The sequence below is a fragment of the Turicibacter bilis genome, assembly GCF_024499055.1.
GTDB lineage: Bacteria > Bacillota_I > Bacilli_A > MOL361 > Turicibacteraceae > Turicibacter > Turicibacter bilis.
In genome coordinates this window covers 692,057-749,727 of the sequence record NZ_CP071249.1, presented here as the reverse complement: position 1 = coordinate 749,727, position 57,671 = coordinate 692,057, and the positions used below count along the sequence as shown (strand labels likewise).

Here is a 57,671-nt window from a genome sequence, read left to right as displayed (position 1 = left end):
TGAACTGATTGCAGGTATCGATGAGGTAGGACGTGGACCGTTAGCTGGGCCCGTCATTGCAGCAGCTGTCGTTTTACCAGCTGATTGCTGGTTATTTGGAATTGATGATTCGAAAAAGTTATCAGAAGCTAAGCGTTTATATTTTTATGAAGAAATAAAAAAACATGCGATCAGTATTGGCGTTGGAATTTGTACCAGTGAAGAGATTGATCGATTAAATATTTATGAGGCGACTAAAGTAGCAATGGAACGTGCGATTGCAAAAATGGATCCTAAACCGCAGCATTTATTACTAGATGCGATGACGTTACCGAATGTAAATATCCCTCAAACGCCAATTATTAAAGGAGATTCAAAAAGTGTCTCAATTGCTGCAGCAAGTATTATTGCTAAAGTGACACGTGATGCCTATATGAAGCGACTAGGACAAAAATATCCAGCTTATGGATTTGAACGTCATGTTGGTTATGGAACAAAGGAACATTTAAAAGCCATTGAAGAAAATGGAATTATTTCAGAGCATCGTCAATCTTTTGAACCGATTCGCTCAAAATTTTAGAAGAGATTACTTTTTGTAATCTTTTTTTATTTTAACAAAGAAATGAGTGACGATGAGCGTACATTAACTTAGGTGATTAAAATGGAATTACGAGAAAAATTAATTGCATTAAGTGTTTTAAAAAATGGTAATTGGTTTAAAATGTATGATGTTTTAAAAGATGATATTAAGTTGAAGCAAATCACACAAGAGCAAGTGACACAAGCTAAGTTAAAATTAGGAGAAAGCAAAGTATTAACGGTGTTAGATGAGGAGTATCCATCCCTTTTCAAAGAGATGATTCGTCCGCCGTTTGTGTTGTATTATCAAGGTGATTTGATGCTATTAAAGAAGAAAAAAATAGGAGTGATGGGGAATCGTAGGCCCTCCGCTTATGGAATGGAATCATGTAAAGCCATTGTTGGAAATTTGTTATCACAGGATGTCGCTATTGTAGGAAATTTACAACTTGGAATCGATGCTATTGCCCATTTGTTGTCGGTTAGAAGTGGAAAAACCATTGCCCTTTTATCGTCGGGCTTTTTACATGTCTATCCGCAAGAAAACTTTGAGCTTTATAAACGGATTGCTCGAGATCATCTGGTGATGACTGAATATCCACCACATGTTTATCCAAGTGCACCTCAGTTTTATCGAGCTCATCAATTGGTGCAAGAATTAAGTGAGGTGATGGTCGTTATTGAAGCGGTCAAAGAAGATAAGCGCTTAAAACTTGCGCAACAGCTAGTCGAGGAGGGAAAAGTGGTTTATGCTCTACCAGCTCCGTATAACTCTATTCATTCTGAAGGAAGTTTAAACTTAATTAAGAATGGCGCTTATTGTTTGACACATTATCAGGACGTTCTTAATATGTTAGATTGGGTGCATAGTGAAGAGTAAGGTAGCTAGATTAATAAGATGTGTCATTGATGAAATCTGATTTTAGAATCACCTCTAAAGTCAGATTTTTTTATATTCGCAGAAAATACGACAGTATCTATTTTTTTCTGCATTCTGAGATGATTTATTCGACTTAAATCAGGATGAGAGGAAAAAGAATGGAGCATGGAAATGGATGGATCACGGGGTGAAATTGCTAGAATGAGTTGAAAAAAAGCAATAGTAGGTATAAAAAGAGACATTGGTGAAACAGTAATTTTGAATGAATCTATAGATGAAAAAAGTAAAAGACCCTCATGTTTATCTGTAATTTATAATGAAATTGTTGACAAGAGGAAAAGAAACCAGTAATATTTTTTGTGTTTTATTTTGACTATTTGCTACAGATAAGCGTTGAATGAATCAGCAGACTCATTGAATGTTTTTAAAATAAAGTCGAATAATAGATGAAAGATTAACTTAGCTAAGTTTAGAAGCTAAGCCGGTTATTAGTTATTGAGATAGAAAAGGTGATAGGTATGGGGAAAAATTTAGTAATTGTAGAGTCGCCTGCTAAAGCTAAAACGATTGAAAACTACTTAGGATCAGATTATGTGGTTCTATCAAGCGTTGGTCATATTCGAGATTTAGCAACGACAGGTCCAGGAGGTTTAGGTGTGGATGTTGAAGACCACTTTAAACCCAACTATAAAAACGTAACAGGAAAATCAAAGGTCATTAAAGAATTAAAACAAGCAGCTAAAAATTCAGATGCTGTTTACCTCGCAACTGACCCCGACCGCGAGGGAGAGGCGATTAGTTGGCATTTAGCAGATGTTTTAGGACTTGATGTTGATTTAGAGCGTCGAGTAGTATTTAATGAGATTACAAAAGATGCGATTTTAGAAGCATTCAAACATCCACGTGCGATTGATATGGATTTGGTTCGCTCTCAAGAAAGTCGTCGTATTTTAGACCGCATTATTGGATTTAAATTAAGTAAGTTATTACAAAGTAAAATCAAAAGTAAAAGTGCGGGACGAGTTCAATCAGTAGCATTGAAGTTAATTGTTGAACGTGAGAAAGAAATTCAAAAATTCGTTAGTGAAGAATACTGGTCAGTTCATGCTATGTTTGAGCGGGAAAGTGCAAAAATTGAAGCAGAATTAGTAAAGAAAGCTAATAAGAAGATTTCAATTGCGAATGAAGATGAAGTCAAAGCCATCTTAGCTGAATTAAGTGATCCTTATGTAGTCGAAAAGGTTGAAAAGAAAAATAAATCAAAACAACCGAAGTTACCATTTATCACTTCAACTCTTCAACAAGAAGCCGCAAGTAAATTAGGTTATAATGCGAAGAAGACAATGACGATTGCTCAAAAATTATACGAAGGGGTTAATATCGGTTCCGAAACCGTCGGATTAATTACGTATATGCGTACCGACTCGACTCGTTTAGCTGATAACTTCGTCGATGCAACTAAGTCATTTATTAAACAAAATTATGGTGCGAACTATGTTAAAACAGGAAGTACAAATGCGAAGAAAGTTAAAAATGCACAAGAAGCGCATGAGGCTATTCGCCCATCATCAGTCGCGCGTACACCAGAAGAGATGAAACCTTATTTAAAACGTGATGAACTGCGTTTATATAAACTCATTTGGGAACGTGCTGTTGCGAGCTTAATGAAAAGTGCAACAGTTGAAGCGACAACGATTGAAGTTCGCTCAAATGATTACTTATTCCGCGTTAACGGTCAAGTGCTAGTGTTTGATGGATATTTACGTGTCTATAGCTATGAAGAAACAAAAAATGCATCTTTACCACGTTTAAGTGAAGGGGATACGTTAGCGTTAGTTGATGTTGAACCACAACAACATTTTACTCAACCACCTGCTCGTTATAGCGAAGCGAAATTAATTAAGGAAATGGAAGAGTTAGGGATTGGACGTCCATCGACTTATGCACAAACAATGGAGACGTTAAAAAATCGAGGTTACGTGACACTTGAGGATAAAAAGTTTAAGCCAACGGATCAAGGAATTTTAACAAGTGAGAAATTAGCTGAATTCTTCTCTGAGTTTATTAATGTGGAGTATACTGCAGAGATGGAAAATAATTTAGATGAAATTTCAAAGGGACAAAAAGTTTGGTACGATGAATTAAAAGTCTTTTACGATCATTTTATGCCAATGCTTGAAGATGCTCAAAAAAATATGGAGAAAATTGCTCCAGTTGAAATTGGGGAGGAATGTCCAGAATGTGGTAGTCCACTTGTCATTCGTCGTGGGCGTTACGGTGAGTTTGTCGCATGTAGTGGCTATCCGACATGTAAGTATATTAAAAAGGAAACAAAAGAAGAGGCTGCACCCGTTTCGACAGGAGTTAAATGTCCGAAATGTGAAAAAGGTGAAATCGTTGAAAAGAAAACACGCCGTGGAAAAGTCTTCTATGGATGTAATCAATATCCAAGCTGTGATTATGCACTTTGGCATAAACCAGTTGATAAGAAATGTCCAAAATGCGATAGCTTGTTAGTCGTTAAAGGGAAGAAAAATGAAATTCAATGTCCGAATAAGGAATGTGACTATAAAGAAGAATAATCAAAAGCCCACCTTTTAGAAGGTGGGTTTTTAAAGCAAACAGACAGAGGGTAAAAGTTTATGTTATAATAAAGTCATTCAGGATCTTAAGTTAATAGGCAAAAGAGATTGGCTTAAGCAGATGAAGAAAAGTTCAAGGAATTCTCCCGCTTCATCGCCTTGATTTGAGATTTGTCGTATTAGCGCCGGGCTTATTGCAAAATGTATTAGCAGAATCCGTAATTTATGATATAATTCTCATTTGTAACCATGTGTTAATTCGCAACTTAGGAGGCAAGTTAAAATGAAATTTGTAAATGTTATTGGAGCAGGTTTAGCTGGTTCGGAAGCCGCTTATCAATTAGCTAAACGTGGAATTCAAGTTAAGTTATATGAAATGCGCCCAGTGAAAAATACACCTGCGCATCACACACAAAACTTCGCAGAGTTAGTTTGTTCAAATTCACTTCGTGCAGATGGGTTAGCAAACGCTGTTGGAGTATTAAAAGAAGAGATGCGTATTTTAGATTCATTAATCATGAAGGCAGCCGATGCGAATGCGGTTCCTGCAGGTGGAGCATTAGCAGTTGACCGTGAAGGATTTTCAGGACAAATTACAGAATTCTTAAGTAATCATCCAAATATTGAAGTCATTCGTGAAGAGTTAACTGAAATTCCTGAGGGACCAACGATTGTTGCAACAGGACCATTAACGAGTGATGCTTTAAGTGCATATATTCGTGAAATGACAGGACATAACTCATTCTACTTCTATGATGCAGCAGCTCCAATTATTGAAAAAGATTCAATTAATTTTGATAAAGTTTATTTAAAATCTCGTTATGACAAAGGAGAAGCCGCTTATTTAAACTGTCCAATGTCAGAAGAAGAGTTTAATGCTTGGCATGAAGCTTTAATCAATGCAGAAGTCGTTCCAGTTAAAGAATTTGAAAAAGAAGTCTTCTTTGAAGGATGTATGCCAATCGAAGTAATGGCGAAACGTGGTCGCCAAACGGTTTTATTTGGACCAATGAAACCGGTAGGGCTTGAAGATCCAAAAACAGGAGAGACACCTTATGCTGTTGTTCAGTTACGTCAAGATAATGCAGCGGGAACTTTATACAACTTAGTAGGATTCCAAACGCATTTAAAATGGGGAGAACAAAAACGTATTGTTCAAATGATTCCGGGATTAGAAAATGCTGAAATCGTACGCTATGGAGTTATGCATCGTAATTCATTCATTAACTCACCAGTATTACTTCGCCCAACATACCAATTTAAAACACGTGAAGATTTATTCTTTGCGGGGCAATTAACAGGGGTTGAAGGATACGTTGAATCGGCAGCATCAGGAATGGTAGCTGGAATTAACATGGCGAAATACATGTTAGGTGAAGAATTAATTGAATTCCCACGTGAAACAGCTATGGGATCAATGGCTTACTATATTACTCATACGTCTCAAGATGGTTTCCAACCAATGAATGCGAACTTCGGATTATTCTTAGACTTACCAGGACGTGTTAAGAAAAAAGAGAAAAAAGCTCTTTATGCTGCACGCGCCATTGAAAAAATCAATGAATGTAAAGAATTAATCTAATCATTGATCAGTGTGAGGGAGAATTTGTTCTTTGGTGAATCTGAAGACTTTCAGCCTCTTTATCTGCTAAATGAAGAAGAAAAATAGCTTCAGGCAATTAAATAAACGATGAAGGAAAACAGTACAATAAGTACTGTTTTCTTTATACGTAGAGGGAGTGAGGAATAATGAGAGAACTGGTTAATCGTTATCTAGAGTATTTAACGTACGAGAAGCGTTATTCAACTCATACGATTTTAAATTACAAAAAAGACTTAGAGGAATGGCAATCTTTTTGTAAGCAGGAGCTGATTGAGCCGTTAGATGTGGAGTATAGCGAAGTCCGTGCGTATTTAAATTATTGCTACACGCATCAATTGAATCGAAGTACAGTGAGTCGTAAACTTTCATCTTTACGTTCGTATTATCAGTTCTTATTAAAGGAGGGTGTCATTTCTCATAATCCTTTTTCGATGATTAAGGCACCTAAAGGAGGACAAGTTTTACCAAAGTTTTTATATGAGGAAGAAATGGTTGCCTTATTTGAAAGTATTGATCAATCAACGGTACTAGGATGTCGAAATTATGCATTATTGGAAATCCTATATGCCACAGGTATCCGTGTTTCAGAGTGCTGTGGCTTAACCTTAAAACAATTAGATTTTGAAACAGGGATGATGTTAGTACACGGTAAGGGTGGGAAAGATCGATATATTCCATTAGGGGAATTTGCAGTGGAATCAATCCAAGCATATTTACAACAGAGTCGACCTAGGTTACTAAAAAAATCAAAGATTGAAACCGATTATTTATTTTTGAATCATTATGGACTGCCATTAACAGAACGAGGGGTAAGAGATATTTTAAATCGATTAACGAAACAAACGGCAAATCATATTAAGTTGGCTCCACATATGATTCGCCATACGTTTGCGACACATTTATTAAATCATGGAGCAGATTTGCGGGCTGTGCAAGAACTGTTAGGTCATGAGCATTTATCGAGCACTCAAATTTATACGCATGTTTCGAAAGAACATTTAAAGCAAGCCTATGCGTTAGCACACCCGCGCGCTAAAAAGATGGAAAATAAATGAAAACAAATTTGCTAGATGTATCAAATGAGGAATAAATTTGCTATAATGTAAAAGTAACAGTGTAAGAGTAACAATTAGAATGGAGTGAGAGAAGATGGTCAGTTTAACGAGTTTGGTTTTGGGGATTCCTTTCACATGGCTATGGTTTTGGATTGCTATTGCCTTTGCTGTTATTGAAGCATTGACTTTAGGGATTGTTTCAATTTGGTTTGCAATCGGAGCTTTAGTTGCCATGTTATTTGCCTTTGTTATTGATTCATTTATAGTTCAACTCCTTATCTTTTTGGGAGTCTCATTAGTCTTAGTGGCGACCACTCGAAAAGTAGCTGTTGAAAAGTTAAAAATCGGTCAAGTCAAAACAAATGTTGATGAGTTGATTGGAAAAGAAGCTGTGGTAGTAAAAGAGATTAGGCCTTATACGACCGGTGAAGTAAAGCTTGATGGTAAAGTATGGCGTGCGATGTCAGAAAGTAAACAAGTATATAAAGTAGATGAAATTGTGACTGTGTTACGTATTGAAGGAGTCACAATTATCATTAAATAAAGGGAGATGGAAAAATGGCTTATTTTATCATTGCTATTGTGGTTGTTATTATTATTTTAGTAGCAGCTAACATTAAAGTGGTACCTCAGGCAAATGCCTATGTTATTGAGCGCTTCGGTGCTTATGCTGCAACTTGGACCGTTGGGCTTCATGTTAAAATTCCAATTATGGATCGCGTTGCAAATAAAGTGTTATTAAAAGAACAAGTTATTGATTTTAGACCACAACCCGTTATTACAAAAGATAACGTGACAATGCAAATCGATACAGTTGTCTTCTTCCAAATTACAGATCCTAAATTATTTACGTATGGGGTAAGTAATCCATTTGCTGCTATTGAGAATTTAACAGCAACAACATTACGTAATATCATCGGGGAATTAGAGTTAGATGAAACGTTAACTTCACGTGATATTATTAACTCTCGTATGCGTTCAGTGTTAGATGAAGCCACTGATCCATGGGGAATTAAAATTAACCGTGTAGAAGTTAAAAATATTATTCCGCCACAAGATATTCAAGCGGCCATGGAAAAACAAATGCGTGCAGAACGTGAACGTCGTGAAAAAATCTTACAAGCAGAAGGAGAAAAAACATCTGCAATTTTAAAAGCGGAAGGATTAAAAGAATCACAAATTCTTGAGGCAGAAGCTCGTAAACAAGCCATGATTTTATCGGCAGAAGCAGATAAAGAAGCTGCGATTCGCCGTGCAGAAGGGGAAGCAGAAGCCATTTTAAAAGTTCAAGAAGCAACAGCTGAAGGGCTTCGTATGCTAAATGAATCTCACCCAACAACAGAAGTTTTAACACTTAAATCATTTGAAGCTTTAGCACAAGTAGCAGATGGAAAAGCAACAAAATTAATTATCCCATCTGAAATTCAAAATGTTAGTGGGTTAATTGCTTCACTTGCTGAAACGTCACAAGTGGTTAAAGAAGACTAATTGATACAGAAAAAGACCTTTTAATAAGGTCTTTTTTTTAGTATAACAGGAAACTTCCTACTATCACTTATTAATAATAGATGTCTTTAATAGACAGGGTCTAAAGATAAGCAGGAAGACTAGAGGGGACTTGGGAAGTGATAAGAGGTAAAGATCTGTAGTAAGAATTTAAACTTTTATTTGTATCATTCATGGTAAAGCTGATAATTTAAGTATGTATCATTGGAGCTAAAGTAACCTAACCATATGGGTTACTTCTTTTTGTTTGGTGAGGTATGAGGGTGTTTTTAATGTGAATAATACAAAGGTCGGCACTCCATGAAAAAAGAATAAAAATAAAGGGTATTTTTTGCATTTTTATATACAAAAAAAACAGTTCGTTTTAGTAGAAAAAGTCGAAAAAAATATGTTATTATAAATTACCGTATTGAAAGAGAGTCTCTAAAAGGAGTGAGCATATGGAACAGAAATATATTCAGTTAAATAATGAATTAATGCAAAAGAAAGATGGATTTTATCAGTTACAAAAAGATCGTGAAGCAGTTCAAGCCTTTTTAGAAGAAGTAGAATCGAAAATGAAGCGATTTGAGACAGAAGCGGCACGTTTACGCTGGCTAATTGATGAGAATTATTATGAAGATTTCTTTAGATTATATGAATTAGACGATATTTTAAGTATTCGTGAGACTGTCTTTTCTTATGAGTTTAAATTTCAATCGTTCATGGCGGTTTCAAAGTTTTATAAAGATTATGCTTTAAAAACAAATGATCATCAGCAATATTTAGAGTATTATGAAGATCGAATTGTAGCCGTTGCATTATACTTAGCGCAAGGGGATGCAAAGAAAGCAATGGATTATGCCGTTGCAATGATTGAGCAGCGCTATCAACCAGCAACACCTACATTTTTAAATGCGGGAAAGGCTCGCCGTGGTGAAATGGTGTCGTGCTTCTTACTAGAGATGGATGATTCACTCAATTCAATTACATATAATATTAATACGTCGATGCAACTATCAAAAATTGGTGGTGGAGTGGCATTGAATTTATCAAAACTTCGTGCGCGTAATGAGTCGATTAAAGGAATTGAGAATGCAGCGAGCGGTGTGTTACCGGTTATGAAATTGTTAGAAGACTCATTCAGCTATGTCAATCAACTTGGTCAACGTCCAGGAGCAGGAGCAGCTTATTTAAATATTTTTCACTGGGATATTGAAGAGTTTTTAGATACAAAGAAGATTAATGCAGATGAGAAAAGTCGAATTCAGACCTTATCGATTGGAGTAGTAGTCCCAAGTAAATTCTTTGAATTGGCCAAAAAGAATGAACCGATGTATGTCTTTGCTCCACATACTGTTTATCAAGCGCTTGGAAAACATTTAGATGATTTAGATTTAGATGTGATGTATGAAGAACTTGTACAAAATGAATCAATTAAAAAACGAGCGTTAGATGCAAGACGTCTATTAACACATATTGCAAAGATGCAATTTGAATCGGGCTATCCGTATATGGTTTTTAAATCAAATTCAAATGATGCTCACGCACTGAAAGAGATTGGGCAAATTAAAATGTCTAATCTTTGTACAGAAATCTTCCAATTACAAGAAACTTCAACGATTAATGATTATGGACAAGAGGATATCATTCGCCGAGACATTAGTTGTAATTTAGGATCATTAAATATTGTCAATGTGATGGAGAAGCAATCGATTCGAGAAAGTGTCTATAGTGGAATGGACGCTTTAACGAGTGTTAGTGAGCTTTCAGCTATTTCCAATGCACCAGGCATTAATAAAGCGAATCATGAATTACATGCTGTTGGATTAGGGTGTATGAATTTACATGGCTTTTTCGCCAAAAATAAAATTGCTTATGAAAGTGATCTTGCGAAAGAATTTGCACGAACATTCTTTATGATGGTGAATTATTATTCAATTGAGCGTAGTATGCAAATCGCGATTGAAAAAGGCCAAAGTTTTACCGGCTTTGAGCAATCTGAATATGCGAATGGTAACTATTTCAAGAATTATCAAGAAATAGATTATACGCCAACTACTGATCGTATTAAAGCATTGTTTGGAGATATGATGATTCCTACAACAGAAGATTGGGCTAAACTTGCGACGGCTGTAAAAGAAAGTGGAATGTATCATGCCTATCGCTTAGCGATTGCTCCAACACAAAGTATTGGTTATGTCCAAAATGCAACGGCAAGTATTTTACCGATCGTTGATTTAGTGGAGCGCCGTACATACGGTAATGCAACGACTTACTATCCAATGCCGTATTTAGGAGAAGATAATATTTTCTTTTATAAATCAGCGTACCATATGAATATGATGAAGGTATTAGAGTTAGTGGCTGAAATTCAACCTCATATTGATCAAGGAATTAGTACGACACTTTATGTCGATAGTAATACGAGTACACGTGAGTTAGTTCGTTACTATTTATATGCCCATCATTTAGGATTAAAAAGTTTATATTATACGCGTACAAAAAATCTAGCATTTGAAGAATGTACAACATGTTCAGTTTAAGGGGAAGGGTGAGAAAGGTGAAACAACGATATCAAGCAGTGAATTGGAACGCACCAGATCATCAATTTTATGATGATTTATATTTAAAGCAAACCGAACAGTTTTGGCTACCTGAGGAAATCCCAGTCTCAGAAGATAAATCAACATGGGAAACATTAGCTCCTGAAGTTAAAGTTACGTATGAGCGAATCCTTGCAGGATTAACGTTATTAGATACAGAACAATCGACAGGAATTCAAAAAATTGCTGAAAAATCACCAAGTCTTTTTGTGAAAAGTATTTTAGCGTTATTTGCAGGATTTGAGAGTATTCATGCGAGGTCGTATTCAACTATTTTTCAAACCTTGTGTACGACAGAACGAATTGACGAATTATTTGACTGGATCGAAGAAACAAAATCCCTTCAACAAAAGGTTGATCGGATTATGAAGACTTATTACAGCATTGAAAATGAAGAGTCTCTTTTTATGTCGATGGTAGGTTGTTTATGTTTAGAAGGAGTTTGCTTTTATAGTGGATTCTTTTTACCGTTATGGTTAGCGGGACAAGGGAAAATGGTGAATAGTGGAGAAATTATTAATCTAATTTTACGTGATGAAAAACTTCATACCGTTGGTGTTGGCTTTTTTGCGCAGGAATTATTTGCAACATTTGATGCCGATAAGCAGCAAGAACTTAAAGCAAAAACTTATTCAATGATTCAGGATATTTATGAAATTGAGTGTGATTACTCAAAATTGTTATATAAAGAAATTGGAATGCTAGATGATGTGCAGACGTACATTCAGTATAATGTGAACTATGCATTACAATGCCTGAACTTTGATCCGCTATTTGAAACAACTGAACAAGATATTAATCCAATCGTAATGAATGGAGTTTCAGTTGAAACAAAGAATCATGATTTCTTCTCAACAAAAGGGAATGGTTATATTAAAACGACGAAGGTAGAACCATTACAAGATTCAGATTTTGAGTTTTAATGTGAAGCACGCGTAATAATGATTACAACATAAAACCTGTTTTTTCTACAAAATAAGCTATTTTATAAAAAAGTAGCTTATTTTCTTTGTATAACCAGTCGATTTCGACGTGAAAGCGCGTCATTTACCAGAAGAATTTTGTCGAATTTTGAGGGATTCGAAAAAACATTACGAATGGCGTCAAAATCATGGAAAAAAATACATAATACTGTTGATTTTGACTGTTACATTGGATAAAATTTGTTTATAGTCATAGGGAGAAAACAGGTAACGAGGTGATATTGTGCAAACAATTTTGTTGGTTAGTGTCATCATAATCATATTATTAATTGGATTAGGAATGTTAATCTATTTCTTGATTCCAAAACAAGGTGAACAACAGCAAGTTAAGGATGAAATTGAGGAACACTTCGTAACTGATGAGCAGTATTCAAATGAGCGAGTGACTGTTGTCGATGTGCAATTTAAAGGATATAATGGAAAATTTACATATGCAGTGATGCAACAAGAAATTAGAAAGGGACAATATGTATTAGTTTTAACACAGGATGGAATTCGTTGTGCAAAAGTAATTACGGATCCAAAAAGTATTGAGACTAATCAACTTTCATTTCCACCATTTTTATTACAAACCATTATTTGTGTAGCAGATGAGGCAGACTTAGAATACTATAATTAGGTAAATAGAAGATGATAACCTCACTAAAACTTTCTCGTTGAGAAAGTTTTTTTTATATAAAGCTAAAAAAATTGAAGATTCGATTGAAAAAAAAGGCGAAGTATGATACATTTATTCATGGCATAAAAATACACACACATATGGAGCGAATTGTCGAGTGCTATGAATTATAGTGGCAATTAGTGATGAAGTATGTGGCGGCCGAACAAATTTAAATTTAGGAGGAACTTACAATGGCTATTATCTCAATGAAGCAATTGTTAGAAGCAGGGGTACACTTCGGACACCAAACTCGTCGTTGGAACCCAAAAATGAAAAAATACATCTACACAGATCGTAACGGAATCTACATCATCGACTTACAAAAAACAGCTAAGAAATTAGATGAAGCATACTACGCTTTACAAGAAGTTGCTAAAGATGGTGGACGTGTTTTATTCGTAGGAACTAAAAAACAAGCTCAAGAAGCTGTTAAAGAAGAAGCTATCCGTGGTGGACAATTCTGGGTTAACCAACGTTGGTTAGGTGGAACTTTAACTAACTTCAAAACTATCCAAGCTCGTATCGCTCGTTTAGAAGAGTTAGAAACTATGGAGCAAGATGGTACTTTCGAAGTATTACCTAAAAAAGAAGTTATCACATTACGTAAAGAAATGGATCGTTTAAATAAATTCTTAGGCGGAATCCGCGATATGAAAGAATTACCAAGCGCAATCTTCGTAATCGATCCTCGTAAAGAGCGTATTGCAATCGCTGAAGCTCGTAAATTAAACATCCCAGTATTCGGTATCGTAGATACTAACTGTGATCCTGAAGATGTTGATTACGTAATCCCAGCTAACGATGACGCTATCCGTGCGGTACGTTTAATCGTTGGTAAAATGGTTGATGCAATCATCGAAGTTAACCAAGGTTCTGCTGAAGAAGTAGCTACTGAAGAAGTAGTTGCTGAAGAAGTAGTAGCAGCTGAGTAATTTGATAATGAATACCTTTTTCTCAATATGAGTTAAAGGTATTTTTTTTGAAAACTACTTAATCATTAATAACGTTCAGAATGATAATTTAAAATTAAGTGAATAAAGCTTTTAGAAACCTGTTACAATAGATAGGGAGTATTTAAGACTGAATTCGTTTAAATAAGTGATTGAGGTATTCAATGACTTGCAATATTTGTGTTTTTTTGTTATTATCAAGAAGATGCAACTATAAGCAAACTCTAAATTTTTATAAAAACATTAGGAGGAATCATAATGGCAATTACAGCGGCTATGGTTAAAGAATTACGTGAAAAAACTAGTGCAGGTATGATGGACTGTAAAAAAGCATTAGTAGAAACAAATGGAGATATGTCTGCTGCAATCGATTGGTTACGTGAGCGTGGAATCGCTAAAGCGGCTAAAAAATCTGATCGTGTAGCAGCTGAAGGATTATGTTCAGTAGCAATCGAAGGAAACACTGCAGTTATCTTCGAATTAAACTCAGAAACTGATTTCGTTGCTAAAAACGAACAATTCTTAACTTTATTAGATAAATTAGGAAAAATCTTAGTAGCTAACAAACCTGCAACAGTAGAAGAAGCTTTAGCAATCGAAGTTGAAGGAACTACTGTAGATGGAATGTTAATCGAAGCAACTTCAACAATCGGAGAAAAAATTACTTTACGTCGTTTAACTGTTGTTGAGAAAGCTGACAACGAATTCTTCGGATCTTACTTACACATGGGTGGACGTATTGCTGCGTTAACTGTTGTTGAAGGTAAAGAAGAAGTAGCTAAAGATGCTGCAATGCACGCTGCTGCAATCAACCCTCAATACTTAACTGTAGAACAAGTTCCTGCAGAAGTTGTAGCTAAAGAACGTGAAATCTTAACTCAAGAAGCATTAAACGAAGGAAAACCAGCTAACATCGTTGAAAAAATGGTTGAAGGACGTATCCGCAAATTCTTAGCAGATGTATGTATGTTAGAACAACCATTCGTTAAAGATGGTGATGTAACAGTTGCTAAATTTGCTGCAAACAACGGATCAACTATCAAATCATTCATCCGCTTAGAAGTTGGAGAAGGAATTGAGAAAGTTGTTGCAAACTTCGCTGAAGAAGTAATGAGCCAAGTTCGCGCATAATTACGATTCATATTTAAGGGACACAGCACTGTGTCCCTTGCTTTGGATATAAAAGGATGAGAAAGTGGGTGCCGTAATGTCTGCATATAAACGTGTTGTTTTAAAGCTTAGTGGTGAAGCTTTAGCTGGAGGAAAAGGGTTTGGTATCGATGCCGAAACTGTACAACGAATTGCTTTACAAATTAAAAGTGCTTACGAAACTGGTGTAGAAATTGCCATTATTGTAGGTGGAGGAAATATCTGGCGTGGTAAAACGGCTAGTGAAATGGGGATGGAACGCTCAAGTGCTGACTATATGGGGATGTTAGCGACAGTTATGAATGCCTTAGCTTTACAAAATGCTTTAGAAGCTTGTGGAATTCAAACGCGTACACAAACATCAATTCATATGAATCAAATTGCTGAGCCATATATCCGACGTCGTGCTATTCGCCATTTAGAAAAGGGACGTATCGTGATTTTTGGTGGAGGAACAGGGAACCCTTATTTCTCAACAGATACAACGGCTGCTCTTCGTGCGGCTGAAATTAATGCCGATGCTATTTTAATGGCTAAAAACGGTGTTGATGGAGTTTATAACGATGATCCTCGTTATAATCCAAAAGCAACTAAATACGATGAATTAACGTATTTAGAAGTATTAAATCAAGGATTACAAGTTATGGATTCAACAGCGGCTTCTTTATGTATGGATAATGATATTGAATTATTAGTGTTTAATATGAATGAATCTGGGAATATTAAGAAAGCCGTTGCTGGTGAACAAATTGGAACAATTGTAAAGGGGAGATAATCATGCCTAAAAATGTATTAACAAATGCTGAAACTCGTATGAGCAAAGCAATCGACTCATTAAAACGTGAATTCGCAGTTTTACGTACAGGTCGTGCTAGCGCTGCTTTATTAGAAAACATCCAAGTGGATTACTACGGAATGCCAACTCCAATTAATCAAATGGCACAAGTGACAGTTCCTGAAGCTCGTCAATTAGTGATTAAGCCATATGATAAATCAACATTATCTTCTATCGAACGTGCCATCAACGAGGCTAACATCGGATTAACTCCAAACAACGATGGAGAAGTTATTCGTTTAAACGTACCTGCTTTAACAGAAGAGCGTCGTCGTGAATTAGCTAAAAAAGTTAAAGGATTTGCTGAAGATGCAAAAGTAGCAATCCGTAACGTACGTCGTGATGCAAACGATGATCTTAAAAAATTACAAAAAAATGGTGAGATCACAGAAGATGCATTAAAAGGTTACACAGAAGATGTACAAAAATTAACTGACAAGAAAATCAAAGAAGTAGACGCTGCAGCGGACGAAAAAGAAAAAGATATCATGTCAATCTAGTTTTAGAAGACTACCTATTTGGTAGTCTTTTTTATTTTTAAAAAGTTAAATTAGGTATAGATGGTTAAAAACTAGAATAAATTGAATTGTAATTAAAGCGGGATAGGGAGGAATTGAGGTGGGAATTCAAGAGTATCATACCTTTTATGATTACATGAAACAGGCTAACTTAACTGCCAGCGAAGAGGATTATATTGAAATGATTTATCGATTAGCACAGCCTAATAAAATAGAAATCAGAGTAAATGAATTAGCAACTTCATTAAATATAAAATCATCTTCTGTGACCAAGATGATAAAAAAATTGAATGAAAAGAATTTAATTATATATGAACGTTATGGGAAAATTCGTTTAACAAATGAGGGATGGAAAGTCGCTCAGTATTTATATCAACGGCATCATCTAATCTATCAATTTTTACAAGAGATTGGTGTTCAACAAGATTTATTAGATGAGACAGAAAAAATGGAACATACAGTGGGGCAAGAAACCCTTCAGTGTTTGAATAAATTAATAGATTTCTTTATTCGTTTTCCTCAGATTCGAGAACAGTTTCATCAGTTTAAAAAAAGACAATGAATATTGTCTTTTTTTTCATTTTTTTAGAATTGTCACGTATGATGATAAGGAATAATGTAAAGGACACGAAGGAGTGTTAATATCATGTTTAGATTTAAAGATGTGGGTTATTTAACAGATGGAGAAATTGATTTAATCATTGAAAAAAAAGTTCCAGCTCATCTTGAAAAATTCGCCGCACCATCCTACCATTTTCAAATTAAACAGCATTTAATGCCTTATGAGATTGGAAAAATTGATATTCGAGTTGGATATAATGAAAATACATTTTATGGAGGAAATATAGGGTATGAAATATATCCCCCTTATCGTGGTCATCATTATGCAGCTAAAGCTTGTCAAATTATTAAACGAGTGGCCCAATTACATGGGATGAATTATCTGTATATTAGCTGTCTTCCAGATAATCTTCCATCAAATAAGACGTGTCAACGTTTAGGAGCTCGATGGTTAGGGAACTACGTCGTTCCTTTTCATCTTGAAATGTATATGATGGGCGTTCGAGAGATTAATGTTTATGAATGGAATCTCACTTTAGATTAAATAATTATTAGACTTAATGAGGATTCATGCATATATTTCGACAAAAAATGCAAAATAAAAATGTCATCGTTTTACATCATAAGGAGGCAGTTACATGGCAACAAAACAAACAAAACGATTAGCTCGTAACGCATTAATTCCAGATGCATCGAAAATGGAAACGGAGTTTGGTACGGAATTTGTTGGTGATGCCAAACGTGTGACGCATAAAGTAGAAACGCGCGTCAAAACGAATGCACAGCGCTACGGATATTTTAAACGAGAAGATTAATTTAATCTGGCAGGTAAAATGTGATGAGTGAGAAAGATGATAAGTTTGTAAAATTATCTTTTCATAAACACATGAAGAAACAAGAAGTCGAGTTGAGTCGCGAGATTCCTCCATTAACAAAAGAAGAGGTTCATCGAATTAAGATAAAAGCTCAAAAAAGATTAAATAGACACTAACCTGTATTTAGTATGAATGAATGTCATGATTTTATACGATGTAAAACGATGACTTGATATAGATAAAGCTACTAGGAAATTTTCTTAGTAGCTTTTTTCTATTGTAGAGGAGAGGAAGTATATTTTATTTGTATAAATCTTGAATGTCAGTGGAAAAAAGATGTTAAGTGTATTAAAATATACAAGATAGGTTAAATTTATGAAAGGCGGTTTCTTGAATGTTCTTTAGAAAGAGGAGAAAGATACAGGTAAATAAAGAGCAAGTTTTAAACGCTCCATTGCCTCAACATATTGCGATTATTTTAGATGGAAATGGAAGATGGGCTAAAAAACGTGGGCTTCCAAGAACAGCTGGACATCAAGAAGGAGCAATGAATGTTCGAGAAATAACAAAGCTATGTGCGAATATTGGAATTAAAGCTTTAACGGTGTATGCTTTTTCAACAGAAAACTGGAAACGCCCAGATGAAGAAGTGAAGTTTTTAATGAAGTTACCGATTAAATTTTTTAATGAATTTGCTCCAGAGTTAGTTGAAAATAATATTAGGTTAAAAGTAATTGGAAATGTAGAAGAATTACCAATAGACTTGCAACAAAAAGTATTAGAAATTAGTGAATTAACCAAGAATAATACGAAGATGACGTTAACGATTGCATTAAATTACGGTTCACAAGATGAAATTAAACAAGCGGTCCAAGCCATTGCAACAGAGGTTAAAAATGGTCAGTTAAATGTGGAAGACATTAATGAAGACGTGATTAATCAACACTTAATGACTTCAGATTTACCCCCACTTGATTTAATGATTCGAACAAGTGGAGAATTGCGTATCAGTAACTATTTATTATGGCAATTAGCTTATGCAGAGTTGTACTTTACTTCGATTGCTTGGCCAGACTTTAAAGAAGAGCAGTTATATGAAGCATTATTAGATTATCAAAAGCGTAATCGACGATTTGGTGCTTTAAATGAAGCAAACTAAAGGAGTGTTTAAATCATGAAGCAGCGTGTTATCACAGCTATTATTATGATTGTGGTAGGGTTACCGATTTTAATTTATGGAAAGTTACCGTTTATCATTTTAGGCGTGTTATTAGCCCTTGTAGCCACACAGGAAATGATTGATATGAAAGAGACAGTTGCTAAAACACCAATTGAAGTGAAGCTATTTACAATGTTAGCTACTTTGATGATTATGTTTAGTTCGTTTAACTTTAAAACTTTATCATTTACTGGGACGTTAACCTTTGGGTTAGGTACAATGGCATTATTTTTATTTATTTTATTATTAGCGGTTGTGGTTCGTAAGGACTTTTCAATTAAGGATGCGGGTTACTATCTACTAACCATTTTTTATGTCGGATCAACCTTTCACTCAATGATATTTATTCGATTTTTAGGGTTAAAATTATTCTTATTTATGATTATTGTCGTAGCAGTGACAGATTCCGGTGCTTATTTTGTTGGACGTAAGTTAGGGAAACGTAAATTAGCTCCACGTATTAGTCCAAATAAGACGGTAGAAGGATCAATCGGTGGAACATTATTAGGAATTATTATTGGAACTGTTTTCGGCGTGTTCACGGGATTATCAACTCAGATTTTAATGCTGATTATCATGAGTTTAGTCGTAGCAGCTGTAGCACAATTTGGTGATTTAGTGGCTTCTTCAATGAAGCGAGAATATGGAATTAAAGATTTTGGAAAGTTATTCCCAGGTCACGGTGGCGTTCTCGATCGTTTTGACAGTCACTTATATGCTTCATTGGCACTTTATATTTTAATTAATGTATTGAATGTGGTGATTTAGATGAAAAATATTTATTTATTAGGGGCAACAGGTTCAATCGGAACGCAAACACTAGATGTGATTCGACAGCATCCAGATAAGTTTCGATTAGTCGCTTTTTCAGCGGGACGTAATATCCAACTAACACAAGTAATTATTGAAGAGTTTCAGCCGTCATATGTATCAGTTATCAGTGAAGAAGATGCGAAAAAGTTATCTCACTTATATCCAGCCATTCATTTTGGATTTGGAAGTGAAGGATTAATCACGGTTGCAACTTATGACGAAGTACCAGGAGATGAACACTTTGTATTATCAGCGGTGATGGGATCAGTTGGATTATTACCAACACTAAAGGCGATTGAAATGCGTCGTACCATTGGAATTGCAAATAAGGAAACACTCGTGACAGCTGGACATTTAGTCATGGAAAAAGCAAAGCAATATGGGGTTAAGTTATTACCTGTTGATAGTGAGCATTCGGCAATTTATCAATGCTTACAAGGTGAAGATTCAAAAGCGGTAAAGAAATTGATTATCACAGCAAGTGGTGGATCATTCCGTGATTATACACGAGAGATGCTACAAAATGTTACACGTGAGCAAGCGTTAAATCACCCCAATTGGTCGATGGGGGCTAAGATTACTATTGACTCAGCTTCAATGATGAATAAAGGACTAGAAGTCATTGAAGCACATTGGTTATTTGATATGCCCTACGATCGTATTGAAACGATTTTACATCGCCAAAGTATTATTCATTCGATGGTTGAGTTTGAAGATACGAGTATTATTGCTCATTTAGGAACACCGGATATGCGTATTCCGATTCAATTTGCAATGAGTTATCCAGAGCGTATTGATTTAAAGCAGGCGAAATCATTGAATTTAGCTGAAGTAGGAACATTAGAATTTAAACCAATGGATTTTGAGCGCTTCCCATGTTTAAAGATGGCTTATGATGCGGGACGTATGGGCGGAAGTTGCCCGACAGTATTAAATGCAGCTAATGAAGCAGCGGTAGATTTGTTTTTACGAAATAAGATCAGTTTCCTAGGAATCGAAGAGGTTGTTTATGAAGCATTATCGGCCCATCAAACGATTACTAACCCAACCTTAGATGAAATTTTAGAAATTGATTGTGACGTTCGAAAAAATATCATGACAAAGTATGAATAATGGAGGAAGGACAGATGATAGGAATTATAAGTTTTATTTTAGCACTAGGTATCATTATCTTAGTTCATGAATTAGGGCATTTTCTTGTAGCAAAACATTATGGAATTTTATGTCATGAGTTTTCAATTGGAATGGGGCCAACGGTCTGGAGTAAAAAGAAGGGGGAAACAACTTACTCTATTCGTGCTATTCCATTCGGTGGATTTGTTGCGATGGCAGGCGAAGAAGCTGAAAAAGAAATGGTTAAGGTTGATCAAGTAGTCGGTGTCAGTTTTTCACGACAAGGACTTGTTGATCGAATTTACTTAAAGCCAGAAGATCAAAAGCCAGAAGTCATTGGAACGATTAAATCGGTTGACTTATATAAACAATTAACGATATCCCTTGAAACAGAAGATGGAATACTTCGTGAGTTTAATGTTGAACATGAGGCGTATTATATCCTTGAAAAAGGAACTCAACAAATTGCTCCTTATGATCGTTGTTTAGAATCAAAATCAAAATGGGCACGTTTTGCGACTATGGTAGCTGGAGCAACGATGAACTTTGTTTTAGCCCTTGTCTTATTCTTTATTGTGGGTTTATCAGTAGGTATGCCAACCTATTCGAATACGCTTGGTCAAATTATTCAAGATTCTCCAGCTCAAGTTGCTGGATTAGAAGAAGGGGATACGATTGTTTCTTATAATAATCAAGTGGTGAGTAATTGGGAAGACTTAACAGCGGCTATTCAAAGTACGACAGAACCGACGACACTAACTTATATTCGTAATGGCCAAACAAACACGGTAGAAATTGCACCACAAGTCAATGATCGTGAGGGAACGTTAGTTTCTTCAATAGGTGTGGGTCCTGAATATGAAAAATCATTATTAACTGGTTTCAAGTACTCCATTTTTAAAACAAAAGAAGCTTTTGTTTCAATTTTTGAGACCTTTAGAATGTTATTTGTGACAAAAGAGGCGGGAATTAATGATTTATCAGGACCAGTTGGCATTTATAAAATGACGTCAACAATTGCGACTTATGGATTAACATCATTACTAATCTGGGTTGGGTTCTTAAGTGTGAATATTGGAATTATGAATTTACTTCCATTCCCAGCTTTAGATGGCGGACGTATTTTATTCGTATTAATTGAAGCGATTATTGGACGTCCAGTTGATCGTCGAATTGAAGGTTATATTCATATGACGGGATTACTTTTATTCTTTGGATTATTTATTTATGTCACATTTAACGATATCATTCGTTTAATTAGTGCATAAAAAGATTGAAAAGGGATTAAAAAGATGCGATAATGAACAATTAGAGACGGTAAAATGTCGAGACTAATTGAATAATAGTCGTAGTAAGCTTTAGGAGGACCAAACATGAAACAATCTATGATGTTTATTCCAACGCTACGTGAAGTACCAAGTGATGCAGAAATTCGTTCTCATCAGTTCTTATTACGTGCTGGATTTATTAAACAAGTTGCAGCAGGAGTTTATACATACTTACCTCTTGCAAAACGCGTTTTAAATAACGTTGAAGGAATCGTTCGCGAAGAGTTAGATGCGATCGGTGGAAATGAATTATTAATGCCTGCGTTACAACCAAAAGAATTATGGGATGAATCAGGACGTTGGGATGTTTATGGATCAGAGTTAATGCGTTTAACAGATCGTAATAACCGTGAATTTGCTTTAGGGCCAACACATGAAGAAGTCATTACACACGTTGTTCGTGACTTCTTAAATTCATATAAAAAATTACCATTAACAGTTTACCAAATTCAAACAAAATTCCGTGATGAAGCACGCCCTCGTTTCGGATTAATGCGTGGACGCGAGTTCATCATGAAAGATGCTTATTCATTCCATGCGACACAAGAGTCTTTAGATGAAGCGTATAATAACTTTGTTCAAGCTTATACAAACATCTTTACTCGTTGTGGATTAAACTTCCGTATGGTAGAAGCTGATAGTGGACAAATTGGTGGATCTCAATCTGCGGAATTTATGGCATTAGCTGAAATTGGAGAAGATACAATCGTCTACTCAACAACTGGATCATTTGCTGCTAATATTGAGGTAGCTGATTTACCAGTTGGAGCACCATCTCCAGACGGTGTTGGTGTCGTTGACCACGCGAAAGGAATCGAAGTTGGACACGTGTTCAAATTAGGAACAAAATATTCTGAACCAATGAATGCTGTTTTCTTAGATGAAAACCAAAAGAAACAACCAATCATTATGGGATGCTATGGAATTGGTGTTAGCCGTGTAATGATGGCAGTAATTGAACAAAATAACGATGAAAATGGAATGATTTGGCCAAAATCAATCGCTCCATTTGATGTTCATGTCGTTCCAGTTGATGTGAAAAAAGCAGATCAATTAGAAGCAGCAGAAAAAATCTATGCTGATTTAAAAACAGCAGGATTTGATGTTCTATTAGACGACCGTAAAGAGCGCGCAGGAGTTAAATTCTCTGATGCTGACTTAATCGGATTACCAATCCGAGTTACAGTTGGACGTGGTATTGCTGACGGTTTAGTTGAAGTAAAAGTTCGTCAAACAGGTGAAGTTGCTGAAGTGGCAGTTGCTGACTTAATGACATTTGTTCAAGAAAAATATGAAACATTAGCATAATTTGAAAAGTTCTCTCTTTTTGAGGGAACTTTTTTTATATCAATTAAAAAAATCCATAATAACTTAGAGTCATGGTTGGTTAAATTTTAATGATGAAATAATCGTCAAATAATGATAAAATGTATTAGTTATGACTAACTAGTCTTTTATATAGAAAAGGGGGAGCCCCGTATGCAAAAACAGATGCAAATTTTATTGGAACAAATTCAATATCCGGAGCATCAACTTTTTTTATTTGAAGAAAAAACGATTGAGAAAGTAGATGTTTTTCGTAAGCGTCAAGCATTACTTTTTCATTTAACGTTTGATACACCGCTTATTTCAGCAGCTTTTTATGAGTTTTATTCACGATTTGATCACACATTTGGTCGTATTCAAACAGTGAATCAAGCAACATTTACGATTCGTTATTTAAGTCGACCAAGTGACGAGCAAATTTTAGAATATTGGCCGCTGATGATTGAATATTTAAGCCGTCAAGATTTATTAATTCGCTGTCTTGAGAGCTTTAAAGCTTCTGTTGTAGGTGATGAGTTACAAATCGCTGTTAAGGATGAGCAATATTATAATGAAATTCAACAAAAGTATGCGACTAAGATTCAGCAAAGTTATGAACGCTTTGGGTTCCCAATTAAACAGGTTCGACCAATTTATTCAGAAGATGCTCTTTCAGATGCAGATATTTTAACAGAGCGAGAAACGTCATTACCACCAATTGTAGAAATTCCAAAGCCTATTGAACCAGAGGCGGAGCCACAAAAACCGGTTTATCGTGGTGAAGGTGGAGGTTATGGTGGAAGTCGCGGAGGATATTCGCGAAAAGAGCCAGAAGTGACAGAGACATCAATTGGAGGACCGATTAATGGAACTCCGATGAACTGTAAAGATATTGATGATGAAATGAGTCGCTGTATTTTAGAAGGATATATCTTTGATGCAGAAACACGCGATATCCGAAATGGTGAGATGATGTTAATTACAGCTAAATTTACAGATTATACGGATTCGATTTATATTAAAATGTTTGCTAAATCAGCAGAAATGAAAAAAATGGTTCCTAAAATTTTGAAAAAAGGTAATTGGGTTCGTGTGAGTGGACGTATTCAATTTGACTCATTCTCAAAAGAGTTAAGTATGATGGTAAATGCAGCAAACGTGATTGATGCTAAAACAGAACCTCGTAAAGATCTAGCACCAGAAGGTGAGAAGCGTGTGGAGCTTCATGTCCATACGAAAATGAGTGCAATGGATGGTGTAACCGATATTTCAGATTACATTAAGCAAGCGGCACAGTGGGGACATAAAGCGATTGCTTTAACGGATCATGGTGTCGTTCAGGCAATTCCTGATGCTTATCATGCTGCAAAGAAAAATGATATTAAAGTGATTTATGGCGTTGAAGGTTATCTAGTTGAAGATGAACCGAAAATTGCTTGGGATGAACAACCGTTAAATTTAAATGATGCTACCTATGTCGTTTATGACGTCGAAACCACTGGTTTTTCGACAAATTATGATGTGATTATTGAGATTGCAGCGGTAAAAATTAAAAATGGTGCGATTATTGATGAGTTTTCAGATTTTGCAAACCCTCATCGTAAACTTTCGTTAAAAACAATTGAGTTAACTCATATTTTACAAAGTGATGTTGATCATGCACCTGAACTTGAGGACGTGATGCGCCGCTTTAAAGCTTGGTCAGAAGACTGTATTTTAGTTGCTCATAATGCAGCCTTTGATATGGGGCATTTACATGCTACCTATAAACGCTTTAATTTAGGTCCATGTACAAATCCTGTCATTGATACACTGGCTGCAGCTCGTGTGATGTATCACCACCAATTTGGGGTGTATTGGAATTATGCGACAGATGCAACCATTGATGAAAAATTTAAGCGTAAGATGAAACGATTTAATTTAAAGGCGTTATCGAAATTCTTTAAGGTAGAATTAACTCAACATCACCGTGCCATTTACGATGCACGTGCCACAGGTCAAGCCTTTATCTTATTACTTAAAGATATGATGAAGCTAGGTATTAAGACGCATGATGAAATTAATAACCTAGTGGATAAAGATACATCGTTTAAGCTCGATTATTCTACGCATGTGACAGTTTTAGCAAAAAATGAAGTTGGATTTAAAAACTTATTTAAAGTCGTTTCTCAATCGATGACAAACGACTTATATGGTCAGCCACGTATTCGTCGTAGCTACTTAGAAGCTCATCGTGAAGGGTTATTAATTGGAAGTAGTTGTGTCAATGGTGAGGTCTTTGAAACAGCAATCAATAAATCATACGAGGAGTTAAAAGAAAAAGCTAAGTTTTACGACTACTTAGAAGTTCAACCCCCAGAAGTTTATTCACATTTAATTGATTTAAATTCAAAAGAGATGGCAGGGTATATTATTCAAACGATTGAACGTATTATCAAAGTCGGTGAAGAGTTAAATATTCCAGTCTGCGCCACAGGAGATGTTCATCACTTAAATCGTGAAGATAAAATATATCGTCAGATTTATACACGAACACCATCAATCGGAGGTGGACGTCATCCATTAAATCATCCAGATATTAAATCGATTCCAAGTATGCATTTTAGAACAACGGATGAGATGTTTAATGATTTCCACTTCTTGAGTGAAGAAAAACAAAAAGAAATCATTGTAACAAATCCAAATATGATTGCCGATCAATGTGAGATGATTAAAGCGATTAAAGATGAGTTATTTACGCCTGCAGATGATTTCTTAAAAGATAAAGGGATTCCAAGTATCAAAGATCGTTTAAGTGAGATGTGTTATGAGCGTGCGTATGAATGGTATGGATCAGAATTACCACAGTATGTATTAGACCGCCTCATTAAAGAATTAAATAGTATCATTGGTAATGGATTCGCTGTTATTTACTATATTTCACACATGTTAGTTAAGAAATCACTCGACGATGGGTACTTAGTAGGTTCTCGTGGTTCAGTTGGATCGTCTTTCGTAGCCACATTAATGGATATTACTGAAGTTAACCCTTTATCACCGCATTATCGATGTCCGAATTGTCTATTCTCTGCCTTTAAGATGAATGAAGATGAAAAAGGGCGTTATGGGATTCGTAAAGAAGAAGAACCATTCCAAGATATTTTAGCCAATGCGGAATCTGGATTTGACTTACCAGATGCGAATTGTCCACATTGCGGAACGAAAATGCGTAAAGATGGACATGATATTCCGTTCGAGACCTTCCTTGGATTTAAAGGAGATAAAGTTCCCGATATCGATTTAAACTTCTCAGGTGAATACCAACCCGTCGCTCATTTATATTGCCGTGAAGTCTTCGGTGATGATTTTGCTTTCCGTGCCGGAACGATTGGTACGGTTGCTGAAAAGACAGCTTTTGGGTATGTTAAAGGATTTATTGAGGATACACATAAAGAGATGCGTACCGCTGAAATTGAACGTTTAGCCAAAGGATGTGAAGGGGTTCGTCGTACATCAGGACAGCACCCGGGTGGAATTATCGTTGTACCAAACTACATGGATATTTATGATGTCACACCCATTCAATATCCAGCAGATGATCCAACAGCAGAATGGCGTACCACACATTTCGACTTCCACTCAATTCATGATAACTTATTAAAACTTGATATTCTTGGGCACGATGATCCGACGGTCATTCGTTATTTACAAGATATTTCTGGTATTGATCCAAAAGATATTCCAACAGATGATCCCGAGGTTTACAAACTGTTTTATTCAACGGAATCATTAGGTGTGACGCCAGAGCAAATTCGTTCAACGACGGGATCATATGGAGTACCTGAGTTTGGAACCCCATTCGTTCGTAACATGCTTGAAGATACAAAACCAAAAACATTTGCTGAGTTAGTTAAAATTTCGGGTCTATCACATGGAACAGATGTTTGGCTAAATAATGCGGCTGATTTAGTAGCAGGTAAGTACGATAAATTTGGTAAGATTGAATTTAAGAATGTTATCGGATGTCGTGATGATATCATGGTTTACTTAATGTATGGTGGGTTAGAACCAGCCTTAGCCTTCAAAATTATGGAGTTTGTTCGTAAAGGAATGGCAAGTAAAGTGCCAGATGGATGGAAAGAATTTGAAGAAGAAATGCGTAAGCATAATATTCCAGAATGGTATATTTGGTCATGTGGTCAGATTAAGTACATGTTCCCAAAAGCCCATGCGACAGCTTACGTTTTAATGGCAATACGTATTGCTTGGTTTAAAGTTCATCATCCAATTTATTATTACTGTGCATACTTCTCAAAACGTGCAGATGTGTTTGAAATGGAAACCATGATTAAGGGGCCAGATGCGATTCGTAAACGTCTAGATGAAATTGAAGAAAAAGGATTTGAAGCGACACCAAAAGAGAAAAACTTAGTCACGATTTTAGAAATTGCGCTTGAAATGACAGAGCGTGGCTTCTATTTCCAAAACTTTAATATTGAGGAATCACAAGCGGTTGATTTCAAAATTTCAGAAGATAAAAAATCATTAATTCCACCATTTACCGCTTTAGACGGATTAGGGGAGAACGTAGCGCGTCAAATCGTAGCTGCTCGTGAAGAAGAACCCTTTAAAACGATTAAAGACGTTCAAACACGTGGAAAAGTTTCAAAAACATTAATCGAAAAATTACAATTAATGAATGTCTTTGGAGACATGGAATTAGGGAATGATAAGCCAGCTAAAGCATCGGTTCAACCACCAAGTAACCAAATGACATTATTCTAATCTTAAGAGGTCCACTTTTGGGGGACCTCTTTTTTAATAATCATAAAATTAAATTGTTAATATATACAAAAAAATTCATAGATTCCCGTTAATCACTCATACTAAGGTTAGTTTAGATTGGAAAGGAGATTGTTGAGATGTTTTTAGAAGCTTATATTCCTCCTCAGATTGAATTAGCCGTCGAGGTTGATGCTCCTTATATTTTTGATCGTAAAATAGCGGATGTGACAGGAGATCAAGTGGATGACTTTATTTATCTTGCAGGAAATAAAAAAAGTTCAGATGCGATTTACCAAGAGGATATTACAATTTTTGTCGTTGATGGTGTGACGAGCGAAGTCACGGAAAAAACTCTTGATTTAAATGGTGGTTATGGTAGTACACTTTTTTTAGGTGATTTTAATCAAGACGATATTAATGATATTTATGTCTCAATTAGTTCTGGTGGAAGTGGAAATATTCATTATTATTACATTTATAGTTTTAAAGATAAAAAGCCAGTCCAGTTACTCGATTATAATGATTTGAATGATTTATATGATTGGAGTATTAGTTTTACGAATAACTATGGAGTCATCGTTAAAAATAACACCATTAATCAAACCTATAAACTGGATCTTTCAACAAAAGATAAAGAGCTATTAGATAAGTACTATACTCCTGAAGGAAAAGTTAAAGAAAATTTAAGAGGAGATGTGTTGCCGTTAGGTGGATTATATCCAATTATGACTCCAAGGGGACAAGATGCTTATAGCTTAGTAGCCTCACAACGAATTGTTGGAATTGCAACGGTAGATAATTTAGGTATTGTTGAAGTTTATTTAACGTATCAAGACGGGAAGTTTGTTCCTTATCAAATTGTTGTAGGAAATGAAACGGATTTCGAATAATTGATGAGAAAACAGTATAAAAGATTAAAAAACAATGGCCCAGTCTAGTGAAAGAGTTGGCTTCCCTTTGAAATTATGGTACAGTATACATATGTAATATGAAGGGGGCCACATTCTTGAAAGTTCAAATGGTAGATGGTTATGACATAGAACTTTATGTCTATGAGCCACAAGCAGAAATTCGAACACGTGGAGTGATTCAATTAGTTCATGGTTCTTGTGAACATACGATGCGTTACGAGCAGTTTATTGCTTATTTAATCAGCCAAGGCTATGTTGTTTATGCGAATGATCATCGTGGACATGGAGCATCTGTGAAGAGTGCAGATGATTATGGATATTTTGGTGAAACTAACGGATGGAGTAAAATGGTGGATGATTTAAAATCGATTAATGATTTAATTCATGCCAAACATCCAGATTTACCAATTGTTATGTTAGGTCATAGTATGGGATCATTTTTAGCAAGACATTATGCGATTGATTATGGAGAGACGATTAATGGCTTGATTTTAACTGGAACGGCACATGAACCAAAATATCAATTAGTCGCAGGAAAAATAGCTGCTAAAATAATCAAACGTATCAAAGGTTCAAGATATCGTAGTCCTTTGCTTCACCGATTATCATATGGAACCTTTAATCAACACATTGAAAATGCTAAAACGCCAAGTGATTGGATTTGTTATGATGAAAGTATAGTGAAACAATTTTGTGCTGATTCAAGTTGTGGGTTTGTTTTTACTACTGCAGGATTTGAAGATTTATTTACTGGCTTATTGTATATAACAAATGAGAAGAATATAAAAAAAATGCCATATGATTTGCCTGTTTTATTATTATCAGGTGAAGATGATCCCGTTGGTGGATATGGTCAAATGGTTATCAAAGCTTATGAAGTTATGAAAGACGCTGGATTAGTTGATATTAATTATAAATTATATCAGAAAATGCGTCATGAAATTTTAAATGAAAAAGAAAAAAACATCGTTTATGAAGAAATTCATCAATGGCTAGAAGAAGCGATATAAAATAAAAACCAGAGATTCGATCTCTGGTTTTTATTTTATTAATGAGTGGTTGTCAGCGTTGAGGAGGATTTTTCCTGTTCTTGTTTACAACTAATAAAACTAGTTAAAATCCCTAAAGCTGAAATAAATAGGAAAATAAAGAAACATAGTTTATATTGACTAGCACTGTAGTAACGGACAGCGTCTGTGCTGCTTCCGACATAAGTTAAATCAAGAAAAGTACCAATTAATAAGGTGATGAGTGAGCTTGCGATAAACTCCCCAGCATTAATAAAACTGCTAGCCAGCCCATTGTTATCAGGTGTACAGTAATTTGTAATATCAGTAAAGGATAGGATGTGTGCGGTGGCGAAAAATCCTATCATAAATAGTAAAATCGGTAGGATGGAAAGAGGTGGTTGTCCATTGGCTATGATTAAAAAGTAGATCCAACAAAGTGTCATTAGAGTCGAAGCAATGCGCTGGCAAAGTGAGATTTGATATTTAAACCAGCTTAGAATTTTATTAATACATAATGAACCAACAATTAACCCAATAAGAATAAAGGAAATATAAAATGAAGCTTTTGTTTCAGTTAGGTGATAGACAGTTGATAAATAGTTGACCCCCCAAACACCAGAAAAAGCAGTCGTACAACCGACTAATGTGAACAGGGCAAAGAAATTACGCCAAATGGAACGATTTAAGAGGACCGTTTTCAATGCTTGTTTCAAATTAATCTTTTGTGAAATACCTGTTTTTCCTTTTGCTTCGAATCCATAATCGTTAGGATGATTTTTAACATAGATAAAGATTAACAGTGAGATAATGACACAAAGGAATCCCATCCAAGTCATTGAACCACGCCACCCCATGTAAGCCACTAAAATGGCAAGTGGAAATGTAGCAAGCATCCCCCCCATATTCCCAATAAATGAAAGGAGTCCTGAAGCACGCGTAAATTCACGCTGGTTAAACCAAATACTTTGGGCTTTTAAGACAGAAATAAAAATAACGGACGTTCCAAGTCCAACAAGTAGTCGTCCCATATACGCGAGAGATATGGATGGAGTTATTCCGAGTAAAATTGATCCGATTCCTGTTAGTAAGACACCCAAACCACTTATTTTACGATATCCGTAAAGATCTAGTAACAATCCAGCAGGAATTTGCATTAAAGCATATGTATAAAAGGTTACCGAGGCAATATTACTAACTTGTGTAGCAGTTGCATTTAAGTCCGCACTCATAGGGGATGAAATGACACCCATGGATCCGCGATGGAAGAGAGAAAGGACAAATGAAAAGGTTAAAATAATCCAAATTCTCCATTTATAAAAGTTATAACTTTTCATAATGATTCTCCTTTGAAATTAAAATTCATTTACCACTTATTATGGATGATAAAGAGAAAAAAGGCAATAAAAACCATTTTTTCTATTAATTATTTTAAGGTTGCTGATAGGTTCATCTCAATTTAGTGGGAGGGAGTTTCACTGATTTAGCGAATAAAAAACAGCAACTCATCGTGGTTGCTGTTGAATAGACTTAATTAAAATCGTTTTTGAGCTAATTGTTTAAAATATTCAATATCTTCGATGATTAAATCGAGTGATTTTTTCCAAAAGGCTTGATCTTCAATATCAATATCCATTGTTTGAGCGACTTCTTTAGCCGATAGTTTACCCGTTACTGCCAAAAGGTTTTTATAAGCTTTAGGGAAGTCTTCGCCCTGTTCTTCATATTTGGCATATAGACCTTTTGCAAATAATAACCCAAAGGCATAAGGAAAGTTATAGAAGTTAGAAGAAGCATCGTAATAGTGAGGTTTACATGCCCACATATAAGGGTGTAAATAATTGGGATCAAGGCCATCACCATAGGATTCTTTTTGAGCTTTAATCATCATCTCATTTAATTCTTTAACCCCAACTGAACTTTCTTCTCGGCGTTTGAAGAGTTCAGTTTCAAATAAATAACGGCTATAAATGTCGACGATGATTTGAGTGGCGTCTGTTAATTCTTGTTCTAAAACAGCAAACGCTTGTTCCTCGTCACCACCTTTAATCGCAGCCTTTTTAACGATGGTTTCACAGAAGGTTGACGCTGTTTCAGCTAAAGGCATAGGATAACCAGAGTTTAAGATACTTTCTTCATTTAAGCAATAGCCATGAAATCCGTGTCCGAGCTCATGAGCCATCGTAATGACATCACTAAATTGATCGCCATAATTTAATAAGAAACGACTTTGTTTAATGATGTGTAAGTTTGAGCAGAAGGCACCACCTACTTTTCCTTGTTTGGGATAAACATCAATCCAAGCCCCTTCCATCGCCTCTTTGGCATACTCAGCCAGTTCGTCAGAAAAGGTTTTAAATAATTTTAGAACATATTGTGTTCCTTGTTCATAGTCAAAGGTTTGAGTGTGAGTTCCAAGTGGAGCAAATAAATCATAAAATGGAAGACCGTTTTTATGACCTAGACATTTTGCTTTTGTTTTTAGAAAGTCACGAAAATGAGGTAGGGCTTCTACGATGGCAGCGAGCATCGCATCTAATGTTTTTTTTGTGATGCGAGATTTTAAAAGTGTTTCTTCAAGGGCAGATTCATAGCCACGCCATTTACATAATGTAATGACTTCGCCTTTAATGTTGCTCAAACAAGCAGCTAAACTATCATCCACTTTTTCATAGGCTTTTAATTCAGCTTCATACGCCGCTTTACGGATATCAGGATTTTTATCGTGTGCGAGATTTCGTGCCATGGTGAGTGGCATGGATTTAACCTCATCCTGGAGCGGGACATCAACCATGAGCTTAGATGTCAACATATCTTTTAACTTTGACCACGCAATGGAACCTGTATTTTGTAATTTAGCCACAATAGCTTCTTCTTTATCACTTAATAAATGAGCGCTGAATTGTTGAATCTCATGGAATAAAAAGGAATGGTCTTTTAATGCCTCTGATTGAGATAAAAAGGAATCGATATTTTTTAAAGACCCAATCCAATGATTAACTTTTGCTTCACTTGAAGCTAAAGCACTACTTTTTTCATTTAAAATATCTGAGTATTTTAATGCTTTTTCATCACTTGTATTAGTGCTTAAAGTTAAGGAACAAAATGAGAAGAGTCGTTGAAATAAGCTGGCCATTTCAATTTGAAATTCTAGATACTCTTCTAGCTTTTTGACTTCATTTTTATCTATATTAGATAGAGATTGTGCATACGTTTCATAGCGCTTGATGAGGTCATCAACGGTATTTAAGTCATTTAAGAAGTCTTCACTTTCAAATGATTCATATAATTCTTTTAAGCTCCAAGTCGTTTCCATAAAACGCCTCCTTTATTCATTCTCTTAGTAGTCTAAACCGATTTGAGGTAAAATATGATTGAAAAATTGTAAATTTGGAGTAAAAGGCGATGAGTTTTTTAGCAATATAGTGTAAAATAAGAGAAGTGAAAATTCAGAAGGAGGAATGAATCAATGGCTACATTAGTATTCGGACATAAAAATCCAGATACGGATTCAATTACATCTACTTTAGTCATGACTGACTTACAAACAAAATTAGGTATGGACGTGAAAGCTTGCCGTTTAGGTGATGTTAATAAAGAAACTCAATACATTTTAAATCATTTCCAAGTGGAAGCTCCAACGTTAATTGAAGAAGTTACTGAAAATGATGAAGTTATTTTAGTGGACCACAACGAATTTAACCAAAGTGCAAACGGAATTGAAAAAGCAACAATCAAAATGGTTGTTGATCATCACCGTATTGCAAACTTCCAAACATCTGAACCATTATTCTATCGTGCAGAGCCAGTTGGATGTACAGGAACAATTTTATATAAAATGTATAAAGAAAATGGAATCGAAATCGAGCCTAAAATCGCAGGATTAATGGCAAGTGCGATCATTTCAGACTCATTATTATTCAAATCACCAACTTGTACACCACAAGATGAAAAAGCGTGCCGTGAGTTAGCGCAAATCGCAGGATTAGATGTTGAGACTTACGGATTAGAAATGTTAAAAGCAGGAACTGATCTTTCTGATTTAACAGCAGGTCAATTATTAGGGATTGATGCTAAAGTATTCCCAATGGGATCATCAACGGTTGAAATTGCACAAATCAACGTGGTTAGCATTGAAGATATGATGACTCGTAAAGCTGAGTTAGAAGAGCAAATGCAAGCCATTATTGCAGAAAAAGGATTAAACTTATTCGTCGCTGTCATCACAGATATCTTAAATAGTAATTCACAAGTAATCGCATTAGGTGAACGTACGGATATCGTTGAAAAAGCATTTAATGTTGAATTAACAGAAAACACAGCTTTACTTGAAGGTGTTGTTTCTCGTAAAAAACAAATCGTTCCAGTGATGGATCGTATTGCTTAATTAATAAGTATTAGGGAGGACTTTTAAAAGTCCTCTTTTTTTATTGAAAACTATTTTATCCACAAGGAATGGTTAAAATTTCTTTTAAAATATAAAATTTGAGATATAATATTGAATGAAATTATTTTTGGGAGGTTCATTTATGAACGATTATATCGATTTGTTTTGGACATTTTGTCGCATTGGTGGTTTAACATTTGGTGGTGGTTATGCCATGTTACCAATGTTACAAAAAGAAGTGGTAGAAACGAAAAAGTGGGCGACTGAAGAAGAAGTGATGGATTACTATGCTGTTGGACAATGTACGCCAGGTGTCATCGCTGTTAATACAGCCACTTTTATTGGTTATAAACATCATGGAATTTTGGGGGCGATTGTTGCAACAGCAGGTGTTGTGTTTCCATCTTTAGTGATTATTATGATTTTAGCTGCTTTTTTACAGACGTTTGCAGAATTTGAGATAGTTCAACATGCTTTTAATGGAATTCGTGTGGCTGTTTGTGTGCTTGTTTTAAATGCGGTGATTAAGTTATGGAAAGGATCTGTTATTGATAAAGTGTGTCTAGGAATCGTACTAGTTACGATTGCCATTGGAATCTTAACGAATATCTCACCGGTATTTATTGTGATTTCAGCCGCTATCGTGGGATTGTTAGTCAAAGGGAGAAAGGGAGAGAGAGCATAATGACGTATTTCATTTTATTTTTGGAATTTTTTAAGATTGGATTATTTGCCGTCGGTGGCGGACTTGCGACCTTACCTTTCTTATATGAACTAGCAGAAAAATATACTTGGTTTGATGAAGCGATGCTTGGAAACATGATTGCCGTTTCTCAATCAACACCTGGTCCAATTGGGATTAATATGGCAACTTATGCTGGCTTTAATGCGGGTGGAATTTTAGGTGGATTAATTGCAACCATTGGATTAGTTATGCCATCCGTTATTATCATTATTATTGTGGCCCATGTTTTAAATAAATTTAAAGAGAGTAAAGCTGTACAATCTGTGTTTTATGCCTTACGACCAGCTGTTACCGGACTAATTGCTGTTGCGGGATTTGGTGTGTTTAAGATTTCAGTTTTAACACTTGATAAATTTAATGTGACGCATCATTGGGCGGATTTTTTAGATTTCAAAGCAGCTCTTTTATTTATTGTTTTATACGTTATTACGAATAAAATTAATAAACATCCAATTCTCTTTATTGCAGCTGGAGCTCTGGTTGGAGTTATTATTGGATTATAACCATTTGGATAGAAGGAGAAAACCTTCTATCTTTTTTATTTCTAATAAAAAGGATTACAAACCAGTATTATCCTATATTATCTAGTTATTCATTTCTAATTGAGCTAAAAGTTATATTTTTTGTCGATTTATGAGAAAATTGTATATGAAAATATGTAAAAATACGATATATTTAGAAGAGAAAGGCATATGTGCCATTTGTAATTTGATAAGAGGTGAATTCATTGTTAAGTGAAGTTGATAAATGGAGCCAAAAATATACATGGTTCCGAAAAATGACGGTTTGTTTTTTAGTCATTTTAATTAGTAGTGTCATCGGCTTTTTCTTGACGTTATCGTCTGCATTTATTAGTACAGCTTGTTTAATTATTAGTTTCCTGTCTGTTTTAGGAATCCGAATTGGCTTAGGTAAAATGGATGAGTTTAAATCATTATACGTCAATACTGTTCCGATGATTAATCCTGAGAAAGACTTTAAAGAAGGAAGGTCTTTAGCAGAAAATGAAGAGTTGATGTTAAGTAAAGATGTCTCAGTTGCTGAGGTTGAAGCAGCACTTGAAGCTTTAGTAGAAGAAGGACAGCAATTAACACAAATCGAAGAAATAGTGGTCATCAATGAGTCTAGTCAAATTGAGGACGTAGAAGTGACTGAATTAGAAGAAATTCAAGAAGAAACAGAAGCGACTGAATTAGAAGAAACTCAAGAAGAAACAGAAGCGACTAAATTAGAAGAAACTCAAGAAGAAACAGAAGCGACTGAATTAGAAGAAACTCAAGAAGAAACAGAAGTGACTGAAGTAGAAGAAACTCAAGAAGAGACAGAAGCAGAAAAATTAGACGATGTTCAAGAAGAATCGGCCCAGCAGACACTTTCTTTAGAGGAACAGGTATTTGAGACTATTAAAATGATTTTAAGAATGAATCATTGTGAGGTCGAGAACCTATCTTTCAAGACGGTTGGAAAGTATTTAACGATTTATTTAAAGAGTCGTGTGATGATGCGTTTGAAATTAACCGGACGTAAACATTATGTTCTAACTTATTTATCTCAAGCTGAGGTTGAAGCTTTAGGATTAGTCTTTGATACGCCGGCTAAGAGCGAGGCTTATACGAGTCGTGTTCAGTTTACATCAATTGCTGTTTTAGCACAGTTAGAAGCACAGATTGTTGAATTATATAATCGCTTAGTTAAATAAACGAAAAGCATGATCATAACCAGATCATGCTTTTTTGATGGATATAAATGAAGGCGTATTCACGATTTTAATCGATGTTTCGACAAATCGTGAGCGAATTTACGTGAACGACATGTTATATTACTAGGGTTAATAACCATTCGGATATAAAGGGGGAAAGTTTGATTAGAAAAGACGAAGTCAATCAAAATTCAATAGGGAAAATGAGTAAAATCTAAGTAATGGAGATGAGTGGGTATGCTATCATATAAGTATTTATTTGATATGGCATTAATTCTGTTGAGTACAAAAGTTTTTGGTTTAGTAACGAAAAAGTTTTCGATGCCACAAGTGGTTGGAGCCTTATTAGCAGGGCTAGTATTAGGGCCTGCGATGTTAAATGTGTTACACGAAACAGATTTTATCAAGCAAGTTGCGGAACTAGGTGTCATTGTCTTGATGTTCACAGCGGGACTTGAAACAGATCTAACAGAGTTAAAAAAGACAGGAAAAGCATCATTTATTATTGCATTACTTGGAGTATTAGTTCCTTTAGTCGGGGGACTGGGCATTGCTTCTATTTTTAATCAAGAAAGTTCACCAGAAGAGGTTAGTCATTTATTACAAAATATTTTTATTGGGGTTATTTTAACGGCGACCTCTGTTAGTATTACGGTTGAAACGTTAAAAGAGTTAGGAAAATTAAATACACGTGCTGGTAATGCCATTTTAGGAGCAGCGATTATTGATGATATTTTAGGAATTGTAGCTTTGACGATTGTCACAAGCTGTGCGGATGATTCGGTTAATATTGCCCTTGTATTAGGCAAGGTTGCCTTATTTTTTGTTTTTGCGATTGGTGCGGGCGTTTTATTTTATCAGTTTTATAATCATTGGGTCAGAGCTTATCAAAAAGATATGAGACGCTTTGTGATTATTGCTTTTGTTTTTTGTTTGTTACTTTCATTTTGTGCAGAAGAATTTTTTGGTGTTGCAGACATAACGGGAGCCTTTATTGCAGGCTTGATTTTATCGAATACACCATGTGCTCAGTATATTAATTCTCGATTTGAAACGATTTCTTATATGTTACTTTCGCCCATTTTCTTTGCCAGTATTGGAATTCAAGTAGATTTAAGTGAGATGAGTAGTGAATTATTAATATTTACAGTTATATTAGTGATTATTGCTATTATATCTAAAATTATTGGTTGTGGGATAGGGGCTAAACTTTGTCAATATTCGAATCGAGAATGTGTACAAATCGGAGTTGGAATGATCTCGCGCGGTGAAGTCGCATTGATTGTTGCCAGTAAGGGAGCAGCGTTAGGATTGATGGGTGCAACCTTTTTTGGACCGGTGGTTATCATGGTCGTTGTGACCACTATTCTGACTCCGATTTTATTAAAATTAGTTTTTAGTTCTAATAAAGAATCTGATTCTGAGCTTCATAAAAAATCAAAGTTAATTCAATCATAAAAGTGGTGCTACTCAGTAGCACCACTTTTTTAATGTTGAAGATGAAGTTTATAAGAGGTTTCGTAAAGGGTTTGATTCGTGAAAAAGGAGACGGTATAGGTATCAGAGGGTAATAGACTTAAATCCGTTCGATCGATCACCCGATAAAGGTTCCCTTTTTTCAGTGCTCGTTTATAAGCGGAAGGAAGGCGAGGAACGGAATCATCCTTCGTTACCAAGAAGCAATCTGTTGGAGAAATACTATAAGTATAGCGCTCTTCATTCACATTCGTTAGGACCAGTGTTAATTCATCTGTGATTTGCTCTTTCATGAGATAGGCATCGAAAAATAGCACCGAATCAGTTAAGGTCATTGTTTGAATAAGTGATGAATCCAATCTTTTTTTAGTGAATGACTCAGGTAAAAGCGGCGTTTCTTTTTGAACGTTTAAATTAACTGAACTCAAACTTGAGATTGGAGTAAATTCGATTGTTAAATTTAAATCATTCATGTCTAAGGCTTCACTCGTATAGATATGATTAATACCTTCAGCTAAAAGTTCCATTTCAAATACAATCGATGACGCATCATGGGCATCGACCTCAAAGAGTTTCCCCCCTGTTTGATTTCCTTGTTGAATGAATCCAAATAAAACAAGCATCGACTCATTCATTGGCAAGTAATCGACTTCACTAATAATGCTTGAAAAGAGAGGCGGGTTCAACTCTTCTCCAAATGACCAAAGTTGTTCAATGGTCAAATCAGATTCATGAATTCGATAGTGGACGGCACGACTATATTGATTTAAATCTGGATACAATTTTCTAGGAAAAACACCGATATCGACATGATTGTCAAAAAGGATCAAATCCGTTGTTTCTGGATTTTGATCAAGGTCGGGTAAGACTTTGGCAGAATGTTGGGCAAATGGCCAAGAAAATGGTTCATTCACAGGTGTTAATAAATAAGGTTGTAAGCTTTCATTGACCTCATCAGGTGCTCCTAAAATCCATTTAATCTCTTTTTTCTCAGGATTGATTTTCACGACCATACTTTGTGAACGCCCTGAAGCAATGACCGACTGGTCACTTGAATCTATCATGGCATAATTGAGATGGAACCAATCATTGTAATCCCCTTTAATGGCTTGTGGTAGTGTTTGTTCAAAGCGGGAAACATCGAGATAATCTCGCAAATTAATAGTCTCTAACACATCTCCAGTATTGGAGTCGAGCAGATAGATGATATCTTCGATGTAGCGGTTATTTGATTTATCAGATGAATTGATTAAATAATCACCACCATCTGTTTCAACTAATGAATGATGACCAGCGCCAGGAATATACATTTGTTTTAAAATCTGACCTAAATAATTACGCTCAATTAATGCTTGATGATAGTAGTAAAAAGCAGGGACATCATAGGTTAATAACGTACCATCCTTTAGAGGTGTAACGGAACCGGATGAAGCTTTTTGAATCCAACGAATGTCTCCCGCTTCATCGATGAGATAGTGATAGTGATCATCCGATACTAAATAAAGTTTCGTTTGCTCTGAATTCGTTTTAAACTGGGTCACCTTTGGATGGATGGCCTGACTTGGTAAAGGATCGGTTTTAAGGTGAAGCGTATGTGTTAGTACTTCTCCCGTTTCTAAGGTAGCCTGTAAGTGAATCGTATTCATTTCATTTGCATAGAGTCCCGTTAAAATAAGAAAGTGCTCTTTTGTTGGATTGGGGGAGGTGTAAGTAAATGATAGTTGTGGGGTGTGACCGACCACTTCATAGCTGACGATGGCCTCTTCTTCTGTCTTAAACATTAGTAAATAAGAAAGGGGCGAATTTTGATAAGGATCCTTTAACAGATAAGGATTTTCTATGGTATAATTGCCCGCATCAAATTCATTTAACCAATCTTGTTCAAGTTGATGTTGAACTTCTAGAGGGGGTGACGTTGACTCAATAGTGATAGATGTAGCTTCACAACCAGCCAGTAAGGTGAATAAGAATAAAAAACTTATTTGAACTAATCGTGGGATCATAAAAAAAGTCCTCCTTAAAAAATACTTCGTTTTATTTTACTATAAAAGGATATGATATAAAAGGGATAATCCTTTTGAGATTAGGAACGGAAAAAGGGAATGTCGTTTCGTGTTTTTTTTTGTTGCAATTTACAAAGGGAGTATTTTATAATGAAACATAGCATTTATGCAACGAGATTAAAAAGAAGAGGACGACTAAATGGTGATAAACGAAGTACCGATTCAAGGTTATTTATATGTAATTAATTATGCAGAAGGTGAAGAATCGTTATGTAAGCTTGAAATGAAAGTTTTATTTGGACAAGAGTTAACGGATAAGTATCTCTTTTCTCCAATTGATATTGATCCTTCTCGTAGTGTCTTTATTAAAGAACGTTTAACGATTTTATATCGTCATGAAACGTATGAAGGTCTTTATGAGCAAGTAAAGGCGAATCCATTAAGTTATGAAACGTTTAAGTGTCTATTCTTACGATTTAAAGGGCAAACGGTAGAGTATAAGGAACGTTTAGAACGTTTAAAACGTGTTGGCTTTTTAATTGGTGGAGAAGCGGACATGTATCAACCTAAACAACTTCTTGGATTGACGGAATTAAATGGGGAATGGTTCTTTGGAACGTTAGAGCCTAATTCCAATGAATGGGTCACTCATGAAAATAAACCGCATTCTTATTCATTTTCATTAAGTGTCCGTGTTTCACGTGCCGTGGCCAATCTAGCAGTAGGGTGTGATTTGACGAAACGAATCATTGATCCATGCTGTGGTGCAGGAACGGTCGTGCTTGAAGTGTTAACCGTTGGTGGAAACATTGTAGGGAATGAATTAAATCCTAAAGTCGCATGGAAAGCGGAAGAGAACTTAAAACATTATGGTTATGAAAATGTGATTCAAATCGGAGATATTCAAGAGATTCAAGAACATTATGATTTAGCAATCGTTGATTTGCCATATGGACATTTTAATCCCATTGCACCGGAAATCCAACAAATGATTATGAATGAGGCGCGTCGCATTGCTGATCAATTAATTATTGTGACGCAAGTAAAGATGGATGAACAATTAAAAGAAGCAGGGTTTGAAATTGTGGAGCAATGCGAAGCTGTGAAGGGGAAATTTGTTCGTTATATCACGATGTGTTGTTAAATAAAAATGGATCAGAACAGCGTAGATTAGCAACTAGGAGGAAAGTATGACAAGTAAGTTATTTAAAGACTCAATAGTCATTGGGTTTGCATTATTCGCCATGTTTTTTGGTGCAGGAAATTTAATTTTCCCACCGTTTTTAGGGAATTCAGTAGGGGATCAATTCGTCCCAGCCTTATTTGGATTTTTATTAACAGGAGTGGGTCTTCCTCTTTTGGGGATTTTAGCCTGTTCACGTGCCGAAGGATCGTTTGAAAAAATAGCTTCTCGTGTTGGACCACGATTTGCGATGGTGTCAACGGCCATCTTAATTTTAGCACTTGGTCCAGTGATTGCTATTCCACGTACGGCTTCAACAACGTATGAATTAGGAATTGTAACGTTATTCCCATCGGCTAATTCATTGATCACAACAGTTGTGTTTTTTGCTGTTTGCTTATTCTTTGTTTTAAAACCAACCTCAATTGTTGATGCAATTGGAAAATTTTTAACCCCTGTTTTATTAATCGTCTTAATTTCGATTGTTGTAAAAGGAATCTTTATGCCAATTGGTGACATTGCTCCGCTTGGGATAGAAGGGACGTTTGTTTCATCGTTTAAAGAAGGCTATCAAACGATGGATGCGATTGCAGCTATGATTTTTGGATCGATTGTCTTAGCCTCAGTACAATCAAAAGGATATAAGGATCATAAGGATATCTCGAAAGTGATTATGATGGCGGGAATGATTGCCGTTTTAGGATTAGCCATCATCTATGGTGGTTTAATGTATTTAGGTGCACAAACTTCAGGTCTTGAGCATGTATCATTTACCCGTACTCAATTAGTCATGTATATTGTAAAAGAAGTATTTGGATCATTCGGAACTATCTTCTTAAGTATTTCAGCCATACTCGCTTGTTTGACGACAGCAATTGCCTTATTAAGTGCTAGTGCAGAGTTCTTTACTAAGCTCTTTAAGGGGCGTGTGCCTTATGTAGCCAATGCTATTATTTTAACGGTTATCAGTGTGTTAATGGCAACGAATGATGTCGATTCTATTGTAGCGTTAGCTGGACCGGCATTAGATGTTATTTATCCACTGGTTATCGTCTTAATCGTCTTAACTTTAATGGGACGCTTGGTGAAATCGGATCGCGTGGTCGCGTGGACGGTTTATGTCACATTAGTGGTTAGTCTTTTAACAACGCTAGTGCCAATGATGAATATCTCAAGCCTAACAGCCTTAATGACATATTTACCACTTCATGCTGCAGGACTTGGATGGATGATTCCAGCTATTTTCACGTTTATTCTGGCAACCGTTTTAACGAAATCAACGAAATAGTTTAAAGTCCCTCCTGTCAAACAACTTGACAGAGGGACTTTTATTTTTTATGCTAAATAAGTAAGAAGCCGTGATTTTTGTACATCATAAAAAGATTTTACTGCCTCTATAGTCAGTCTTTATTAGGGTGTTTTATGATTTTAAGTCTGATGTAATCAATATAGGTTATAGATAGAGATGAGGAAGAGGTGGAGGAAATAAGTATGAAACAAAAAGTTAGATTTGGAATTATTGGAACTAACATTATTACCGATCAATTTATTCAAGCAGCATCTCATTGTGAAGCCTTTGAATTAAGTGCCGTTTATTCACGTACAGAAGCAAGTGGTCAAGCGTTCGCTGCCAAATATGGGGTGAAACATATATTCACAGATCTTGAAGAGCTTTTAAGAAGTGATGTAGTCGATGCCATGTATATTGCGTCTCCTAATGCCTTACATGCGAAGCAAGCGATTATGTGTTTAAATTATCAAAAGCATGTATTGTGTGAAAAGCCATTAGCATCAAACTTAAAAGAGGTTGAAGCTATGATTGCAGCTGCAAAAGCAAATCATGTTTTGTTGATGGAAGCGATGAAGACAACGTTACTGCCAAACTTTAAAGTGATTCAAGAACAGTTGTCTAAGATTGGAACCGTGCGCCGTTACTTTGCAAGCTTTTGTCAGTATTCATCACGCTATGATGCCTATCGCGCTGGAACAGTTTTAAATGCCTTCAATCCTGAGTTATCGAATGGTGCATTAGTCGATATCGGTGTGTATACTATTGCTCCTATGATTGCGTTATTTGGCGCTCCTTTAGCGATTAAAGCAAGTGCTCATCTGTTAGAATCTGGTGTTGATGGAGAAGGGTCAGTAATTTTTGAATATCCACAAATGCAAGGGACTGTTATGTACTCCAAAATTTCAAACTCATCTCTTCCAGCCGAAATCCAAGGTGAAGAGGGAAGTATTATCATTGATCGAATTAACCAAATGGATCAGGTTACGATTCATTATCGAAATGGTGAAGTGGAAGAAATAACATTACCCCAAGTGGAGCACAATATGGTTTATGAAGCCGAAGAATTTATTCAGCTCATTTTAAATCAAAAACATGAATCAGCAGTGAATTCATTTAAATTTTCGTATGAAGTCATGCGAGTATTAGATGAAGTTCGCTCTCAAATTGGGCTCGTCTATCCAGCTGATTTAAAGGAAATTGATTAAGAGGTGATAAAACTGAAGCAACATTCTTTACTCGCCTATATTCATCCAACCAATTTACAACAGTTAGAGCGAGTATCCCAAGCGATAACTTTAAAAAAGGGTGAAACTTTATTTCGACAAGAAGAGATCGCACATTCGATTTATTTTGTTCGTGAAGGAACATTAAAAATATTAAAGACGTCATCGATGGGACAAGAAAAAATCTTTTCTCTATATCAAGGTGGGCAGTTTGTTGCCTTAAGTACGTTATTTAATCCTCCTCACCGTTATCCTGCTACAGCCATGGCTGTTGAAGAAACGATTGTGGTTAAAGTTCCACGTGAGGCGTTAGAAGCGGGGATTTTATCGACTGAATTAGCAACGCGAGAATGGTTTAAACAACTCAATCGTCGATTAGAAGGGGTTCAACAATTATTAACGGACCAAGTATTCATTGATGCGAAAGAGCGATTTAGAAAATGGTTACAACGTTTTGCTACTGCCCATATGTCTTCTTCAGACGATGTCTTTGTAAAAATTCCTGTAACTAAACAAGAGATTGCTGATTTACTCAGTATTCGCAGAGAAACATTTAGTCGCCTGTTAGGGGAACTAAAAGAAGAGGGATTATGTGAAGTCAAGGGGAAAACCTTTAAAATCAATCGTCAATGGTTAAGTGGTGAAGAGTAGTTCGAAAATTCGAACTACTTTTTTTTATTTTTTCCCTGAATGTGATGTACCTCACATCTTTTTAAAAAAGCTGGCGTTATAATGAAGCAGTCATTTAGATTAAGAGGTGAGAGTTATGGAAATGAACTGTAATCAATGTCAAGAAGCGGCAAAAGGGATCGGATGTACGGTCTTTGGTGTTTGTGGGAAATCACCAGAATTAAGTGCCTTAATGGATACATTTATTTACTCGTTAATTGGATTATCATCACTTGCGGTGGAAGCCAAAAAATTAGAAATTAATACTGAAGAAATTGATTTATTTGTGATTGAAGGATTATTTGCAACGATTACAAATGCAAACTTTGATGAAGAAGAATTTGTCTCACGTATTCAAGCAAGTATCAATTATCGTGAACAATATAAAGCATTACTTCAACAGAAAGGAATCGTCTTACCATCAGCAGCTATCTATGAACTAGACGTGAAAACAAAAGAAGAAATGATTCACAAAGCACTTCATTTAGCAATTCATCAAACAGCAGATGAAGATATTCGTTCGATTCGTGAGTTAATGTTATTCGGATTAAAGGGATTAGCTGCTTACTTATCGCATGCTGAAAAATTAAACTATAAAAATGAAGCTTTATTTAGTGCAGCCCATGAATTTATGGCTTCATTAGTAAATGATGAATTAACACTTGAGCAATATGTTCCAATGACATTAGCACTTGGTGAAGTTGGAGTTCAGGCGATGGCATTATTAGACGAAGCTAATACAACGACATTTGGAAATCCAGAAATTTCAACTGTCAATATTGGAGTAGGGACACGTCCAGGAATTTTAATCACAGGACATGATTTACACGATTTAAAACAATTACTTGAACAAACAAAAGATCAAGGAATCGATATTTATACACATAGTGAAATGTTACCAGCTCATTATTATCCTGAACTTAAAAAGTATGAGCATTTAAAAGGAAACTATGGGAATGCTTGGCATTTACAAATGAAAGAATTTGAAACATTTAATGGACCAATTGTATTTACAACGAACTGTTTAGTGCCACCACGTTCTAATTCAACTTATATGGATCGTGTGTATACAACAGGAAATACAGGATATCCAGGATTTAAAGTGATTCCTGTATTAGAAGATGGAACAAAAGATTTCACAGCTGTGATTGAGCAAGCTAAACAATGTGTAGCTCCAACAGCGATTGAAGCGGGACAATTAGTGGGTGGATTTGCTCATCATCAAGTCTTAAGTTTAGCAGATTCAATTATTGAAGCAGTAAAAGGTGGGGCGATTAAACACTTTGTCGTAATGGCAGGATGTGATGGACGTCATAAAGAGCGTCAATACTATACAGATTTTGCCCAAGCATTACCGAATGACTCTGTGATTTTAACGGCTGGATGTGCCAAATATCGCTATAATAAATTAGAATTAGGAGATATCAATGGAATTCCACGTGTTTTAGATGCAGGGCAATGTAATGATTCATATTCATTAGCTGTCATTGCCTTAAAATTAAAAGAAGCGTTTGGACTTGAAGATATTAATGACTTACCGATTGTTTATAATATCGCTTGGTATGAACAAAAGGCAGTGATTGTTTTATTAGCGTTATTATCACTTGGTGTGAAAAAAATTCACTTAGGGCCAACATTACCTGCATTCTTATCACCAAATATCGTCAACTTCTTAGTTGAAACATTCGAAATTGGTGGTATCTCAAGTGTTGATGAAGATTTAAAAAAGTTTTTATTAATCAATGAATAATTAAAAAACTGAAGGGAGTTATGCGTCTCCCTTCAGTTTTTTTATATTAAGTTTCTTGTCTTAATTAATCGGCAGAAGCATCACATAATAATAAACATCGTGTCGTGTCATATCAAATTCATCTAATGAATAGTATCGTTTTTAGCAGCAACTTGTCTTAGTAACTATCCCGGAGAGCCTGTCAAGTTAAGTGTGTAAACTAATTTTTAAAAATTATAGATAGGGTGTTAAACGATCTGGGTATAAGATTAATAATTGATTTAATATTTGACTCCAATTTGAAAGTTGACGTCGCCACTTCTTAGTAACTTCCATGGTTTGAAGATAGATTAATTTCATCACCGATGTTTCATTTGGAAAAGCTCCTTTTCCTTTTAGAACTTTTCTTAATTGGCTATTGTAGCTTTCAATGGCGTTTGTCGTATAAATCATTTTTCGAATTTCTTTAGGAAAATTAAAGAGTTGATAAACTTCTTCGATGTTATTTTCCCACACTCTAACGGCTAAAGGTACCAGGGGACTCCATTTATTTTTAAAGGTCTCAAAGGCTTGTTCTGCTACTGATCGATTAATCGCTTGATAGATTTGTTTTAAATCATAACAGAATGATTTTCTATCTTGATAAGAAACAAATTTCGTTGATTGTCGGATTAAATGAACTAAACAACGTTGAACGAGGGCATGAGGAAAAACAGCTTGAATGGCCTGTTTAAAGCCACTTAAACCATCCACACAGGCAATACAAATATCTTGCACTCCACGAGCCTTTAATTCATCTAATAAACTCATCCAATAAGAGGCACTTTCTGCTTCTCCGATAGAGAGGCTTAAAACATCTTTGCGACCATCTAAAGACACACCTATGATACAGTAAACTGCTTTGTTTGAGGCACTCATTCCATCACGCACTTTGACATGAAGCGCATCTAAATAAATGATAGGATAAACAGGCTCTAAAGGCCGTTGTTGCCAATCTTGAATCAGTGGAATCACTTTATCAGTTACAGCAGAGATCGTTTCATGTGACGTTTCAAAGCCATAAATCTCTGCTAATGTTTTAGAAATATCACGCGTTGATAAACCTTTAGCATAAAGCGATAGAATCTTTTCTTCAATTCCGATGACATTGGTTTGACGTTTAGGCACGATTTGAGGTTCAAATGAACCTTGCCGATCTCTGGGAGTCTGAATCGTTGTTTCACCAAGACGCGTTTGAATGGTTTTAGATTGACGTCCATTTCGTGCATTTGAAGTTGATTTATTACGAAAATCATATCGGCTATATCCTAGATGTTGATCTAATTCAGCTTCTAATGCTTGTTCAATAAAGCCTCCAAACATGTCTAATAAAACAGCTTCAATATCACTAGCAGATTTAATGTTGTATTCATCTTGGAGGAGATTAAATAATTGGTTCATCGTAGCTTTTCTTGTCATAAATAATAAACTCCTTTGAAATAGTTAACTTATTATGGTAACTGTTCTAAGAGTTTACACACTTTATCTTACACCCTCTATCCCGGAGATTACTATTTAAAAATAAATAATAATGAAATTGAGCATCTTCGATGTAGTGGACAGATAGATCGTTACTAAATAGACTAATTTATTTGGTCCTTGAATATACTTCGTTGGTGAAAAAATGACTCTTTTTATGATTTGAACTTCCAAAAGTATTGAATGAATCGTTAAGATTTCCCCATTCTTTTTGCTATGTTTATCATAATTTAAATAGAATTTAAAAACCGGAAAAAAGTGTAAATATATATGGCGAAATATAATTCATATTTTTTCTATATGTAATCTATAACAAAAAATCTAAAAATAACTGATATTAAACTATTTTCTATGTTAAGATTCCCGTTGAAATTATGTTAAAACCTTTTAGCCTTATATAAATATATAACATATAACAGGATTGCAAACAAAAATAAAAGGTAAAACTTCACTGTTTAAAATAACGTATGATAGATGGGGAAATGCTCATAATATTGTCGAAAGAAAGGTGATAATTATGGCTAAAAAAGGAATGCGACGTCCTGATCCAAGTGAGCCACATGGAACAGAGAGCAACAAAAAAAATAAACATCCTAAAAATGATATGCCCCCTGTTCCTGAGATTCAAGGAAAAGCAAAACATGGGCATGTTAAAGCTGGACGTGTTTAAAAAAAATGTCTATCCGATAATCGGATAGACATTTTTTTATGATGATTTTAACGAGACATTCCCGTTTTCAACCGTAATTCTTAAACTGATTCGCTTTTGTTCGTGCTCAAATTGAATAGTTGCTGTTTCACCGTCTAAATCAATAATGGTTCCATCACCGAATCGTTGATGATGAATCAAGACTCCAATTTGATAAGCTTTTAAATCAACAGAGGTGGTTAGGTTCATGGATTTCAGTTCTGAAATCGAGCGTCCACTAGCCGTTCGTTTAGGCTGTGGTAATGATTCAGTTGCTGACTTTGGATAAAGAATTTGATGAACATCTTTTACAAAAACGGAACGGTTAAAAAGAATGTTGTGCTTATTGGCAACGCTCAGAATTTGAAGCTGATGGCGAGCACGTGTCATGGCGACATAAAAGAGACGGCGTTCTTCTTCAAATTCTTCTTCCTCGTGTAAGAGATGCTGATTCAAGGCACTTGATGAGGGGGTAATTCCATCCATACAATCGACTAAGAAGACGGTATTAAATTCTAAACCTTTAGATGCATGAAAGGTTAATAAGTTAATAGCAGGCATCATTTGCTGAGAACTTTGATGACTCAGCTGATACAGATGGGACAAGCGATTTAAAAACTCATGAATGTCACCAGTTTCTGAGGCAATACTTTTTAATGTTTCAATGACGGCAAGACCTTGGGTATAAACTCGTTCTTTCTCGTCTTTAATAAATCCTCGTTTCGTTAAATAGCTTTCATAATCGAGCGTATCTAAGATAAAGTGAATGCCTCGTTTAGGAGGAAGGTCTTTAAGTTTTGGAAGATTTAATTTGAATTGTCTGATTTTATCACGCTGAAAGGCGGTTTTGAAAGCGACCTGACGTGTCAAATAATCTAAATAAGGACTTTCGCTTTGAGCTAAGGTTTGTTGAATGACAGAAGCAGACAAATATAGAATTTTAGCGATACGTTTAAAGGCTTCAGCATCTCTTGGATTTAGTGTGAGATGAAAGAAAGCGACGACATCTTTGACAATCGGATGAGTAAAGAAGGTAAGTTTCCCCTCTTGGAGTTTAAATGGAAGTTGGTGACGCTCAAGCATTTCAATCAACGAAATCGCTGAAACATTTTGACGATATAAAATGGCGACCTCATTTAAATCATCGATTGCTTTTAATTGTTCAATTAAATATGTAAACTGTTCTTTTTCAGTTTGAAAATGATGAAGAACCGGCACAGAAGAAGGGGGATTGGGAGTTTTAATTTCTTTTGGATAACGATCATGATTGTGACTAATAAAGGTTGATGACATCTCAACAATATTTTGGCTTGAACGAAAATTTTCCGTTAAATAAATAATTTGTGCGTCTTTGAAGGTTTGTTTAAAGTCAAGTAATTGCTTAGGGTAAGCCCCGCGGAAGGCATAAATACTTTGATCATCATCACCGACTAAAAAGAGGTTGTTTCTAGGAGTCGCCACTAATTTAATGAGTTCGTATTGAATTTTAGATGTATCTTGTGCTTCATCAATTTGAATGTGGGTATAGCGTTGTTGATAAAAGGTACGAAGCTCATCCTGATGAATTAAAATTTGATAGGCGGTTGTTAATAAATCGTCATAATCAAGGAAAAAGTTAGCTTCTTTTTTTTGTTCATAAGCTTTATAAACTTGAATAAATAATTCCACTTCATTTTCGACGTACTTTTTAATCTCCTTTGTCTGATGGGGTTCAATCATTAAGTTTTTTAATAAACTAATTTGCCCTGTTATCATCTCATACTCGTCATCACTTAAATAGCGCTCGGATTTCTCAAGATAAATAGAAGCAAGCAGTTGTCGTTTACTATGTGTCATTTGATTAGGGGTATCAATAAATTCATATCGCGTCCCACTAATCTGTTCAAAATGTCGGATGATATGAAAAGCAAAACTATGAATGGTTGCGAATTTGACGTGATTTGCTAATGATGGAAATAGAGATTTAAATCGGTCATTCATGTCTTTCGCAGAGGCTTTTGAAAAGGTTAGAGCCAAAATTTGTTGAGGGGAAACGCCTCCTTTAACCATTAGATTTGCTAAGCGAATCACTGTAACAGTTGTTTTCCCGCTACCTGGACAACTAATCACACAGATTGGACCATGTAAAGCTTCCACGGCGTCTTTTTGAGAGGGGGTTAAGGTCATTTTAAAATGATCGTATAAATAAGATGTAAGTTCATCGGCCATAAGACGCGCCTCCTTTTAAAAGTGTTAAACTTCTTTCATTATACAAGAAGTTTCAAGATTTGACTAATCACGGCGTAAAGAAATTTAATCACTCAAAAAGAGGTCCCAGTCGATTGTTCTTATAATATGATAAAGTAGGAAAGAAGGTGAGGATATGGCTTTTTGGAATGATTTTCAGAAAACAGTTAGTAAAACAGCAGAAACAGGAATTAAGCATACAAATAAGTGGTTGGAAATTGGGAAGCTAACGATGTCGTTGAATGCGGCAAAGTTAGAGTTAAATGAGTTGTTTGAGCAACTTGGAGAGTATATATATGTAAATAAGGTGAGTGATATCACACATTCAGATACTGTTCAAGAACTCTTTCATCAAGTCTCTCTTCAAAAGTCAAAAATTAGAAAAATACAAATGCAAATCAATCAAGTCAAACAAATTCGAGCGTGTGAAAATTGTGGGGCGGAATTGGATGAAAATGCAAAATATTGCCCTCAATGTCGTGCGCCTCAATCAGATCAAATTGATTGGCATTTATAAATAAAAGCCCTTCTAAAGAGAAATAAATCTTAAGAAGGGTTTTTTAGATCGATAGAGGTGGAACGATTTGTCGAAATCAAGTATAATGAGGGTTGCTTATGGAGAAAAAATAGTCAGAGGAGGAGATTAGATGGTGATTATTAGTATCACGTTGATTATATTGATCGTCGCAGGGTACTTCATTAAAAAGAATTTCGATATTAAATGGGTGATGTTTGGAAGCGGGATTGCCTTGATGGGAAGTGCTATTTTACTTAAAGTACCTCTTTTACCTGAGGAAAGTAGTAGTGGCATTGCTTTTTTTGATATCTTTAAAGTCATTGGGACATTATTTACGAAACAGTTAACAGGAGCCAGTTTTATTTTGATGCTTCTGTTTGGATATACAGCGTTTATGAAACAAATTGGAGCGAATCAAATGACGGTTCAGATGTTGAGTCGCCCCTTATTACATTTAAAATATAAGGCGTTATTATTACCGTTATTTTATCTGATCGGAAATGTACTCGGATTAATTATTCCAAGTGCCTCAAGTTTATCTGTTTTATTAATGGCCACGGCTTATCCAATTTTAGTCTCAGCTGGGATTTCGCCGCTTGGGGTAGCAGCTGTTATTGCGATGTCAGCAACGATTGCTCCCACCCCATTAGGAGCCGATAATTTATTAGCCTCTCAGGCTTTAGACATGACAGTGACAGATTATGTTTTTAATTATCATGCCAAAGCTTCTATTCCAATCATTTTAGTTTTAGCGATTGTTCATTATGTCTGGCAACGTTATATGGATAAAAAAGAGGTAGCGTTAGAAATTAATCAGGAGATGTTATTGAATGAAGAGGAAAGAATCACGTTAAATACTCCACGTCTATATTCAATCTTACCCATGTTACCTCTATTATTAATGGTTATTTTTAATGTCTTTTTAAAGAAAGATAATGTCGGGATGGTTGAAGTTACGCTCTGTTCTTTCCTCATTAGTATCTTCTTTGAGATGCTTCGATTGAAATCAGTGCAAAAAGGAGTTCAATCGATTCAAGTTTTCTTTGATGGAATGGGAGTAGGGTTAACGACAGTTGTGATTCAAGTCGTAGCAGCATTAACGTTTGTGGAAGGATTAAAAATTATTGGTGTTATTGATTTGTTAACTAATAGTATTAATCAACTTAGTGGAGCAGGATTAATTTTAACGTTATTCTTCTGTGGATTGGCTCTTTGTGTCGGATTATTAAGCGGAAGTGGATTGGCTCTCTTTTATGCATGCGTAGAATTAATGCCGAGCTTTGCAGCGTCTGCTGGGATGAATGCGATGTTACTTGCTATTCCGATGCAGTTTGTCTCTCATTTAGTAAAAAGTATTTCACCTGTATCGCCAACTGTTATTATTATTTCATCCATGATGAATGTCTCGCCTGTTGGATTAATTAAACGTACTATTGTACCTGTACTTATTGGAATGCTATTATCAATTATCCTACCGTATCTCTTATTTTAGTACACCGTGAAATGCTTAGTAATTAAGGACAATCAGTTACATATTTCACCCGTTTTCATATAATGCAGTAAAGAAACGAATGAAGGCTGTACAAGATAGAGGGGGGAATCCGATGCTTAGAGTCAATCGAACCTTTTTATTTGTTTATAATTTATTAGTTGCTTTAGCGTTCTTATTGCGTTATGTGATGGTTGGGCCTATCCTATTTAATCAAGTTTGGTGTTATTGGATGGTTCTAGTTGCGATGGTGTTAGTATTATCATTGTTAAATTATGTGACGTTTTGTCATCCGACACCACTTGAGATTGTCGCTTATCATGTCAATCTTATTATGCGTCATCCTATTGATCAAGGTGAAGATGAGGAGTATGATGCGCGTAATAAGTTATATTTATCTGAACGTTTTATAGAAAGCTCTAATTATAAATTTTTCTATTATGAAGACTGTTGTGCTAAAACGAATCAATATCATCGTATGAAAATTAAATTAGCTATTGGTGAACAAACCTTTAATAAAGCATCCATTATTATTAAAACGATGGATCAACAATATATTCGTTTTAATATGATTAAAGAAACAGATTATTCGCTGTTGGCCTTTTTATATGAGTGGGAAATTGATGACATTGACTATAGTGATCAAACAACATTTGAACGAATGGTCAAAGGTCAATAACGTGAAAGAGTTAGTAGAAAAGTGGTTCTACTAACTCTTTTTTATTAAATAGACAAGTACTGTTAGATAAAAATGTTGTTTTTAGCCTTTATAATCTAATTCGGTTAGAAATAACTTTTGATATGAGGTTGTTTATTATCAATATGATTGTTTAATGCAATTAAAAAAAGTCATTTAAGAATAATTCCTTATTCCTAAATGACTTGAATGAACCTTAGAACGTTATCTTTTGCTTCCTCCATCCTTAATTGAAAGGTCAGGGAATATTGAGTGGAAAGGTAGAGGATTGGTGTTTAAAGTTCCTATCTCCAACCTCATCTATCGAGAAAACAATCAAAAATCCAATTCCTGTTTTAGAGTCAAAGATTTCACTTTTAAAAGAATTACTGAAGCTTTATGAGATAAATTTAATGGTTGAAGGGTATTATGTTTATGATGAACAACAGCTTTGTTTACAATTAAGCCCGGTATCGCAAAAGTTAAATTTTATCAAAGAACAAGAGCTTCAATGTTTTTTTAAACAACTCTCAACAAAAGCAACTTCAAAAACAACTTTGAATGATGATCAGCTTCAACGTATTTTTTCTTTTGTGATTTCAATGCGTTATGTTGAATATTTAAGAGGGTTTTACAATGAGCTGAGTTTAGTTGATAAGGTGCACTTATCGTCTACCTTAAGCCGATGTTCAAAGGAGTTACTTGCATTTTTTGTCAGTCCTAATTCTTTGACAATTCAAAAGATACAGCAGTTTAAACACAGATATTTAGAAGTTCCAGCTCAACGAATACATCAACTGCAAACAAAATTATTTCATGAATTAGAAAGGTGGGCGCTAGCCCATCCTGATCTTGAATTTATGAGCTTCAATGAGGAAGTGCTAACTTTTTCTGAAGGATTTCAATTCTCGCACTTAGACCGCAAAGAACCCTTTGTCATTTTACATGACTCATAACTCTTCGCCATTGTAAGCTTTAAGAAATTATGGTTTAATTATCCATATTAATTAAATGAGGGAGAGGTAAATATGATAAGTATCCGCCCAATGGATGCAATTGATTATGAGAAGGTTGCTAACATCTATCAACAGGGAATTGATTCTAAACAATGTACATTTGAGACAGAAGTACCAACCTGGGAGAGTTTTGATCAAGGACATCTTCAGTATCCGCGATTAGTAGCAGTTGATGAACAAGGACAGGTCTGTGGATTTATCGTCTTGAGTTTAATGAGTTCAAGACGATGCTTTCGAGGAGTTGCCGAGATTAGTATTTATTTAGATCGAGCTTATACAGGACAAGGGATTGGAAGAACCTTAATGAATGAAATGATTACTCAATCAGAAGAAGCGGGGATTTGGAGTTTATTTTCTGGAATTTTTCCAGAAAATAAAGCAAGTATTGCACTTCATCAACGATGTGGTTTTCGAGAAATTGGTTATCGTGAGAAAATGGGAGAAAGCGAGGATGGTACTTTTCGAGATGTTATCTTTTTTGAGCGTCGAAGTCAGATCATTGGGTAGATGATAATTTTGTAATTTAATCTATCTTTGAGTTTCGCCTAACATTTAAACGCATATAGTAAAGTAGACAGTTAAAGTGAGGCGATACAATGGAATATGGTATTAGTGGTTATCAAACTGATTACCGATTTATGAAAAAAGAGGTGATTCAACTTGCTCATGAAACGGTTCCGTTAACGGGAACTGAACAAGTCGATCAAATTTATTTATTAGGAACTAAAGAGGATGATAATTTAATTTATAGCGATATTGCATTGGTTGTTGAAAATGGAGCAACTGGAGAAAAAAAGTTTTACACAATTCCAACTTCAAAAGGAATGGGGGGCGGGATAGATCTTGTAGATTTTACGCATGATGGTTTGTTAGACGTGGGGGTCTATATTTTTAGTGGTGGAACCGGAAGTCAAGTCGATTATTATATTTTCTTTAATCAAGGTAAGGCAGTACAACTTGGATTTAGTAATAAATTATTAGAAGAAAAACTTAAATTTCAAGTCACCTACTTACCTAAGTATCAAGTCGAAATTAAAAATTTGAATACAAATGAGACAACTATTTTAGATTTATCAAGACGGAGTTCAGATTATTTAGAGGCGATTTACGATACGCAAGGGAATTTAAAAAATCCATTATTAGGGGTTGTCGCTCCTGTCAGTGATTCAAATCCAATCAATAGTAAACATTACTCTCAAGGTCATGATCTGATTTTAACCCAACGAATATTAGGCCGTTCACATAATGATACGTTAGGTTATGTTCAATCATACATAGGGTTTGATGAAGGAAAATATTATGTCTATCGTACGCTAATTTCACAATAATAGGCGATTTAACTAAAAATCATGATTAAAAGTTAAAAAAAATCAAATACTAAAGGTCAGAAACTGTATTTTATATGGGAGTGATATAGATGACAATTGAAGCCTTTGTATTTGGAGCTATTTTTGAAATGTGTATTACTTATTTAATTTTATGTGAATTATTTTTTTAGATATGAAACATTAAGTCATGAAAAAAACATCATCTTAACTAAGAATGATGTTTTTTTCATCATTAGTAGGTTGATAGGATAAGGAATACGTTAGTAAAGCTAAAATTAGCATTCCAATGAATAATGGAAATAGATTTGATAAGTTAGCCAATTGGAAAAATTGAAGATTAGCATCAGGGGAGGATATTTTATTAATGACATAGAGGTAATGATTTAAGTTTGGGTTGATGGCTTTTTTACATTGAATTCGTTGGATTAAGTCTAACTAAAAGTCAGGTGATTGGTCATTCTAACCTAAGGTGAGATAAGTTTCATTTCTAATGGTTGCAGGAACAGCCCCATGTAATCACATTGTTTTCTTACTAAGAGATATGGGCTTACTTGAGGGGCTTCAATAGTTAAATAACTCACCATAAGGGCATGCTTCTCGAGCAAAAGTTTAAATTTGAATATGACGCTCACTAAATATTTCTTCGCTAAAAGTAGGTAAATGAGCCTTAAGTTTTACATTGGCTTGTGCTTGTGTTTCAAGTATTGGATGAAATCAACAAATGAAGCTAAGTAATAGTAATAGCCTGTATTTTTTAGATACATCATAGAAAGCCCTCCTACACCATACTGTGTTAATTGTAGCATGTAGATGTATTTATGCGAAATATTTCCATAAAAAAGAAGCTATCGATGAGATAGCTTCTTCTTAAGTGACAGTATGGTGGAGTAAATAGTGTGATGGTGTATGAGATGTTGGTAGTTTTATAAAGTGATAAAAGGATTATTTGTTAGTAAAAGGTAAAGAAATAAATAATGTATGAAGTATAATGGCTATAACAATGGATTAAAAGTGTTTAAAAGATAGAAGTTTAAATAAAAATTTAGTAAGGATATAGGAGAATGATAGGTAATGTATGAATGTTTATGTTTAGAAAAATTTAATCAATTGTTTGATTGTGTCTACTGTCCTTAATCGACTGAGGATACCGGAAGTGATTAAGTAAATAGATTTTGTTAAAGTGTTGTAGGAAAGTTGGATATTAGACTGAATTAGGAATGTTTTTAGGATGTATGAGTGATTTGGTATCCTCAATATACCATATGAAAATAAAGAAGAGTTGTCTGTGTTTATGTCATCAAAAATAAAAAAAACACCTTAATCGGTGTTTATTGTTCGGTTTGGTACCAATGGCCGGACTCGAACCGGCATGAAGTAAGCTTCGGTGGATTTTGAGTCCACTGCGTCTACCAATTCCGCCACACTGGCATTTACAAATTTATTATATCATATCTTATAGCAGTTGCAAGTGTTTTTTTCAAAAAAATTCCAATTGTGAACGGTAGTATATCATTGTGAATGAATTCCTAATGTAAATTTTAATTAGAAAAAAATAGAAAAATACAAAAAAATCAACAAATAATACTCATTTTTTTAAAAAAGATGCGTATATTATAAATATAAAACGCTTTCTTTTTTGGGGGGTAATCTCATTAACAACAGATAATAAAAAAATCAGTGTGGTGATCCGATGAATGAGTGAGATTAGCAGAAAAGAAAAGGCGTCTAATGAAACCATTTGGAGGGATCAATTATGAACGTATATTGGAAACCTACAGTGAATCAAATGATGAGTGAAGATGTTTTTAATCAATCACTACAAGAGGTTGAATGTAAGATTTCAGCTTGGGGTCAACGTGAGTTAGCATTAAGTGGTTTCTTATTAGCTTCATTTGTTGAACAAAAAGTAGAGGAATATAAACGTTCGTTTATTCAAATTGAAATGCCGTTTCATACAGAAGCAGAGTGTCAAGCTTATTTAGATGATTTTTATCATGAATATGCTGAAGTTATTAAATTATTTCCTTATGACCGTTGGGTATGGGTTAAAAAACTAGAAGTGATACAATATGGGCCTTATGATATTCAGTGTGTTCATGTTCCTAGC

49 protein-coding genes and 1 tRNA gene (2 of these 50 running past the window's edge) are annotated in these 57,671 nt (G+C 35.2%); 44 read left to right on the top strand and 6 right to left on the bottom strand.

Annotated features, from left to right (window positions below; all coding sequences use genetic code 11):
• The 26 genes from rnhB to J0J69_RS03365 all read left to right on the top strand — a co-directional run.
• Nucleotides 1–559: the 3' portion of a ribonuclease HII gene (gene rnhB, locus J0J69_RS03490; RefSeq protein WP_055241474.1), read on the top strand. It extends 212 nt beyond the left edge of the window; 559 of the gene's 771 nt are visible here — the last part of the coding sequence; its start codon lies off the left edge, out of view; it ends in the stop codon at nucleotides 557–559.
• 81 nt (nucleotides 560–640) lie between these two features.
• On the top strand, nucleotides 641–1,438 hold the full coding sequence (locus J0J69_RS03485; protein WP_055241473.1) for a DNA-processing protein DprA: 798 nt from the start codon (nucleotides 641–643) through the stop codon (nucleotides 1,436–1,438).
• Between the two features lie 518 nt (nucleotides 1,439–1,956).
• Complete coding sequence (gene topA, locus J0J69_RS03480; RefSeq protein ID WP_212725855.1) at nucleotides 1,957–4,020, top strand: type I DNA topoisomerase; 2,064 nt, start codon at nucleotides 1,957–1,959, stop codon at nucleotides 4,018–4,020.
• Nucleotides 4,021–4,303: 283 nt separating this feature from the next.
• Entirely contained in the window at nucleotides 4,304–5,602 is a 1,299-nt protein-coding gene (gene trmFO / locus J0J69_RS03475; protein WP_055241468.1) for an FADH(2)-oxidizing methylenetetrahydrofolate--tRNA-(uracil(54)-C(5))-methyltransferase TrmFO, read from the top strand.
• A gap of 167 nt (nucleotides 5,603–5,769) precedes the next feature.
• The gene (gene xerC / locus J0J69_RS03470) at nucleotides 5,770–6,678 is read left to right on the top strand and encodes a tyrosine recombinase XerC (protein ID WP_055274944.1); all 909 of its coding nucleotides are present in this window, start codon (nucleotides 5,770–5,772) and stop codon (nucleotides 6,676–6,678) included.
• Between the two features lie 94 nt (nucleotides 6,679–6,772).
• Complete coding sequence (locus tag J0J69_RS03465; protein ID WP_055274946.1) at nucleotides 6,773–7,222, top strand: NfeD family protein; 450 nt, start codon at nucleotides 6,773–6,775, stop codon at nucleotides 7,220–7,222.
• 14 nt (nucleotides 7,223–7,236) lie between these two features.
• The gene (locus tag J0J69_RS03460) at nucleotides 7,237–8,166 is read left to right on the top strand and encodes an SPFH domain-containing protein (RefSeq protein ID WP_055241462.1); all 930 of its coding nucleotides are present in this window, start codon (nucleotides 7,237–7,239) and stop codon (nucleotides 8,164–8,166) included.
• A 458-nt stretch (nucleotides 8,167–8,624) separates the two neighbouring features.
• A complete protein-coding gene (gene nrdE / locus J0J69_RS03455) occupies nucleotides 8,625–10,709 on the top strand; it encodes a class 1b ribonucleoside-diphosphate reductase subunit alpha (protein ID WP_055241461.1) in 2,085 nt (694 codons plus the stop codon).
• 17 nt (nucleotides 10,710–10,726) lie between these two features.
• Nucleotides 10,727–11,692, top strand: a complete 966-nt coding sequence (nrdF, locus tag J0J69_RS03450; RefSeq protein ID WP_055241459.1) for a class 1b ribonucleoside-diphosphate reductase subunit beta — start codon at nucleotides 10,727–10,729, stop codon at nucleotides 11,690–11,692.
• Between the two features lie 283 nt (nucleotides 11,693–11,975).
• Complete coding sequence (locus J0J69_RS03445) at nucleotides 11,976–12,371, top strand: hypothetical protein (protein ID WP_212725856.1); 396 nt, start codon at nucleotides 11,976–11,978, stop codon at nucleotides 12,369–12,371.
• 233 nt (nucleotides 12,372–12,604) lie between these two features.
• On the top strand, nucleotides 12,605–13,345 hold the full coding sequence (rpsB, locus tag J0J69_RS03440; protein ID WP_055241456.1) for a 30S ribosomal protein S2: 741 nt from the start codon (nucleotides 12,605–12,607) through the stop codon (nucleotides 13,343–13,345).
• Nucleotides 13,346–13,621: 276 nt separating this feature from the next.
• The gene (gene tsf / locus J0J69_RS03435; protein WP_055304348.1) at nucleotides 13,622–14,494 is read left to right on the top strand and encodes a translation elongation factor Ts; all 873 of its coding nucleotides are present in this window, start codon (nucleotides 13,622–13,624) and stop codon (nucleotides 14,492–14,494) included.
• Nucleotides 14,495–14,570: 76 nt separating this feature from the next.
• A complete protein-coding gene (gene pyrH, locus J0J69_RS03430; protein WP_212725857.1) occupies nucleotides 14,571–15,287 on the top strand; it encodes a UMP kinase in 717 nt (238 codons plus the stop codon).
• Nucleotides 15,288–15,289: 2 nt separating this feature from the next.
• Nucleotides 15,290–15,847 carry a ribosome recycling factor gene (gene frr, locus J0J69_RS03425; RefSeq protein ID WP_055241450.1) on the top strand — a complete coding sequence of 186 codons (558 nt, stop codon included), beginning with the start codon at nucleotides 15,290–15,292 and terminating at the stop codon, nucleotides 15,845–15,847.
• A gap of 118 nt (nucleotides 15,848–15,965) precedes the next feature.
• Nucleotides 15,966–16,427 (top strand): metal-dependent transcriptional regulator, encoded by a 462-nt coding sequence (locus J0J69_RS03420; protein WP_144436935.1) that lies wholly within the window; start codon nucleotides 15,966–15,968, stop codon nucleotides 16,425–16,427.
• Nucleotides 16,428–16,511: 84 nt separating this feature from the next.
• The gene (locus J0J69_RS03415; RefSeq protein WP_055274953.1) at nucleotides 16,512–16,970 is read left to right on the top strand and encodes a GNAT family N-acetyltransferase; all 459 of its coding nucleotides are present in this window, start codon (nucleotides 16,512–16,514) and stop codon (nucleotides 16,968–16,970) included.
• Between the two features lie 94 nt (nucleotides 16,971–17,064).
• Nucleotides 17,065–17,241, top strand: a complete 177-nt coding sequence (locus J0J69_RS03410) for a hypothetical protein (RefSeq protein WP_172676247.1) — start codon at nucleotides 17,065–17,067, stop codon at nucleotides 17,239–17,241.
• A 23-nt stretch (nucleotides 17,242–17,264) separates the two neighbouring features.
• Nucleotides 17,265–17,417 carry a hypothetical protein gene (locus tag J0J69_RS03405; protein ID WP_156343877.1) on the top strand — a complete coding sequence of 51 codons (153 nt, stop codon included), beginning with the start codon at nucleotides 17,265–17,267 and terminating at the stop codon, nucleotides 17,415–17,417.
• 218 nt (nucleotides 17,418–17,635) lie between these two features.
• Nucleotides 17,636–18,400 carry an undecaprenyl pyrophosphate synthase gene (uppS, locus tag J0J69_RS03400; RefSeq protein WP_212725858.1) on the top strand — a complete coding sequence of 255 codons (765 nt, stop codon included), beginning with the start codon at nucleotides 17,636–17,638 and terminating at the stop codon, nucleotides 18,398–18,400.
• A 15-nt stretch (nucleotides 18,401–18,415) separates the two neighbouring features.
• Entirely contained in the window at nucleotides 18,416–19,228 is an 813-nt protein-coding gene (locus J0J69_RS03395; RefSeq protein WP_212725859.1) for a phosphatidate cytidylyltransferase, read from the top strand.
• Nucleotides 19,229–20,386, top strand: a complete 1,158-nt coding sequence (dxr, locus tag J0J69_RS03390; RefSeq protein ID WP_212725860.1) for a 1-deoxy-D-xylulose-5-phosphate reductoisomerase — start codon at nucleotides 19,229–19,231, stop codon at nucleotides 20,384–20,386.
• A gap of 14 nt (nucleotides 20,387–20,400) precedes the next feature.
• Nucleotides 20,401–21,654 (top strand): RIP metalloprotease RseP, encoded by a 1,254-nt coding sequence (gene rseP, locus J0J69_RS03385; RefSeq protein ID WP_212725861.1) that lies wholly within the window; start codon nucleotides 20,401–20,403, stop codon nucleotides 21,652–21,654.
• Between the two features lie 105 nt (nucleotides 21,655–21,759).
• Nucleotides 21,760–23,022 carry a proline--tRNA ligase gene (proS, locus tag J0J69_RS03380; protein ID WP_055241413.1) on the top strand — a complete coding sequence of 421 codons (1,263 nt, stop codon included), beginning with the start codon at nucleotides 21,760–21,762 and terminating at the stop codon, nucleotides 23,020–23,022.
• A 171-nt stretch (nucleotides 23,023–23,193) separates the two neighbouring features.
• A complete protein-coding gene (locus J0J69_RS03375) occupies nucleotides 23,194–27,783 on the top strand; it encodes a PolC-type DNA polymerase III (protein ID WP_212724852.1) in 4,590 nt (1,529 codons plus the stop codon).
• Between the two features lie 137 nt (nucleotides 27,784–27,920).
• Nucleotides 27,921–28,673: a YybI family spore inner coat protein gene (locus J0J69_RS03370; protein ID WP_055274962.1), complete on the top strand. Its 753-nt coding sequence runs from the start codon at nucleotides 27,921–27,923 to the stop codon at nucleotides 28,671–28,673.
• Between the two features lie 116 nt (nucleotides 28,674–28,789).
• Complete coding sequence (locus J0J69_RS03365; protein WP_055274963.1) at nucleotides 28,790–29,704, top strand: alpha/beta fold hydrolase; 915 nt, start codon at nucleotides 28,790–28,792, stop codon at nucleotides 29,702–29,704.
• A gap of 38 nt (nucleotides 29,705–29,742) precedes the next feature.
• Here J0J69_RS03365 and J0J69_RS03360 read toward each other — a convergent pair whose 3' ends face one another.
• Both J0J69_RS03360 and J0J69_RS03355 read right to left on the bottom strand, forming a co-directional pair.
• Complete coding sequence (locus J0J69_RS03360; protein ID WP_212725862.1) at nucleotides 29,743–31,038, bottom strand: MFS transporter; 1,296 nt, start codon at nucleotides 31,036–31,038, stop codon at nucleotides 29,743–29,745.
• 197 nt (nucleotides 31,039–31,235) lie between these two features.
• Nucleotides 31,236–33,017 carry a M3 family oligoendopeptidase gene (locus J0J69_RS03355; RefSeq protein WP_055241404.1) on the bottom strand — a complete coding sequence of 594 codons (1,782 nt, stop codon included), beginning with the start codon at nucleotides 33,015–33,017 and terminating at the stop codon, nucleotides 31,236–31,238.
• 153 nt (nucleotides 33,018–33,170) lie between these two features.
• Between J0J69_RS03355 and J0J69_RS03350 the strand changes: the two genes are divergently transcribed.
• The 5 genes from J0J69_RS03350 to J0J69_RS03330 all read left to right on the top strand — a co-directional run bounded on the left by J0J69_RS03350 (nucleotide 33,171) and on the right by J0J69_RS03330 (nucleotide 37,990).
• Nucleotides 33,171–34,088, top strand: a complete 918-nt coding sequence (locus J0J69_RS03350) for a manganese-dependent inorganic pyrophosphatase (RefSeq protein WP_055241402.1) — start codon at nucleotides 33,171–33,173, stop codon at nucleotides 34,086–34,088.
• 142 nt (nucleotides 34,089–34,230) lie between these two features.
• Nucleotides 34,231–34,773 (top strand): chromate transporter, encoded by a 543-nt coding sequence (locus J0J69_RS03345; protein WP_055274967.1) that lies wholly within the window; start codon nucleotides 34,231–34,233, stop codon nucleotides 34,771–34,773.
• Nucleotides 34,773–35,336 carry a chromate transporter gene (locus J0J69_RS03340; protein ID WP_055304619.1) on the top strand — a complete coding sequence of 188 codons (564 nt, stop codon included), beginning with the start codon at nucleotides 34,773–34,775 and terminating at the stop codon, nucleotides 35,334–35,336. Before J0J69_RS03345 ends, J0J69_RS03340 begins: the two co-directional genes overlap by 1 nt.
• A gap of 224 nt (nucleotides 35,337–35,560) precedes the next feature.
• Nucleotides 35,561–36,532, top strand: coding sequence for a hypothetical protein (locus J0J69_RS03335; protein ID WP_212725863.1), 972 nt, complete (start codon nucleotides 35,561–35,563; stop codon nucleotides 36,530–36,532).
• 237 nt (nucleotides 36,533–36,769) lie between these two features.
• A complete protein-coding gene (locus J0J69_RS03330; RefSeq protein WP_055274972.1) occupies nucleotides 36,770–37,990 on the top strand; it encodes a cation:proton antiporter in 1,221 nt (406 codons plus the stop codon).
• A gap of 29 nt (nucleotides 37,991–38,019) precedes the next feature.
• Here the strand turns inward: J0J69_RS03330 and J0J69_RS03325 are convergent, their stop codons facing one another.
• Nucleotides 38,020–40,011, bottom strand: coding sequence for an aryl-sulfate sulfotransferase (locus J0J69_RS03325; RefSeq protein ID WP_212725864.1), 1,992 nt, complete (start codon nucleotides 40,009–40,011; stop codon nucleotides 38,020–38,022).
• Between the two features lie 199 nt (nucleotides 40,012–40,210).
• Here J0J69_RS03325 and J0J69_RS03320 point away from each other — a divergent pair, with 199 nt between their 5' ends.
• The 5 genes from J0J69_RS03320 to hcp all read left to right on the top strand — a co-directional run bounded on the left by J0J69_RS03320 (nucleotide 40,211) and on the right by hcp (nucleotide 46,127).
• Nucleotides 40,211–41,155 carry a TRM11 family SAM-dependent methyltransferase gene (locus J0J69_RS03320; protein WP_070099766.1) on the top strand — a complete coding sequence of 315 codons (945 nt, stop codon included), beginning with the start codon at nucleotides 40,211–40,213 and terminating at the stop codon, nucleotides 41,153–41,155.
• Nucleotides 41,156–41,201: 46 nt separating this feature from the next.
• Entirely contained in the window at nucleotides 41,202–42,482 is a 1,281-nt protein-coding gene (gene brnQ / locus J0J69_RS03315; protein ID WP_212725865.1) for a branched-chain amino acid transport system II carrier protein, read from the top strand.
• A 203-nt stretch (nucleotides 42,483–42,685) separates the two neighbouring features.
• Nucleotides 42,686–43,690 carry a Gfo/Idh/MocA family protein gene (locus tag J0J69_RS03310; RefSeq protein ID WP_212725866.1) on the top strand — a complete coding sequence of 335 codons (1,005 nt, stop codon included), beginning with the start codon at nucleotides 42,686–42,688 and terminating at the stop codon, nucleotides 43,688–43,690.
• 3 nt (nucleotides 43,691–43,693) lie between these two features.
• Nucleotides 43,694–44,359, top strand: a complete 666-nt coding sequence (locus tag J0J69_RS03305) for a Crp/Fnr family transcriptional regulator (protein WP_256637926.1) — start codon at nucleotides 43,694–43,696, stop codon at nucleotides 44,357–44,359.
• 115 nt (nucleotides 44,360–44,474) lie between these two features.
• Nucleotides 44,475–46,127 (top strand): hydroxylamine reductase, encoded by a 1,653-nt coding sequence (hcp, locus tag J0J69_RS03300; protein WP_212725867.1) that lies wholly within the window; start codon nucleotides 44,475–44,477, stop codon nucleotides 46,125–46,127.
• 213 nt (nucleotides 46,128–46,340) lie between these two features.
• On the opposite strand, the gene J0J69_RS03295 is transcribed toward hcp, so the two are convergent.
• Entirely contained in the window at nucleotides 46,341–47,564 is a 1,224-nt protein-coding gene (locus J0J69_RS03295; protein WP_070104378.1) for an IS256 family transposase, read from the bottom strand.
• 577 nt (nucleotides 47,565–48,141) lie between these two features.
• Between J0J69_RS03295 and J0J69_RS03290 the strand changes: the two genes are divergently transcribed.
• The gene (locus J0J69_RS03290) at nucleotides 48,142–48,294 is read left to right on the top strand and encodes a hypothetical protein (RefSeq protein WP_172676248.1); all 153 of its coding nucleotides are present in this window, start codon (nucleotides 48,142–48,144) and stop codon (nucleotides 48,292–48,294) included.
• 36 nt (nucleotides 48,295–48,330) lie between these two features.
• Here J0J69_RS03290 and J0J69_RS03285 read toward each other — a convergent pair whose 3' ends face one another.
• Nucleotides 48,331–50,520, bottom strand: coding sequence for an ATP-dependent helicase (locus J0J69_RS03285; protein ID WP_212726225.1), 2,190 nt, complete (start codon nucleotides 50,518–50,520; stop codon nucleotides 48,331–48,333).
• Nucleotides 50,521–50,674: 154 nt separating this feature from the next.
• Here J0J69_RS03285 and J0J69_RS03280 point away from each other — a divergent pair, with 154 nt between their 5' ends.
• The 6 genes from J0J69_RS03280 (at nucleotide 50,675) to J0J69_RS03255 (ending at nucleotide 55,564) form a co-directional block, all read left to right on the top strand.
• Nucleotides 50,675–51,055, top strand: coding sequence for a zinc ribbon domain-containing protein (locus J0J69_RS03280; RefSeq protein ID WP_055241386.1), 381 nt, complete (start codon nucleotides 50,675–50,677; stop codon nucleotides 51,053–51,055).
• 130 nt (nucleotides 51,056–51,185) lie between these two features.
• Nucleotides 51,186–52,547: a C4-dicarboxylate transporter DcuC gene (dcuC, locus tag J0J69_RS03275; RefSeq protein ID WP_237252822.1), complete on the top strand. Its 1,362-nt coding sequence runs from the start codon at nucleotides 51,186–51,188 to the stop codon at nucleotides 52,545–52,547.
• Between the two features lie 112 nt (nucleotides 52,548–52,659).
• Nucleotides 52,660–53,223: a hypothetical protein gene (locus J0J69_RS03270; protein WP_212726226.1), complete on the top strand. Its 564-nt coding sequence runs from the start codon at nucleotides 52,660–52,662 to the stop codon at nucleotides 53,221–53,223.
• 266 nt (nucleotides 53,224–53,489) lie between these two features.
• Nucleotides 53,490–54,176, top strand: coding sequence for a hypothetical protein (locus J0J69_RS03265; RefSeq protein ID WP_212726227.1), 687 nt, complete (start codon nucleotides 53,490–53,492; stop codon nucleotides 54,174–54,176).
• Nucleotides 54,177–54,248: 72 nt separating this feature from the next.
• The gene (locus J0J69_RS03260) at nucleotides 54,249–54,743 is read left to right on the top strand and encodes a GNAT family N-acetyltransferase (RefSeq protein ID WP_055241378.1); all 495 of its coding nucleotides are present in this window, start codon (nucleotides 54,249–54,251) and stop codon (nucleotides 54,741–54,743) included.
• 89 nt (nucleotides 54,744–54,832) lie between these two features.
• Nucleotides 54,833–55,564, top strand: coding sequence for a YybI family spore inner coat protein (locus tag J0J69_RS03255; RefSeq protein ID WP_068758809.1), 732 nt, complete (start codon nucleotides 54,833–54,835; stop codon nucleotides 55,562–55,564).
• 1,341 nt (nucleotides 55,565–56,905) lie between these two features.
• Here the strand turns inward: J0J69_RS03255 and J0J69_RS03250 are convergent.
• Nucleotides 56,906–56,992 (bottom strand) — tRNA-Leu (locus tag J0J69_RS03250).
• A gap of 325 nt (nucleotides 56,993–57,317) precedes the next feature.
• On the opposite strand from J0J69_RS03250, the gene J0J69_RS03245 reads away from it, so the two are divergent.
• A protein-coding gene (locus J0J69_RS03245; protein WP_055243202.1) for a hypothetical protein crosses the window boundary here: on the top strand, nucleotides 57,318–57,671 show its 5' portion. Its footprint extends 36 nt past the window's final position; the window shows 354 of its 390 coding nt (coding positions 1–354); its start codon is at nucleotides 57,318–57,320; its stop codon lies off the right edge, out of view.

Excerpts from the sequence above, each read along its gene's own strand:
- J0J69_RS03330 (WP_055274972.1), top strand. The coding sequence starts at position 36,770 with ATGCTATCATATAAGTATTTATTTGATATGGCATTAATTCTGTTGAGT.
- J0J69_RS03465 (WP_055274946.1), top strand. The coding sequence starts at position 6,773 with ATGGTCAGTTTAACGAGTTTGGTTTTGGGGATTCCTTTCACATGGCTA.
- J0J69_RS03395 (WP_212725859.1), top strand. The coding sequence starts at position 18,416 with ATGAAGCAGCGTGTTATCACAGCTATTATTATGATTGTGGTAGGGTTA.
- rseP (WP_212725861.1), top strand. The coding sequence starts at position 20,401 with ATGATAGGAATTATAAGTTTTATTTTAGCACTAGGTATCATTATCTTA.
- J0J69_RS03280 (WP_055241386.1), top strand. The coding sequence starts at position 50,675 with ATGGCTTTTTGGAATGATTTTCAGAAAACAGTTAGTAAAACAGCAGAA.
- brnQ (WP_212725865.1), top strand. The coding sequence starts at position 41,202 with ATGACAAGTAAGTTATTTAAAGACTCAATAGTCATTGGGTTTGCATTA.
- J0J69_RS03485 (WP_055241473.1), top strand. The coding sequence starts at position 641 with ATGGAATTACGAGAAAAATTAATTGCATTAAGTGTTTTAAAAAATGGT.
- nrdE (WP_055241461.1), top strand. The coding sequence starts at position 8,625 with ATGGAACAGAAATATATTCAGTTAAATAATGAATTAATGCAAAAGAAA.
- xerC (WP_055274944.1), top strand. The coding sequence starts at position 5,770 with ATGAGAGAACTGGTTAATCGTTATCTAGAGTATTTAACGTACGAGAAG.
- J0J69_RS03345 (WP_055274967.1), top strand. The coding sequence starts at position 34,231 with ATGAACGATTATATCGATTTGTTTTGGACATTTTGTCGCATTGGTGGT.
- rpsB (WP_055241456.1), top strand. The coding sequence starts at position 12,605 with ATGGCTATTATCTCAATGAAGCAATTGTTAGAAGCAGGGGTACACTTC.
- hcp (WP_212725867.1), top strand. The coding sequence starts at position 44,475 with ATGGAAATGAACTGTAATCAATGTCAAGAAGCGGCAAAAGGGATCGGA.
- J0J69_RS03260 (WP_055241378.1), top strand. The coding sequence starts at position 54,249 with ATGATAAGTATCCGCCCAATGGATGCAATTGATTATGAGAAGGTTGCT.
- pyrH (WP_212725857.1), top strand. The coding sequence starts at position 14,571 with ATGTCTGCATATAAACGTGTTGTTTTAAAGCTTAGTGGTGAAGCTTTA.
- J0J69_RS03355 (WP_055241404.1), bottom strand. The coding sequence starts at position 33,017 with ATGGAAACGACTTGGAGCTTAAAAGAATTATATGAATCATTTGAAAGT.
- J0J69_RS03270 (WP_212726226.1), top strand. The coding sequence starts at position 52,660 with ATGCTTAGAGTCAATCGAACCTTTTTATTTGTTTATAATTTATTAGTT.
- dcuC (WP_237252822.1), top strand. The coding sequence starts at position 51,186 with ATGGTGATTATTAGTATCACGTTGATTATATTGATCGTCGCAGGGTAC.
- J0J69_RS03290 (WP_172676248.1), top strand. The coding sequence starts at position 48,142 with ATGGCTAAAAAAGGAATGCGACGTCCTGATCCAAGTGAGCCACATGGA.
- J0J69_RS03405 (WP_156343877.1), top strand. The coding sequence starts at position 17,265 with ATGAGTGAGAAAGATGATAAGTTTGTAAAATTATCTTTTCATAAACAC.
- dxr (WP_212725860.1), top strand. The coding sequence starts at position 19,229 with ATGAAAAATATTTATTTATTAGGGGCAACAGGTTCAATCGGAACGCAA.
- J0J69_RS03310 (WP_212725866.1), top strand. The coding sequence starts at position 42,686 with ATGAAACAAAAAGTTAGATTTGGAATTATTGGAACTAACATTATTACC.
- trmFO (WP_055241468.1), top strand. The coding sequence starts at position 4,304 with ATGAAATTTGTAAATGTTATTGGAGCAGGTTTAGCTGGTTCGGAAGCC.
- J0J69_RS03410 (WP_172676247.1), top strand. The coding sequence starts at position 17,065 with ATGGCAACAAAACAAACAAAACGATTAGCTCGTAACGCATTAATTCCA.
- J0J69_RS03340 (WP_055304619.1), top strand. The coding sequence starts at position 34,773 with ATGACGTATTTCATTTTATTTTTGGAATTTTTTAAGATTGGATTATTT.
- tsf (WP_055304348.1), top strand. The coding sequence starts at position 13,622 with ATGGCAATTACAGCGGCTATGGTTAAAGAATTACGTGAAAAAACTAGT.
- J0J69_RS03370 (WP_055274962.1), top strand. The coding sequence starts at position 27,921 with ATGTTTTTAGAAGCTTATATTCCTCCTCAGATTGAATTAGCCGTCGAG.
- J0J69_RS03360 (WP_212725862.1), bottom strand. The coding sequence starts at position 31,038 with ATGAAAAGTTATAACTTTTATAAATGGAGAATTTGGATTATTTTAACC.
- J0J69_RS03325 (WP_212725864.1), bottom strand. The coding sequence starts at position 40,011 with ATGATCCCACGATTAGTTCAAATAAGTTTTTTATTCTTATTCACCTTA.
- J0J69_RS03320 (WP_070099766.1), top strand. The coding sequence starts at position 40,211 with ATGGTGATAAACGAAGTACCGATTCAAGGTTATTTATATGTAATTAAT.
- proS (WP_055241413.1), top strand. The coding sequence starts at position 21,760 with ATGAAACAATCTATGATGTTTATTCCAACGCTACGTGAAGTACCAAGT.
- J0J69_RS03295 (WP_070104378.1), bottom strand. The coding sequence starts at position 47,564 with ATGACAAGAAAAGCTACGATGAACCAATTATTTAATCTCCTCCAAGAT.
- J0J69_RS03415 (WP_055274953.1), top strand. The coding sequence starts at position 16,512 with ATGTTTAGATTTAAAGATGTGGGTTATTTAACAGATGGAGAAATTGAT.
- J0J69_RS03255 (WP_068758809.1), top strand. The coding sequence starts at position 54,833 with ATGGAATATGGTATTAGTGGTTATCAAACTGATTACCGATTTATGAAA.
- frr (WP_055241450.1), top strand. The coding sequence starts at position 15,290 with ATGCCTAAAAATGTATTAACAAATGCTGAAACTCGTATGAGCAAAGCA.
- J0J69_RS03350 (WP_055241402.1), top strand. The coding sequence starts at position 33,171 with ATGGCTACATTAGTATTCGGACATAAAAATCCAGATACGGATTCAATT.
- J0J69_RS03285 (WP_212726225.1), bottom strand. The coding sequence starts at position 50,520 with ATGGCCGATGAACTTACATCTTATTTATACGATCATTTTAAAATGACC.
- topA (WP_212725855.1), top strand. The coding sequence starts at position 1,957 with ATGGGGAAAAATTTAGTAATTGTAGAGTCGCCTGCTAAAGCTAAAACG.
- uppS (WP_212725858.1), top strand. The coding sequence starts at position 17,636 with ATGTTCTTTAGAAAGAGGAGAAAGATACAGGTAAATAAAGAGCAAGTT.
- J0J69_RS03460 (WP_055241462.1), top strand. The coding sequence starts at position 7,237 with ATGGCTTATTTTATCATTGCTATTGTGGTTGTTATTATTATTTTAGTA.
- J0J69_RS03375 (WP_212724852.1), top strand. The coding sequence starts at position 23,194 with ATGCAAAAACAGATGCAAATTTTATTGGAACAAATTCAATATCCGGAG.